This window comes from Streptomyces sp. NPDC050388 (genome assembly GCF_040655635.1).
Taxonomy (GTDB): domain Bacteria; phylum Actinomycetota; class Actinomycetes; order Streptomycetales; family Streptomycetaceae; genus Streptomyces.
Genome location: NZ_JBFAKH010000005.1, coordinates 57,672 through 115,342, shown reverse-complemented (window position 1 = coordinate 115,342; position 57,671 = coordinate 57,672). Strand labels below are relative to the sequence as shown.

13 protein-coding genes and 5 pseudogenes (2 of these 18 cut by a window edge) are annotated in these 57,671 nt (G+C 70.8%); 4 read left to right on the top strand and 14 right to left on the bottom strand.

Going from position 1 to position 57,671, the window contains the following annotated elements; genetic code table 11:
* A protein-coding gene (locus AB0I73_RS04440) for an HpcH/HpaI aldolase/citrate lyase family protein (RefSeq protein ID WP_363033649.1) crosses the window boundary here: on the top strand, positions 1-66 show its 3' portion. It extends 714 nt beyond the left edge of the window; only the last 66 of its 780 coding nucleotides appear in the window; its start codon lies beyond the left edge, outside the window; the stop codon is at positions 64-66.
* Positions 67-191: 125 nt separating this feature from the next.
* On the opposite strand, the pseudogene AB0I73_RS04435 reads toward AB0I73_RS04440, so the two are convergent.
* The 4 genes and pseudogenes from AB0I73_RS04435 to AB0I73_RS04420 all read right to left on the bottom strand — a co-directional run.
* Positions 192-446: pseudogene (locus AB0I73_RS04435) on the bottom strand (catalase-related domain-containing protein); the annotation flags it as partial.
* 33 nt (positions 447-479) lie between these two features.
* Positions 480-755 (bottom strand): annotated as a pseudogene (locus tag AB0I73_RS04430) (ATP-binding protein); the annotation flags it as partial.
* 199 nt (positions 756-954) lie between these two features.
* A pseudogene (locus AB0I73_RS04425) lies at positions 955-1,164 on the bottom strand (transporter); the annotation flags it as partial.
* 194 nt (positions 1,165-1,358) lie between these two features.
* Complete coding sequence (locus AB0I73_RS04420) at positions 1,359-1,544, bottom strand: tyrosine-type recombinase/integrase (RefSeq protein WP_363033647.1); 186 nt, start codon at positions 1,542-1,544, stop codon at positions 1,359-1,361.
* 438 nt (positions 1,545-1,982) lie between these two features.
* Here AB0I73_RS04420 and AB0I73_RS04415 point away from each other — a divergent pair.
* Positions 1,983-2,435, top strand: a pseudogene (locus AB0I73_RS04415) (rhomboid family intramembrane serine protease); the annotation flags it as partial.
* 140 nt (positions 2,436-2,575) lie between these two features.
* Here AB0I73_RS04415 and AB0I73_RS04410 read toward each other — a convergent pair.
* Positions 2,576-3,387: pseudogene (locus AB0I73_RS04410) on the bottom strand (thiolase family protein); the annotation flags it as partial.
* A gap of 594 nt (positions 3,388-3,981) precedes the next feature.
* Here AB0I73_RS04410 and AB0I73_RS04405 point away from each other — a divergent pair.
* A complete protein-coding gene (locus tag AB0I73_RS04405) occupies positions 3,982-4,809 on the top strand; it encodes a pentapeptide repeat-containing protein (protein ID WP_363033645.1) in 828 nt (275 codons plus the stop codon).
* Between the two features lie 217 nt (positions 4,810-5,026).
* A complete protein-coding gene (locus AB0I73_RS04400) occupies positions 5,027-6,259 on the top strand; it encodes a cytochrome P450 (RefSeq protein WP_363033643.1) in 1,233 nt (410 codons plus the stop codon).
* Between the two features lie 67 nt (positions 6,260-6,326).
* On the opposite strand, the gene fabD is transcribed toward AB0I73_RS04400, so the two are convergent.
* The 9 genes in view from fabD to AB0I73_RS04355 are tightly spaced (at most 50 nt apart) and all read right to left on the bottom strand, a layout consistent with a single transcriptional unit that may run on beyond the window.
* On the bottom strand, positions 6,327-8,216 hold the full coding sequence (gene fabD, locus AB0I73_RS04395) for an ACP S-malonyltransferase (protein WP_363033641.1): 1,890 nt from the start codon (positions 8,214-8,216) through the stop codon (positions 6,327-6,329).
* A 13-nt stretch (positions 8,217-8,229) separates the two neighbouring features.
* Positions 8,230-10,662: an enoyl-CoA hydratase/isomerase gene (locus AB0I73_RS04390; RefSeq protein WP_363033639.1), complete on the bottom strand. Its 2,433-nt coding sequence runs from the start codon at positions 10,660-10,662 to the stop codon at positions 8,230-8,232.
* Positions 10,650-11,912, bottom strand: coding sequence for a hydroxymethylglutaryl-CoA synthase (locus AB0I73_RS04385; protein ID WP_363033637.1), 1,263 nt, complete (start codon positions 11,910-11,912; stop codon positions 10,650-10,652). Before AB0I73_RS04385 ends, AB0I73_RS04390 begins: the two co-directional genes overlap by 13 nt.
* A gap of 20 nt (positions 11,913-11,932) precedes the next feature.
* The gene (locus AB0I73_RS04380; RefSeq protein ID WP_363033635.1) at positions 11,933-13,228 is read right to left on the bottom strand and encodes a beta-ketoacyl synthase N-terminal-like domain-containing protein; all 1,296 of its coding nucleotides are present in this window, start codon (positions 13,226-13,228) and stop codon (positions 11,933-11,935) included.
* A gap of 1 nt (position 13,229) precedes the next feature.
* A complete protein-coding gene (locus AB0I73_RS04375) occupies positions 13,230-13,484 on the bottom strand; it encodes an acyl carrier protein (RefSeq protein ID WP_363033633.1) in 255 nt (84 codons plus the stop codon).
* Positions 13,485-13,534: 50 nt separating this feature from the next.
* Positions 13,535-22,762, bottom strand: coding sequence for an amino acid adenylation domain-containing protein (locus AB0I73_RS04370; protein WP_363033631.1), 9,228 nt, complete (start codon positions 22,760-22,762; stop codon positions 13,535-13,537).
* A gap of 18 nt (positions 22,763-22,780) precedes the next feature.
* The gene (locus AB0I73_RS04365; protein WP_363033629.1) at positions 22,781-30,427 is read right to left on the bottom strand and encodes an amino acid adenylation domain-containing protein; all 7,647 of its coding nucleotides are present in this window, start codon (positions 30,425-30,427) and stop codon (positions 22,781-22,783) included.
* Complete coding sequence (locus tag AB0I73_RS04360; protein ID WP_363033627.1) at positions 30,424-45,636, bottom strand: SDR family NAD(P)-dependent oxidoreductase; 15,213 nt, start codon at positions 45,634-45,636, stop codon at positions 30,424-30,426. The genes AB0I73_RS04365 and AB0I73_RS04360 overlap by 4 nt, the downstream gene beginning before the upstream one ends.
* Positions 45,633-57,671, bottom strand: partial view of an amino acid adenylation domain-containing protein gene (locus AB0I73_RS04355; protein ID WP_363033625.1) — the 3' portion only. It continues 11,013 nt past the right edge of the window; 12,039 of the gene's 23,052 nt are visible here — the last part of the coding sequence; its start codon lies beyond the right edge, outside the window — the gene reads right to left on this strand; it ends in the stop codon at positions 45,633-45,635. Before AB0I73_RS04355 ends, AB0I73_RS04360 begins: the two co-directional genes overlap by 4 nt.

Below are 57,671 nucleotides of genomic sequence, written 5' to 3'. Positions count from 1 at the left end.
GTCACGCTGCTGGCGCAGGGCAGTCGGGCGCTCGCCGCACGCCTGGCCGACGGCGGGGAACGATGAGGTGACGTACCCCGGGAGTCACCTTGCCCGGGCCGTGGCGAGAGTTCTCTCCGGCCCCGGGCGAGGTGGCCCCCGCCCGGCTCACGCCCCGACCGCGCGTCGCCCCGGCGGGCTCAGCACGGGTCTCATGCCTTGTGCTGCATGGTGCGCCGGGCGGGATTGCCTTGTTCGGCAGCCTTGGGGTCCTTCTCCTTGGCCTTGGCGCGAACACCGTCGGCGATGCCCTTGCCGATGTTCTCGCCGCTGTCGGCCCAGTACTCGAAGGCCCGCTCGAGGGCGGGTTCGGTGACACCGTTGAGGAGGTGTCCGACGACGTTGTCGACCAAGCGGTCCCGGGCGGCGTCGTCCACGACCTCGCGCACCAGGGTGCCGGGCTGCCCTCAGCCCGGCTCGACCTCTTCCGACCTGCACCGTCACGCCGAGGAACTCGGTGGCCACTCGATCCCGTAAAGAGCCGCCAGGTCGACCAGGAGCAGATCGTCGCGGCCGGCCGCGGCCTCGATCAGGTCCGGATAGAACCCGTGCAGGGAGAACAGGGCCAGGGTGGTGCCCGTGGTGTCGTAACCCTGGCCGGCGAGCAGGGTACGGATGCGTTCCAGGCGTTGCAGGTCGCCGGTGCCGCGGCGGGCGGCGGTGGCCTTGGCCTCGCCGAGGAGGGCGAGCCGGGCGCGGAGGTGCTGCGGGCGCTCCCACCCGTCGCTCCAGCACAGATCCGCAGGTGAGGCGGGCCCGGTGGGCTCGACCCGCTGGATGTCGCGAAACAGGTCGAGACCCACCGGCGTTCATGCTGAACCGCAGGTCAGCGGCTCTTTCCCGCAGGCTCCAGGATCGCCACGCACTCCACGTGATGCGTCATCGGGAACAGGTCTATGGGGAGCACGGGCTCCCGCCCGCCTCTTCGGTCCCGCGCTTGAACTCCACGACCGCTGGCGCCCCGTTCTCGTCCAGGCCCAGCAAGTCGATCCGCCCGCCGTGCACCGGGCCGGTGCCGTACTCACTTGCCAGGAACCGGACCCCGAGCAGCTCCTGCATGTTGCTCTCGACGAGGCGCTGCACATCGGCCTCGGTATCAGCCGGCCGCGGCACGACCTCCGTCATGCCGCCCTTCGTCGTGCGGACCAGCTTCAGGCCGGACGCCTTCCCCTCCTCTATTCGAAGATTGAGAACGTCGGAGAGGGGCGGGATTGTTTCCGTGACGGCCCCAAGAAGAGCGAGGGTCAGGTGAAGGGCCGGGGCGGGCCGTCGAGGCCCACCGGTGTCCCGCCGCCGCTTCTGGCGCCGACTTCCAACCGTCACACGACGGCCCGCAACTGTTCGTCCAGGACCATCGCCGCCTTGGTGATGCTTCCGGGCATGAGGTTCCTGTATGTGCGGTAGGTGACCTGGATCGACGTGTGCCCCATCCATTCCGCCACGTCTGTGATGGGGATGCCGTTGCTCAGCGAGTTGGACGCGAAGAAGTGCCGGAAGCTGTACATTCCGACGCCTTCCGCCGGCGGGAGGGCCTGGAACAGCTTCGACACCCGGTATCGCTCGTTCGGTTCGCTGAAGGGCCCCTTCGGCCCCCTCAAGAGGTACCCGTCCTCCGTGGTCCCGTGCTCTTCCACGAATCGTCCGATCGAGAAAGACGTCTTCTTCCGGTCGCTGTTTTCCCCGAGCAGCGCGAAACCGGATGGTGCAGGCGTGCGGGCAACGGCTGTGCCTGGAGCAGTCACAGGGCCTGAAGAAGGAACCCATGCCGCGGGCGAGCCGACGAGCCAAGGAGCGACACCCTCCGAAAGCCGGGCGGACCAGCGGACCTGCTCCTGCTGACGCGCCCCGCGGTCGGCAAGGCGGGGCCTCCCGCTCGCCCCTTGCTGGCTGCTTGCTGACCTGGGGTTCCCCCAGCATGCCCATGACCTGCGGCAATGCCCATCCTTTGGATCTTCGAAAACAACATCGAGGACCGCATGGGCCATCTGCGGTACCTGCTGTTCCACCTGGTCTGCGGCTACGCGGCCGCATACGGATTCGCCCTCACGAACCCGAACGCCACCACCCCCCTGATCGGCGCCTCCGGGGCGATCGCGGGGGTGCTGGGCGCCTACCTGGTGCTCTACCCGAAGGCCCGGGTCTGGGTCCTCGTCCCCTTCCTGATCTTCCTGCCCCTGCGCCTGCCGGCCTGGATCGTGCTGGGCCTGTGGTTCGTCCTCCAGGCGGCGTACTCGGCGGGCGCGGGCGTCACCGGCGCCGGGACGGTGGCCTACGCGGCCCACGTGGTCGGCTTCGCCGTCGGCATGCTGATCGCCTGGCCCCTCAAACCGGGCACTCTCCCACCCCCCGAACCGGGCGGCGTCCTCTTCGGACGACAGACCCGACGGGCCTGGTAGCGCCGCACGCCAGAGGCCAGGCACCCCGGGAGAACCTGACCGACTTTGAATGCCGGCCATCCCGAAGCCGCCGAGGAGCACTGTCGAGCCGTCCCCGATCCCGGCGACCACCTCATCAGCGTGGGCACACAGCCGCGTGGTCATCGGTTCTTCTCCGTGCCGTTCTCCAGGACCACGGCGAGCGCCTGGCCCACTCCGATACAGATGACCGCAATCCTCACCGCTCGCCGGGCTCCTCCAGCCGGTGGGTCAGCGTGCCGAGGATCCTGCCACCGGAGGCGCCCGGCGGGTGGCCGAGCGCGGTGGCGCCGCCCTTGGTGTTGACCGTTTCGGGATCGATCTTCCAGGCGTCCACGCAGGCCAGTGCCTGCACGGCGAACGCCTCGTTGAGTTCGACCGCGAAGACGTCGGACCAGGAGATGCCCGCGCTCTTCAGGGCCCGGTTCGCCGCCTCCACCTGCGCGAAGCCGAACATCTGCGGATCCAGCGCGAACACCTCGCGTCCTGCGATGCGGGCCGGCGGATCTGCACCGATGCGCGCTGCGGCGGCCTGCGAGCCGAGCAGCACGGCCGAGGCGCCGTCGCTCAGCGGCAAGGCATTGCCTGCCGTGATCACACCGTCGGGGCGGAACGCCGGCTTGAGGGCGGCAAGCTTGCCGGCCGTGGATCCGGGCCTGCTTCCCTCGTCCCGGCGGAGGGTGCCGCCCTTGCCGGCCACCACGACCGGCACCACCAGATCGTCGTAGAGGCCGGCCGCCCAGGCGTCGTCGGCGAGGTTGTGGGACCATGCGGCGAACTCGTCCTGCCGCCCCCGCCGGATGGTGAACCGGTCGGCCGGCTGCTCGTGTGCCTCGCCCAGGGAGACCGTCCACTCCTTCGGTATGCGTTCGTTGACCAGCCGCCGTCCGAGAGTGGTGGAGGCTGCGGTCACGTCCGCGGCGGGACAGGCGCGCTGGGCAGCAGGCCCCTGAGAGGCTCCAGCCGCTCCAACTGCGGCATGACGTACTTCACCCGTCGGAGGGCCGAGAGTAGGTCGAGCGTACGGAGCATCCCAAGAAGACGCAGGTCAGGGTTCCGTCGCCGCCTTGAGGATCGCCACGCACTCCACATGGTGGGTCATCGAGAACACGCCACAGCGACTGAAGTCGAGAGAAACCGCAGGTCAAGCTGGTTCTCTGGTCCGGCCGGTGAGCTGTCAGGCGCCGGGATCGCCACACGAGCGTCACCAAGCGGTCCCGCACACCGCGGGCGCGCGGCCATCCGTCCGGCTCGCCCGTGCTCCTCACCCCGAGGCCCGGGCCGCCCCCGGCTGGGCGAAGACGCAGCTCGGAGGGTGCCTCCCCACGATGTTCGCCAGGTCCCCGGAGGAGTCGGTCGGGGCACCACGCCCGTACCCCGGAGGCGGGCGCGGGCCGAGGGGAGGCATACGGTAGCGGCTCACCGGACCGGATATGATAGGAGGCTGTCTCCCCCTGTGCACAGGGCCGGACACCGCAGGGGGCTCAGTGGTGGCCCACCACCCCGCCTCACCAGGAGAGCAACCGTCTTGTCCCAGCACACTCCGAACGCCGCCAACCCCGACCTGCAGGCCGACTGCGGGAACTGCTTCGGCCTGTGCTGCGTGGCGCTGCCCTTCGCTCGCTCGGCGGACTTCGCCGCGAACAAGGCCGCCGGCACCCCGTGCGGCAACCTCCGGCAGGACTTCCGCTGCGGCATCCACGAGCGGCTGCGCGACAGCGGTTACAACGGCTGCACGGTCTTCGACTGCTTCGGGGCCGGGCAGAAGGTCTCCCAGGTGACCTTCGAGGGCCGCAGCTGGCGCGAGGAGCCGGGTTCGGCCCGCACGATGTACGAGGTCTTCCCGGTCATGCGGCACTTGCACGAGCTGCTGCGGTACATCGCCGAGGCCATGGACCTCCCGGCCGCCCGGCCCGTCGGCCGCGACCTGCGTCGCGCCTACGACCGGATCGACGCGATGACCCGGGACACGGCCGAGTCACTGCTCGCCGTCGACGTGATGGCGCTGCGCGGGGAGGTGAATGCGCTGCTGCTGCGGGCCAGCGAGCTCGCCCGCGCCGCGGTGCCCGGCCGCAAGAAGAACCACCGGGGCGCCGACCTCATGGGCAAGCGCATGCGGAACGCCAAGCTGCGCGGCGCCAGCATGCGCGGCGCCTACCTGATCGCCGCCGACCTGTCCGGCGCGGACCTTCGGGAGGCGGACCTCATCGGTGCGGACCTGCGGGACGCGAACCTGTGCGGGGCGGACCTGACGGGCGCTCTGTTCCTCACGCAGCCGCAGCTCAACGCCGCCCGGGGCGACCGGGCCACCAAGATCCCGGCGGCGCTCCAGCGGCCGGGCCACTGGGCCGCGTAAAGCCCCGGCCCGTCGGCACGGCTTCGTCGGGACACCGCCTCCCTTGCGAACCGGGCCGGGCACCGCGTCGCCCGGGAACACTGCTCGTCCCCCGCTCGGCCATCGGACGCGGCCGTGACCTGGTTCTCCTGCCACCCCAGGCACGGTTGGATCATGTGGCGCATTAGTCTGTCTCAACATCAACTGATACAGATCGTGCGGCAAACGAGGAGCTGAGATGACCGAGGGCGCTCTCCCCAGTGAACAGATACCGCTGTTCAATCCATTCGCCGAGGGGTTCACCGACAACCCCTATCCGCAGTACACCCTGCTGCGGGAGACCGCTCCCGTCTACGCCCACCCGATGGGGTTCTGGGTCATCACCCGTTACGAGGACGTCTCCGCGCTCCTGCGTTCCGGTGCGTCGTCCGAGCTGCGCAACGTCACCTCGGGTGCGATGGTCAACCTGCGACAGAAGGACGAGTCGCGCAAGACCCCGCTCATCGACGGCTTCTCGATGATCGACCGGGACGCGCCGGACCACACGCGGCTGCGCAAGCTGGTGCAGAAGGCCTTCACGCCGAAGTCGATCCAGGCGCTCGCGCCGCGCATCGGCGAACTCGTCGACGAGATGCTGGACCGGGTCGCCGACGCGGGCCGGGCGGACCTGGTTCCCGCACTCGCCTCCCCGCTGCCGTTCACCGTGATCGCGGAAATGCTGGGCGCACCGTCCACCGACCACACGCGGATCCGCGAGCTGAGCGGCACGATGGTCCGCTCCCTCGAACCCGTCGCGGACCCGGGCCTGATGCAGGCCATCGAGGCGGCGGACGAGGAACTCGCCGGGATCACCGCCGAGATGATCGCCTGGAAGCGCCGCAACCCCGCCGACGACCTGATGACGGCTCTGATCGAGGCGGAGGAGGACGGCGACAAGCTCAGCGACGACGAACTGGTCGCCCAGATCCTGCTGCTCTACATCGCGGGTCACGAGACGACCGTGAACCTGCTCGCCGGCGGCACGCTGGCGCTGCTGCGCCACCCCGACCAGCTCGCCGCGCTGCGCTCGGACGCCTCCTTGATGACGAACGCGGTCGACGAGCTGCTCCGTTACGACAGCCCGCTCCAGTCGAGCCGGCGCATCACCGTCGAGCCCACCGTGCTCAGCGGGGTCGAGATCCCGGCCGGTTCGTTCGTGATCGCGGGTCTGGCCTCGGCGAACCGGGACGAGCTGCACTGGGGTCCGGACGCGGACACACTGCGCCTGGACCGGGAGGGGGCCCGGGCGCACGTCTCGTTCGGTTCCGGTTCGCACCACTGCCTGGGGGCTGCGCTGGCGCGGCTGGAGGCGAGCATCACCTTCGAGCGGATGCTGCGGCGGTTCCCGAAGCTGGCCCTCGACGGCGATGTGACGTGGAACGGCCGTATCAACGTGCGCGGTCCGGCCTCGCTGCCGGTGTCGGTCGGCTGAGTCCGCCCCGGAGCGGATACCGCGAAGGGCTCACCAGGACGTCCGGTGAGCCCTTCGCGGCGCTGCCTCACACCAGGGCGGGGGTGTCCTCCCGGGTGACGGAGAGCAGTCCCTCGCGCAGCTTGGCCATCGACGCGGTGTTGTTCCCGAACTGATTGATCGCGAACCCGCCGCGGTACTCGGGCCCGTAGCCGTGCTTCAGGAAGTTGACGAAGGAGCCGCTGGCGCTGAGGTCCACGAAGTGGTGGCGGCGCGGGGCACGGAACGAGGTGGCCATCAGCTCGTCGAAGCGCACTCGGCCACGGATCACGTCCCAGACGTAGGTGTCCCAGCTCTCCAGCGAATCGCTCCCCAGCCTCCCTGCGTAGGCACAGGAGTAGACCGGCAGCTGCGGCCGACCGACCGGCACGGCCCGGCCGAGGCTGCGGCACTCGTGGCGGATGTCGTCGAGGAGGCCTGAGTGGAACGCGTACCTGACGGGCAGTCCGACGGCGATCACCCCTTCCTCGTCCAGCGCGGTGCGCGCCTCGGCGATCCGCTCGCTCTCGCCGCTGACGACGAAGTTGCCCGTGGACTCCCCCGTGTAGTTGACGCCCGCGAGTGACAGACCGCCGAACAGGTCACGTCGCCGCTGGTAGAGGTCCGGTGGGGCCAGGACGCTGAGCATGCCGCCGGTACGGCAGCGCGACTTCAGCAGGTGGGCCTGCTTCATGACGAGGTCCAGGCCGTCCTCGAAGGACATCGCCCCCGCGACGGTCGCGGCGATGTACTCGCCCAGGCTGTGGCCGAGCACCGCGTCGGGGTGGAAACCCTCGTCGCGCAGTGCCTCGGTCAGGCTCCAACCGATGCTGTAGAGGGCGGCGTGGGTCTGCAGGATGTCGTCGAAGTCCTGGCCCCGGCGGGGGGTGTCGTGGATCGCGGCCACCAGTGAGGTGCCGTTGGCCGCCTCGTACAGCGCGCTGCACCGGTCCATGGCGTCCCGGAACACCGGATGCGTGTCGTACAGTTCCCGCCCCATCCGGTGGTACTGGGTGCCCTGCCCCCCGTACATGAAGACGACTTCGGGCCGCTGCCTCGTCCGGCGCGGGGCGGGCGGGGCCTCCTCGAACAGGAGGGGCTCCTGCCGGATCTTGTCGGTGAGCTTCGTCAGTACGTTGCCCGGACCGATCTCGTGGAACTCCCGGTGCCCCTGGCCCATCAGCCAGGAGACCGACTCGTACCACTTGACGGGGTTCGATATCTGCTGGATGAGCAGGTCCGCGTACCCGGTGGTGGGGTACGGCCGGGCCGTGAGGTTGGCGATCACGGGGATCACGAGTTCTCCGAGCCGGAATCCGGAGAGGTAGCGGGCGAACTCGTCCTGCACTTCCCTCATGGAACGCGAGTGGAAGGCGGCACTCACGTTGAGGGGGATGAAGGCGGCCCCGGCCTCCGTGTAGACGGCGCGGACCTCGGGTGCGAGGACTTCGTCGTAGGCGCCGGAGAGGATGCACTGCTGACGCGAGTTGATGTTGGCGATGTCGATGCCGCGGTAGGGCAGCCCGGCCAGGATCTCGGCCACCCGCTCCTGGTCCAGGTTCGCGACGGCGGCCATCGCACCCTTGGGCGCCCGGCTCATCAACTCGCCCCGTTTGCGCACCAGGTCGAGTCCGGTGGCGAAGTCGAAGGCACCGGCGGCGAACAGGGCGCAGTACTCCCCCAGGCTGTGCCCGGCCACGACGGCCGGCAGCTCCCCGTCGGAGGCGACGCGGTCCAGGTACCGGAGGGCGCTGACCGCGTAGAGGGCGGGCTGGGTGTACTCCGTCCTGTTCAGTACCCGGTCGGGGTCGTGGAGGCACAGTTCCCGGAGCGAGTAGCCGAGGATGTCGTCCGCCTGCGTTACCAGGTCGGGGAACTTCTCGAACAGTCCCTCGCCCATGCCCTTGCGCTGCGAGCCCTGCCCGGGGAATACGTACACCGATTTCATGTGATCACTCAGCCGTTGTCGCGGGGATTACTGGTTCGCCGTGAAGGGCGGGGACGGCGTGTGTGCCGTGGGCGGCGTACTCGCCGAGACGCCGGCCGAGCAGTGCGGCGGTCTCCCGCAGCAGTCGCTCCGCGATGACGTCGGCTCTGCGGCTGCGCCAGGACTCCAGGTCGGTGCCCTTCACCCAGCTGTTGAAAGCACCCATCGCGGGGCCGCAGTGGATCTGGTAGTCGACCCGCTGGGTGGTGCTGCCGCTCATGGCCAGCCGGGTGGAGTGGACGAAGTACCAGCGGAAGACGAGCGCCATCCGCTGCTTGGGGTTCCGCTCGGCCTCCGCGAGCCGGTCCGGGAAGCGCCGGGCCAGATGGGCGCGGGTCTCCTCCCACACCTCGTCGATCGAGCGCTTGAAGTACTTGTCCTCCAGCATGGCCCGGGTCCGGGCGTCGAGCTCCTCGATCGCGTTGTGCCGCAGGTACAGCTCGTACAGCTTCTGGGCACGTGCCGGGAAGAAGGTCCCCTTCTTCACCGCCTGTACCCTGGCGCCGACCTCGAACATGTCGCCGGCGGGGGCGTAGTCCGTGTCGTGGGCGCCGAGGTCCTGGAGAATGTCCTTGACGGCGTCACTGGTGCCGGCCTCCACCGTGCACTGGTTGATGGAACCGGTCACGATGAACTCGGCTCCCAGGGTGAACGCCGCGAGCGCCGCATCCGGGGAGCCGATTCCGCCCGCCGCCCCGACGCGGACCTCGGCCTCGGGGGGATAGGCCTCCTCGCGGTTCACCCGGTCGCGCAGGGCGCGCATCACGGGCATCAGCACATAGGCGTTGCCGCCGTCGGTGTGGCCCGCCGAGTCGGCCTCGACGCACAGGTCCTGGGCGAGCGGGACGCGTGTGCCGAGCTCTGCCTGCTCGGGGGTGATCAGACCGCGATCGAGCAGCTGGCGGACCATTTCCGGCGGCGCAGGACGCAGGAACGGCTCGGCGACCTCGGTGCGCGACACCTTCGCGACGATGTGGTGGTCCTGCCGTATCCGGCCGTTGCCGTCCGTGCCGAGTCCCGCCAGTCGGTAGCGCACGAGCGGGAGGGTCGGCCGGACGTAGGCCGATGCCTCGACGGAGCGGACCTTGTGGCGCAGGTAGAGCTCCACGGTGCGCATCTCCAGCTCCGGCTCCTGCGGGTTGCTGAGCAGGTTCATGCCGTAGGCGCGGCCGGGGCCCAGGCCCCGCTTGATCCGCGTGATCGCCTGGTCAATGGCGTCCGGGGCCAGTCCGCCGGTCCCGAAGAAGCCGAGCATTCCGGCGTTGCCGAGGGCGGTGACGAGTTCGACCGAGGCGATGCCCTTGTACATCGCGCCCGCGGCGTAGTTGTAGTCGATGCCGTGGGCCTCGCGGAATCGGGGGTTGCCCAGCGCCTGGGGCAGGACGGTGAAACGTTCGGCGGGGTGGTGGTGCTGCGGTTCCACTGTGTCCTCGGTCGATGGGGCCCGCGGGCCGGGCAGGGCGGGCTGCTCGTCCCGGGCGGCCGGCGCGTGCGAGGGGCGGTGCGTGCGGTTCGTGGATGCGTCAGGGGAAGAGCCCGGCGGCGGTGGGGCCGGTGCGGCGGCCGTGACGGTGTTCAAGGATGCGGCAGGCAGACCGGTCGCGGTGGCGGCCGGAACGGTGTCCTCCCAGGGGAAGACGCCGCGCTCCGCGAAACGCCGGATGGCCCGCACGTTGTCGGGGTCCGCGAACACCTCGCGGTTGGTGGCCAGCGCGACGCCCTTGGTGTGCTCGGAGATCGGGGACAGTTCCCGCAGGTAGGCCTTGTAGCGTGCGACGCCCTTCTTGGAGAGGCGGCCCAGGCGTTGCAGATGGCGGCGCACCAGCGCGTGGCTGTCCGCGCCGAGGGCGTCGACCAGACCCCACTCGTGTGCCTGCCGGGAATCGATGGTCTGGGTGGTACCGGCGAGGTAGTGGGCGCGCTGGAAACCGGTCCGGCGGATCAGGTACGGCAGGACGACCGCCGGTATCAGCCCGAACAGCAGCTCGGAGAGGCTGAACGACGCGCTTTCGTCGGCGATCACCACATCGCTCGCCGCCACCAGGCCCACTCCGCCCGCGTTCGCCCTGCCCCGGACGTGGGCGACGGTGAGAACGTCCCCGTACGCCATCCGCCGGAAGAGTTCGAACATGTGCTCAGGGTCGAACGCCGTGTCCTGTCCCTGGCGTGCCGCGTCGCTGATCGCGCGGAAGTCCGCGCCGAAGCAGAACACCTCGGGCAGTCCTTCGAGGACGACGACGGTGACGGCCGGGGAGGCCGAGGCCCTGGTGAAGACGTCGTTCAGCTCGTGCACCAGGTCGGCGTTGATGGCGTTGCCCGCCTCCGGCCGGTGGATGCGCGCGAACAGCACGCTGCCCTCTTCGCGCACCCGCAGGGTGGAGTAGGTCAGTCGATCCATGCGTACTCCCGGTGGAACTCCTTGATCGCCTTCAGCACGAGGCGCGGAGCCGACCCCGTGCCGCGCCGGGTGCGGGGGACGTACTCCTGGTTCACGACGGTGTCGCGGGTGCCGACCCGGACGAACTCGCTCTCCCTGAGGAGCGCGTCGTACTCGTCGAGGGACAGCTGGTAGCGGGCGTCCAGGTGGTCCTCGATCCCCATGTCCCTCAGCCGTGCCGCACCGTCGGGGGTCACGACGCCGCTGTAGAACTCGGAGCAGCAGCCGGATCCGTACGAGAAGAGGCCCAGGCGTTGCGGTGTGTCGAAGCGGCCGTTGCAGACGGTGCCGGCCAGCGAGAGGAAGACGGTCGCGCCCATGATGTTCCCGACGCGTCGACAGTAGGTCAGGCCGGGCATGACGCGTCGTTCGAAGTCCTCGGCGATCTCGGCGCCCTTGGCCTTGGCGACCTTGCGCATCATCGTGCGGTGGGCGCCCTTGACCATGCCGCCGAAGGGGGTGTGGAAGGCGAGGTACTGGAAGGAGTCCCGGTAGTCGGCGCCCTCCACCTTGTCCTCGTACGCCAGGTACGCCTTCTCGCAGCAGTCCAGGTACGACATCAGGGACAGGTCCACGTCGCCCGCCTCGCTGTCCGGCGCCGGCCGGCAGGTGTCCATGACCTCGTAGCCGTAGTAGCCGCTGGCGCCGACGTCGAGCTGGAAGACGTGCGGCGTGTCACTGATCAGCATGGCCACCGCGCCCGCGCCGCCGCTCGGCTCCGCGTAGGCCCAGTCCTGGGCTGCCGCGTCGTCGCCGTCCCCGAGGATGTAGCGCGAGATGTCCGTCGCGATCACCAGGGCCTTCGCACCCGGCGAGGTGCCCGACAGGATGAAGTTGCAGGCCATCTGGAGCCCCGCCGTGCCGGCGTAGCAGGCCTGCTTCAGCTCGAACATCCGGCAGTTGCGGCTCAGCCCGAGCTGGTCGTGCAGATAGGTGCTGGCCGACTTCGAGAAGTCGAAGCCGGACTCCGTGCAGGTGATCAGCAGCTCGATGCTGTCCTTCTCCGCCGCGCTCATCCGGTCGAGGACCGGCCTGGCCGCGTTGGCCCCGAAGGTCACCGGGTCCTCGAAGGGCAGCGCGACGGTCTTCTCCTTCATCAGCAGGTTGTTCAGCCTCGGAAGGTCGAGCTCCCGGTGCTTCGCCAGCTGCATGACGTCGAGCACTGCCGAGCCGCCAAACACGTTCATCGCTTCGATACCGACGCGGGACATGACTTACGCTCATCTGCTCTCTATGAGTCGCATGTGCTGATGCACAGTGCGGTGTTGATGCCGCCGAAGCCCATGCTCAGGCTCAGGCAGTGGCGCACCTCGGCCTCGACGGCCTCGTCGCGCACCCAGCGCAGGGACGCGTCGATCGGGTCGGTGAGGTTGCGGGTCGGGTGCAGTCGTCCGTGTTTCATCTGGAGGAGCGCGGCGACCGCCTCGACGGCTCCGGCCGCCGTCAGGCCGTGACCGGTGATCGACTTCGTGGCGTTGATCCGGGCATGCGTGAGGCCGCAGGCCCGCAGCGCCGCCACCTCGGTCTCGTCTCCGACGGGGGAGGCGGTGCCGTGGGGGTTGACGTAGTCGATGGCGTCGGCGGTCAGCCCGGCGCGGTCGAGGGCCTGGCGGATCGCCCGGGTCTCCCCGTCCAGAGAGGGATCGGGGTTGCGGTTCCCGTCCAGCTGCACCGACCAGCCGCTGAGCCGCGCGTAGAGGGTGTCCTCCTGCCCCGGGCGGGCGCCCCGGCGCTCGATGACCAGCGCGCCGCACGCCTCGCCGAAGACGAAGCCGGCCCGTTGCCGGTCGAAGGGCCGGCAGGCGAGTCCGGGGGCTTGCGCGCTCTCCTCGGACGCCATGGCGCCCATCGAGTGCAGCCCCAGCAGCTCCCAGTACGACAGGTCCGCCAGCGCGCCCACGGCGATGCAGACGTCGACCCGGCCGGAGGCGACCGCCTCCGCCGCCTCGATGATCGCGAGCTGGCCGCTCGCCGAGGCGCCGCCCGCGGTGTGGGCGAAGCCGCGGACGGGGAACGCCGCGGTGCACAGTCCGCACAGGTCGGTGTCCAGGAAGGACATGCCATAGCTGGGCCGCAGGAAGCGCGGCTTGGCCCGGTGCCGGTCGTGCGCCAGGACCAGTTCCCGCTGCTGGAGGTTGCTGCCTCCGATGACGAGGCCGATCCGCTCGGGGTCGAACCCGTCCAGCCGGGCCTCGGTCCACGCCTCTTCGAGCGTGGCCAGGGCGACCTGTCCGGTGAGGGAGACCGTACGCAGTTCCCGCGCGGTCAGCCGGGTGGTGGGCTCCAGCTCCGGTATCTCGGCGCCCACGAACCGGGTGTCGAGCTGCCGGCCAGGGCGGTCCATGACCGCGAACCCGTGGTTCCCGGCGAACAGCCCCCGCGCAAAGGCGTCCTTGCCCTGGCCGATGGCGGTGGTGACGCCCAGCCCGGTGACCACGAGTCCGAGGTCGGCGGGATCGGTGTGGGCAGCAGTAACGGCGGTGCCGGTGTTGTCTGCTGTGTCGGTGTTGCCGGCGAAGTCCCTCACGTCACCCGGCCCTGACCGCTGCTATGTCGCTCAGCCGCTCGGCGAGTTCGCCCAGATTCCGCGGGCCGTAGGTGTCGACCAACGGTACCTCCAGGTCCATTTCCTCCAGCACGATCATCACTATCTCCGCGCGGTCCATCGAGTTCGCACCGAGATCCTCCAGGGATTCCGAGTCCTGGAAGGTGTGGTCCGCGAGTTCGGGGAGGATCTCGCGAATCGCCTCGGTAATCAGCGGAAAGATTTCTTCCTTGGTCATGGGCGCACCTTCACTCTGTGAAATATGACGGACAGGGGTGGAGCGGCGACTTATCCGAGAGCGCTGTCCGCCGCTGCTTCACGCAGCTGCGAGAGGCTCGCTCCGGGATTCGTCACGATCTTGAGCAGCAACCTCTCATAGGTGGCCGCCATTTCCTCGATCGTCTTCCTGGCGAACAGGTCGGTGCTGTACTCCAGGTATCCGTGCAGTCCCGCGGGTGTCTCCCGGACGACGAGGTTGAGGTCGAACTTCGCCACCCCGCTGTCGGTCCGCAGCGGCACGAACGCCAGGTGCCCGGCCTCCTCGTCCCGCGGTACGGGTCCGGCCGCGGGCACCAAGTTGAACATGACCTGGAACAGCGGGGAGTGGGCGGGGTCAGGTTTCGGCGCGAGCTCCCGGACCAGGTCGGCGAAGGGAACGTCCTTGTGCTCGTGGGCCGCGGCCGTGACGTGCTTGGCCTGTCCCAGCAGTTCACCGAAGCCCTGTTCGGCGGTCACGTCGAGCCGTATCACCAGTACGTTGATGAAGTAGCCGACGAGCCGTTCCAGTTCCGGCAGGGGCCGGTTGGTGACCGGGGAGCCGATCGCGAGTTCGCTGTCCGACGTGTACCCGCCGAGCAGCGCCGCGTACGCCGACAGGAGCGTCATGTAGAGCGTGCCGCCCCGCTCCTGGCTGAAGCGGTGGAGCTGCCCGAGGACCTCCGCGGGGACCTTCAGCTCGACCGACGACCCCTGGTACGACTTGACCGGGGGCCGCTGGTAGTCGGTGCGCAGCGACACGCACGACGGCAGTGCGGCGAGCTGGGAACGCCAGTACGCCTTCTGCCCCTCGCGGGTCGCCTCGTCCACGGCGCGACGCTGCCAGTGGGCGAAGTCCGGGTACTGCACGGGCAGTTCCGGTAGCGACGGCTCCTCCCCCCGGCTCAGTGCCCGGTAGGCGGCGTTCAGTTCGGCCACGAAGATGCCGGTCGACCAGCCGTCGAAGATGCCCCACGGCCGGGTCACCACGGCGACGTGCTCGTGCTCCGAGAGGGTCAGGATGTGGACGCGCAGCATGTGCCGGTCGTCCGGGCCGAACGGCCGTGCCCGCTCGGCTCGCAGCAGTTCGGCGACCGCGCTGTCTCCGGTGACCTCCTCGAAGGCCACAGAGAAACCGGAGACGTCGTTCACGCGCTGGGTGAGGGAGTCGCCGCACCGCACATAACTGGTGCGCAGGATCGCGTGGCGGGCGACGAGCGCTTCGAACGCGCCCGCGTAGGCCCGGCGGTCCAGCAAGCCGATGATCCGGTAGGCCATCTGCACGTTGTCGTACGCCGACCCCAGGTGCTCGCGCGGGTTGAGGAACCACAGTTCGCTCTGCTGGAACGAAAGCGGGATCGCCTCAGCTCCGTCGGTGACGGGCAGCAGCGGAACGCTCCGCGCCGGGGTGGTACTCGGCGCGGCGTCCAGTGCCTCGGCCATCTCGCCGACGGTGGCGCCGGCGAGGATCACCTGGAGCGGCAGCTCCTTGCCGGTCTCCTGCTTCACCCGGATGGTGAGCCGGGTGGCGAGGAGGGAGTGGCCGCCCAGGTCGAGGAAGCTGTCCTGAAGGCCGACGCGCTCCAGCCCGAGGACATCCTGGACCAGCCGGGACAGGGCGAGCTCGGTGGCGCTGTGCGGTGCGACGTACACCTCCTTGTGCACATCGGCCTCGTCGGGCGCGGGGAGCGCCTGCTTGTCGACCTTGCCGTTGGGGGTCAGGGGCAGCTCTTCGAGTGCCACGAAGACACTGGGCACCATGTACTCGGGCACCTTGCCCGACAGGTGCTCCTTGAGCGTCCTGGTCATCTCCTGGCCGGTGCGGGCGATCTGCGGGACGTTCGCCAGGTACGACCGGCGGTAGTCCTCCCGGGCCCGCGCCCGGGGCGGCTCATCCTTGGCGATGATCACGTCGAGGCCGTCCAGCCGGTCCTGGGACCAGGTCACCGCGACGTGGTGGCCGAGTTCCTCGGCGTACCGGAGTACGGCTTCGAGCTCCCGCACCTGCGCGGCGGCGGCGTCGGAGAGACGTGAGGCGCCGGTGAGGGGCTCCACCTGCGTCTGTGCGGGCCAGCGGGTCAGGCCCTGGATCATGCGGACGTCGTCGGTGACCTTCGGGTTGACCAGTCCCGTTACGCCGAAGCGGCGGTGCGCCCCGTCCTCCAGGAGGGTGCGCAGCTCATCGGGGGTGGTGGCCGTCAGCCACGGCAGGTCCTCGGGCGGTGCGGCGGCGCTCTTCGTCAGGACGACGTCGTAGCGGTAACTGAGCATCTCGTTGTCGCCCAGTCCGCGCTTGACCGTGAGGTCGACGGAGCCGATCTGCGGGAAGCGCTCGGGGAGCCCGATGAAGTAGCTGGGGCTGACCAGGAGTTCGGTCTCCTGCTGGCGGCGGCGCTGCACCTGGCGGGCGAGCGTGCCGGCGGAGGTGCGCACGGGCAGCCGGCTGCGTTCGACGGCTCCGACGTGCGCGGAGAACAGATCGAGGTTCCTGACGTCCCCGATCATGATCCGGCCGCCGTCCGCGACGAGGGGCAGCAGGCGCTCGATCACCTCCTCCAGGTACAGCCGGTTCGGGAAGTACTGCACGACGGAGTTGACGACGACGGTGTCGAACTTCTCCGTCCCCGGGGGCACGGTCACGGACCGGGCATCGCCCTGGCTGAGGGTGACGTGTGACCAGCCCCGGCGGTCGGCCCCGCGGCGGACCCCGGCCAGGGCCGAGGCGGAGATGTCGAACGCGTGCACCGCTTCGCAGGCTTCGGCGTAGCGGAAGAGGAGGAGCCCGGTTCCGCAGCCGACCTCCAACAGGCGCCGGGGCCGGAACGCTTCGATCTGCCGGACCGTGCCGTCGATCCATTCCTCCATCTCGGCCTCCGGGACGGGCTCCCCGGTGTAGCTGCTGTTCCAGCCGATCAGACTGGGCTCGTCGACGGCGTCGTCCTCGTCCGGTTCACCGGAGTACTGGTCCTCGAAGAGCTCCTGCCACTGCTCGAGGCGTTCGGCGTTCTGGTCCCGGGCGGTGGCGTCGAGCCATTCCGCCGTGGGCCGTACGTACGCGACGAGCCTCTTGGTCTCGCCGGTGGCCTGGGTGGTGACGACAGCGCTCTGTACGGAGGGGTGGGACAGCAACGCGTTCTCGATCTCGCCGAGTTCGACGCGGAAGCCCCGCACCTTCACCTGGTTGTCGACGCGGCCGATGAACTCCAGGGTGCCGTCGGGCAGCCATCGCGCCAGGTCGCCCGTGCGGTACAGCCGGGCGCCGGGCTCGTCGGCGAAGGGGTCGGCGACGAACCTGAGCTCGGTCAGCTCGGGGTTGCCGAGATAGCCGCGTGCCACGCCGGGACCGCCCACGCACAGTTCGCCGACGACGCCGCACGGCACCGGCCGCAGGCCCTCGTCGAGCACGTACGCGGTGGACCGGGCGATGGGTTTGCCGATCGGGATGACGGAGTCCTCGGCGATGTCCCGGGGGATGACATGGCAGGTGGAGGCGATGCTGTTCTCGGTGGGGCCGTAGGCGTTGACGACGGTCAGACCGGGATGCGCCCGGTAAAGCCGGCGTACGTCCTTCGCGGAGAACGCCTCGCCGCCCACGCCCAGGTACTCCAGCGGCAGGCGCCGCCCCTGCGCGGCCTCCGCGAAGGCCGGGAGGAAGGCCGCCGACAGAGCCATCATGGTGACGCCCGAGCGCTCCACCCGGTCGAGCAGCTGGCCGACGTCCTTGGAGTCGCCGTCGTGCAGGACCAGCCGGCCGCCGGACAGCAGCGGACCGAGGACTTCCTGCGAACCCACGTCGAAGGAGATCGACGAGTGGTGGAGCATGACGGTGGCGGAGGTGGTCGGGAAGTAGTCGGGGTTGCGCACCAGGCGGACGACGCCGCGCTGCTCCACGAGGACGCCCTTGGGCAGTCCGGTGGAACCCGAGGTGAAGATGGCGTAGGCGAGATGGTCGGGGGTGAGCCCCAGCTCCGCCCGGGTCAGGTTGTGCTCCGGTCGGTCGGCGAGCACCTGGGTGCGGTCGCCGGCGCGTTCCCCGGTGTCCAGGTGGACGACCTGCGGGCGGCCGCCGTCCGCGGCGCCTTCGAGGAGTGAGTCCGGCTGGCTCGACTCGCTGAGCACGATGCCCACACCGGAGCTGGTGACCAGGGTGCGTATGCGTTCCTGGGGGTAGCCCGGGTCGATCGGGACGTAGGCCCCGCCCGCCTTGAGGACGGCGAGCAGCCCGATCACCATCTCCGGCGAGCGCTGCGCGCACAGGCCGACGAGGGTGTCCGGGCCCACGCCCTGTTCCCTCAGGTAATGGGCGACGCGATTGGCGCGGGCGTTGGTCTGCGCGTAGGTCAGCCGCCGGTCGCCGTACTCGACGGCGACGGCGTCCGGCCGCTCGCGCACCTGCTCCTCGAAGAGCTCGAACAGGCAGTGGTCGTCGGGGTAGGGCTTGGCGGTGTCGTTCCACTCGGTCAGCAGGCGGTGGCGTTCCGCGGGCGGGACGATGTCGATGTCGAGCGCCCGGGTGCGGGCCCCGTCGTCGTCGGCCAGCGCGGCGGCGATCCCGGACAGCGCGGCCTCCACGTAGCCCAGTACCGCGTCCGGCGAGAGGGTGGCGTCGACCTGCGCGTTCAGGGAGAGTTCGGTCCCGGTGTCGTCGACCGACACACCGACCGGGTAGTTGGTGCGGTCCAGGGATCCCAGCCAGCGGATGCCCAGGTCCTCCAGGGTGGCCGGGCCCTCGTCGCCCTGGCGGGGCTCGAAGTACCGGTAGTTGATCATCGAGCTGAACAGGGTGGCGTCGCTGTCCAGACCGCTGGACCGCTGGGCCAGGGTGAGCGCGCTCTGCTCGTAGGAGATCAGTTCCTTCAGCCCGGCGTCGACATCGGACACCAGCTCCTGGACGCTGCGGTCGCGCAGCCGTACCCGCAGGGGCAGGGTGTTGATGAAGTTGCCCAGCATCCGCTCGACGCCGGGGACGCCCTGGAGGCGTCCGGACAGGACGGTGCCGAACACCACGTCGTCGCGCCCGCTGGTGGCCGCGGCCACCAGGGCCCAGGCGGCGTGGAAGAGGCCGGCGGGGCTGATGCGCAGGCGCTGGGCCTGCTCGCGCAGGTCACGGGTCAGGCCGGCCGGGAGCGAGCGGCGCAGGTCGCGGACCCTGCTGCCGTCGCCGTGCACGTCCACCAGCTGGAACGGCGTGGTCGGCTCGGTGACGTCGCCCAGCTCCTGGTGGAAGAACGCCTGCGCGTCTCTGGAGGCCAGCTGCTGCAGGGTGTGGCCGACGAAGTCGCGGTAGGCCGGGGGCGGGGACAGCCGCTCCGGACGGTCGGCCATGTGGGCCGTCAGCTCGTCGAGGATGAGCCGCAGCGAGGTCGCGTCCTCGATGAGGTGGTGCACGCTCAGCAGCAGGTAGCGCTGTGCGGAGTGCGGGTCGGCGGCGACCGCGAGCCGCAGCAGCGGCGCCCGGTCCAGGCTCATCGCGCCCGGCCGGGACAACCAGGCGCGGGCCTGCCGTTCGGCGTCCTCGTCCGGGTCGAGGGTCAGCCGCTCGACCTCCAGGCGTACGTCGCGCAGCACGACCTGTACGGGTTCGAGCAGGCCCTCGGTGACCACGGCGGTGCGCATCACGTCGTGGCGGTCCATCAGCGCCTGGAGGGCGGCCGTGAAGGAGTCGCACACCTGCTGGTCAGACGCGACAAGCAGGATCGGGATGACGTAGGGGTCGTTCGCGGGATCCATCAGGTGATGGAAGAGGATTCCCTCCTGCGACGGCACGAGCGGGTAGATGTCCTGCACGTTGGACGCGCCGCCGGGCACCTTCGCCACGACGGAGTCGATCTCGGCCTGGCCGAGCCGGACCAGCGGGAGCATCTCCGGGGTGATCCGCTCGCAGCCGGGCGGGATCGGATTGTCCGGGACCTGGTAGGCGGGACCGCTGTCCGTCCCCCGGTCGATCTCGGCTGCCAGGTCGGCCAGCGTGGGGCTGTTGAAGATGCTGCGTACGGTGACGTCCAGCCCGTGTTCCTTGAGCCGGGCTATCAGGACGGTGATGAGCAGGGAGTGCCCGCCCAGCTCGAAGAAGTTGTCGTGGGCGCTGATGCGTCCCTCGTCGAAGCCCATCAGCTCGGCCCAGGCGGAGCTGAGGATCCGCTCGGTGGCGGTGCGGGGCGGCGTGTAGTCGCGCTGGGCGTAGGCGTCGATCCCGGGAGCGGGCAGCGCCTTGCGGTCGAGCTTGCCGTTGGCGGTGATCGGCAGCCGCTCCAGGGTCACGAAGGCGCTGGGGACCATGTACTCGGGCAGCATCCGCCGCAGGTGTCGCGCGAGTTCGGCGCGATGGTCGGGCTCTCCCGGCCTCTCGTCGGCGGGGTCGTCGGTCAGGACGACGTAGGCCACCAGTTGCCTGTCGCCGGGCTGGTCCTCACGGGCCAGCACGACACAGGAACCTACCGCGGGGTGTTCGGTGAGTCTCGCCTCGATCTCCCCGAGTTCGATACGGAACCCACGGATCTTGACCTGGTCGTCGTTACGGCCCAGATACTCCAGCGTGCCGTCCGAGGACCACCGCGCCAGATCACCCGTCCGGTACATCCGCGCACCCGGAACACCACAGAACGGATCATCCAGAAAACGCTCCGCACTCAACTCCGGACGATTCAGATAACCCCGCGCGACCCCCGCACCACCCACATACAACTCACCCACGGCACCCACCGGAGCCGGCCGACCGAAACGATCCAGCACATACGTCCGCAGATCAGGAATACGCCGGCCGATCGGACTCACCGACCGCTCCGCATCCCCCTCACCCAACAACCGGTACGTCACATGCACCGTCGTCTCAGTGATCCCGTACATGTTCACCAGCTCGGTACCACGATTCACCGAACGGCCCATCCACGGCTTCAACGACGCCACATCCAGCGCCTCACCACCGAACACCACCACACGCAACCGATGCGCCGCCGCACCCTCCCCCTGCGCGGCGATCAACTGCCGAAACGCACTCGGCGTCTGATTCAGCACCGTCACACCCGACGCACACAACAACTCATAGAACTCACCCGGACTACGAGTCACCGCCTGCGGAACCACCACCAGACGCCCCCCGTGCAACAGGGCGCCCCACATCTCCCACACCGAAAAATCAAACGCAAACGAATGGAACAACGTCCACACGTCCCGCGCACCGAAACGGAACCACTCGTCCGTCGCAGTGAACAACCGCGTCACGTTCCGATGCTCCACCATCACCCCCTTCGGCACCCCCGTCGAACCCGACGTGTAGATCACATACGCCAGGGACGACGACGACACACCCGGCACCGCGACATCGGAGGGATCAAGCCCCGCCCACCGGCCCGCGTCCCCCCGCACATCCACCACCGGAACCGACGGAACCTCAAGCCCCTCGGGCAGCGGACCATCCGTCAGCACCACACACGGCGCGCAGTCCTCCAACTGGTACCGCACCCGCTCCACCGGCGACGACGGATCCAACGGCACATACGCGCCACCCGCCTTCAGCACCGCCAGAACACACACCACGATCAGCTCACTGCGCGGCAGACACAGAGCCACCAGCACATCCGGCCCCACCCCCAGCCCCCGCAGATACCGCGCCAGACGATTCGCCCGCTCGTTCAGCTCCCCGTAGGAAACCGAACGCCCCTCGCACTCCAGCGCCACCGCGTCCGGCGCCCCCGCGGCGACCTCCTCGAACCACTCGTGGACACAACGTCCCCCCGGCCCCGCACCCGGACCACCATCCGAAACAGAATTCCATTCCACGAGGACCTGATGCCGCTCGGCCTCGTCGAGGGTGCTGAGCCGGGAGATCCGCTGCTGCGGTTCGGCCACGACGGCACGGAGCAGGGCCGTGTAGTGGCGTACGAAACGCCGGACGGTCTCCCGGTCGAACAGGTCGGTGTTGTACTCGACGGCGCCGATCAGCCCGTCGGGCGCCTCGCGCAGGTCGAGCGTCACATCGAACTTGGTGATGTCGAAGTCGAACTCGATGAGGGAGACGTCGAGGTCACCCAGCCGTACCTCGCTGTCGACCTGCGCCTCCTGGAGGACGAACGCCACCTGGAAGACCGGTGAGTGGCTGAGGCTGCGCTCCAACTGGAGCGCGTCGACGACGGCCTCGAACGGCACGTCCTGGTGGCTGTACGCCTGCAGGGCGATGTCCTTCACCCGCCCGAGCAGCTGGGTGAAGGACGGGTCACCCGACAGGTCGGCACGCATCACCAGGGTGTTGGCGAAGAAGCCGATCAGGCCCTCGGACTCGATACGGGTGCGGTTCGCGACGGGAGTGCCGATGGGGATGTCGGTCTGTTCGCTGTAGTGGTGGAGCAGCAGCGCGTAGACCGACAGCAGCGTCATGTAGAGCGTGACGTCGTGCTGTTCGCCGAGCGCCTTGAGCCGCGTCAGCAGGTCCTTCGGGAGATGGAAGCGCTCGTGCGCGCCCCGGTACGTCTTGACGGCGGGACGCGCCCGGTCCGTCGGCAGCGACAGCTGGGGGTCGATCCCCTCCAGCTGCTGCTTCCAGTAGTTCACCTGGCGGGCCTGGACCTCGTCGACCAGCCACTGGCGCTGCCAGTGCGCGTAGTCCGCGTACTGGATCGGCAGGGGTGCGAGCGGCGACTCGGCACCCGCGCAGAACGCCTCGTAGAGGGCGACCATCTCGCGGAAGAAGACACCGAGCGACCAGCCGTCGGACACGCTGTGGTGCATGGTCACGAGCAGGACGTGCTCCTGCTCGGACCGGCGCAGCAGGCGCACCCGGATGAGCGATTCGCGGGCGAGGTCGAACGGCTCCACGGCCTCGCGCTCGCAGATCGACGGGAGCTCGGCGGGGTCCGCGAGCTCCTCCTGCGAGACGGTGAAGTCGCTGCCGTCGCCGATGTGCTGGTAGGGCACTCCGTCCCGCTCCACGAAGCGGGTGCGCAGGACCTCGTGCCGCTGGACGATCGTCTCCAGGGCGCGCAGCAGCGCCGGGCGGTCGAGCGGCCCGCGCAGCCGCATGGCCATCGGGATGTTGTAGTACGCGCTGGTCCCGTCGAGCTTGGCCAGGAACCACAGTCGCTGCTGCGCGAAGGAGAGCCGGACCGGACCGTCCCCGGTGCGGGGGTACGGGCGGATGGCCTCCAGCGCGGAAAGGTCGACGCCCTGCTTCTTGAGCATCGCGATCAGGGCGCGCTGCTGCTTGGCGGGCAGGGACTTGATCTTTCTGATCAGTTCCAGCGAGTTGTCGTTGTTCGTCGTGTTCATGTTCGGCCCCGTGGTCATTCAGATCTGGCCTTCCAACGCGTCCAGCTCTTCTTCGCTCATGTTCTCGATGAGGCCGATGCTCTTCAGGATCGTGGCCATGTCGAGCGCGCCCTCGGCCGGCGCCATGGGAGCACGCCGTTCCAGCTCGGTGGCCATTTCGGCGAGTGTCGGCCCGTCGAAGACGGCCTGGATGGGCAGTTCCGCGCCGGTCGTCTGCGCCAGGCGGTTGACGAGCCGGGTCACCAGCAGCGAGTTGCCTCCCAGCTGGAAGAAGTTGCTGTGGGCACCGAGGTCGTTGACGTCCGTATGCAGGAGGTCCGCCCAGACCGCGGCGACGGTCCGCTCGGACTCGGTGCGCGGGGCGACAAGCTGCTCCGCATTGTGGTGAAGGCTCTCCGGGGCGGGCAGGGCACGGTGATCCAGCTTGCCGTTCTGGGTGAGCGGCAGTTCGTCGAGCAGGACGTGGGCGGCAGGGACCATGTACTCCGGCAGCGCCGCACGCAGGGCGCTCTGGACTTCCCCGAGCAGCGCGGCGGAGCCGGACCAGCGGGTGCCGGCCGTGGACGGCTCGTCGATGTCGGCGACGAGCTGCGCCTCATCGGCCCGGCGCGCGTAGACGTTGTAGAGCGTCGTGTTGCGCAACAGCCGGTTGTCCTGCTCGCAGACGACGTCGTAGCCGAGGGCCTTCAGGAGAGTGACGACCTTCTCCAGCTGGCCGTTGACATCGTGGAGCTCCACCACGAGCTGGCGGATCTTCGGCCAGTCCCGCCAGTGGATGCCCTTGAGCACTTCGTACTCGGCGTTCTCCACATCGATCTTCAGGAGGTCGATCCGGTCGATCGCCTCCTCCTCGATGATCTCCGAGAGGGTCCTGAGGCTGCAGGTGAACTGCTCGCTGTCGAGCCGGGCGTCGACCAGTTCGGCGACGAGCTCGTCGCCGGTTGCCGTGCCGCCTTCGCCGTCCGTGGCCAGTTCCTCCTGGTTGCGGAGGTAGGAGCGGACCATCTCGTGCGCCTGCTCGGCGGTGGTCACGCTGGATGAGATGACGGTGTTGTGCCGGTAGAAGGTGAAGGTCTCCTCCTTGGTCTCCGCGGCGAGACCGCACGCGTAGACCTTGGCGTCGAGGCCGTGGAGTTCCACATTGCGGCGCAGCGAATCGAACACGGGTGGGATCGGTTCGAAAGCGTAGATCTTCGCGTCGGGGCAGCGGCTGCCGACGAACAGCGTGAACATGCCGATGTTGGCACCGACGTCGAAGATGCGGTCGCCGTTGCGGATGGTGATCCCGTTCCGCAGGTATTCGAGATTGGTGAAGATCTCCTCGTAGACGAATTCCGTCTCGCTCTTGTTCTGCTGGAAGACCGTCATGCCATTGGGCAGTTCATAGGTCTGCGCGAGCACTTCGGGCTCGGTGCGACCCAAGCGCAGCAACTCGCGGACGGCGGGTGCCCGCTCGGCCGACGGCACCAGATAAGCGACCAGACGGCGGTCCTGGTCATCGTATTCGCGTACCACGACGCGGGCTTCCTGGACCGCGGGGTGTTCGGTGAGTCTCGCCTCGATCTCCCCGAGTTCGATACGGAACCCACGGATCTTGACCTGGTCGTCGTTACGGCCCAGATACTCCAGCGTGCCGTCCGAGGACCACCGCGCCAGATCACCCGTCCGGTACATCCGCGCACCCGGAACACCACAGAACGGATCATCCAGAAAACGCTCCGCACTCAACTCCGGACGATTCAGATAACCCCGCGCGACCCCCGCACCACCCACATACAACTCACCCACGGCACCCACCGGAGCCGGCCGACCGAAACGATCCAGCACATACGTCCGCAGATCAGGAATACGCCGGCCGATCGGACTCACCGACCGCTCCGCATCCCCCTCACCCAACAACCGGTACGTCACATGCACCGTCGTCTCAGTGATCCCGTACATGTTCACCAGCTCGGTACCACGATTCACCGAACGGCCCATCCACGGCTTCAACGACGCCACATCCAGCGCCTCACCACCGAACACCACCACACGCAACCGATGCGCCGCCGCACCCTCCCCCTGCGCGGCGATCAACTGCCGAAACGCACTCGGCGTCTGATTCAGCACCGTCACACCCGACGCACACAACAACTCATAGAACTCACCCGGACTACGAGTCACCGCCTGCGGAACCACCACCAGACGCCCCCCGTGCAACAGGGCGCCCCACATCTCCCACACCGAAAAATCAAACGCAAACGAATGGAACAACGTCCACACGTCCCGCGCACCGAAACGGAACCACTCGTCCGTCGCAGTGAACAACCGCGTCACGTTCCGATGCTCCACCATCACCCCCTTCGGCACCCCCGTCGAACCCGACGTGTAGATCACATACGCCAGGGACGACGACGACACACCCGGCACCGCGACATCGGAGGGATCAAGCCCCGCCCACCGGCCCGCGTCCCCCCGCACATCCACCAACGGAACCGACGGAACCTCAAGCCCCTCGGGCAGCGGACCATCCGTCAGCACCACACACGGCGCGCTGTCCTCCAACTGGTACCGCACCCGCTCCACCGGCGACGACGGATCCAACGGCACATACGCGCCACCCGCCTTCAGCACCGCCAGAACACACACCACGATCAGCTCACTGCGCGGCAGACACAGAGCCACCAGCACATCCGGCCCCACCCCCAGCCCCCGCAGATACCGCGCCAGACGATTCGCCCGCTCGTTCAGCTCCCCGTAGGAAACCGAACGCCCCTCGCACTCCAGCGCCACCGCGTCCGGCGCCCCCGCGGCGACCTCCTCGAACCACTCGTGGACACAACGTCCCCCCGGCCCCGCACCCGGACCACCATCCGAAACAGAATTCCAGTCGACCAGCACACGCCTGCGCAGCCCGGTGCTCAGCACGGGCAGCTCCAGGGCAGGCCCCTCGGCCGACTCGTCCCCGGCGAGCGCGTCGATCAGGTTCGCCATGGCGGTTTCGAGGTAGCCGATGACGAGTTCGGCATCCTGCGCCTGGTCGATCTGGGCGTCGAGCGAGAACGAGTGGCCGAGGTCGTCGACCGAGAGGGCGACCGGGTAGTTGCTTCGCTCGATCACGCCGGCCAGTGACCTCACGCCCGCACGCTCCAGCTCGGAGTCGTCGATACGGTCACCGGACTCCAGGTGCCGGTAGTTCAGGATCGCGTTGAACAGGGGCGTCTCGCGGGGCACGTCGCTGTGGCTGTGGGCGACGGCCAGCGGGGTCTGCTCGTAGCGCACCAGCTCCCGCAGCTCCTGGTCGACGGTGCGCACCAGGTCGCGCACGCTCGTGCCGTCGAGGCCGACGCGCACCGGGAGCGTGTTGATGAAGTTGCCGAGCATTCGCTCGATCCCCCGGGGGCCCTGCAGGCGCCCGGACATCACCGTGCCGAAGACCACGTCGTCGCGTCCGCTGCACGCCGACACGACCAGCGCCCAGCCGGCGTGGAACAGGGTCGCCGGGCTGACTCGCAGCTCCTTGGCGCAGTCCCTGATCCGCTGCCCGAGACGACTGTCCAGCGGGCGGCGCAGGTCCCGTACGCGGCGTCCGTCGCCGTGCACGTCGTGCAGGCCGAACATCGCCGTCGGTTCCGTCACGTCGCCGAGCTGGGCGCGGAAGAAGCCCGCCGGGTCGAGGCCGCGGGCGCGGTGGCGGACGTGCGCGATGAAGTTCCGGTACGGCACCGGTTCCGCGAGGTCTCCCTCCCTGCCCGTCATGTGCGCGACCAGCTCCTGGAACAGGAAGCCCAGCGAGGTCGCGTCGTCGATGACGTGGTGGAGGTTGAGCACCGCGAACCACTCCGGGGTGCCTGGGTGCCGGGCCGCGCGGAGCCGGATGAGGGGTGCGCGGTCCAGCCTCATCGTCTGCGGCCGCGCCAGCAGCTCACGGATCTCTTCCTGGATGTCGGCGCCGGGGCGCACTTCGAACTCCTCCGGTTCGAGGTCGGCGTGCCGGACCACGACCTGCAGGGGCTGTGGCAGCCCCTGGGTCAGGATCGCCGTGCGCAACGCGTCGTGCCGTGCGATGACCTGCCGCAGGGCCCGTACGAAACCGTCCAGATGGGCCCGGCTCTCGAAGGAGAACACGCCGGAGAGCACGTAGGGGTCCCGGCCGCTCTCCTTGAGGTGGTGGAACAGCATCCCCTCCTGGAGCGCCGCCAGCGGATAGACGTCCTGGAGGTTGGCGGCTCCGCCCGGCACCGCGGCGACGACGGTCGCCAGCTCGTCCTCGGTCAGTGACACGAGCGGGAGCATGTCGGGCGTGATCCGGGTGCAGCCGACGGGGATGCCGTTCGGCGGGACGGTGAACGGCTCGGCAGCCGCCTCGCCCGTCGTCGGGTCGTCCTGAGCGGCGGTCGCGGCGGAGTCGATCGTGGCCGCCAGCTCGGCGAATGTCGAGGCGCCGAACACGCTCTGGAGGTCGCAGTCGAGTCCGCTGTCGGCCAGTCGGGCGGTCAGCTTGGGGATCAGCAGTGAGTGGCCGCCCAGGGCGAAGAAGTTGTCGTTCACACCCATGCGCTGCTCGTCGAAGCCGAGCAGGTCGGCGCAGATCGCGAGCAGGGCCCGCTCGGTGTCGGTGCCGGGGGCGACGCGCTCGCCGGCGACGCCGTACGCGTCGGCACCGGGTGCCGGGAGCGCCTTGCGGTCGAGCTTGCCGTTCGGGGTCAGGGGCAGTTCGCCCAGGTGGACCAGGGCGCTCGGGATCATGTACTCGGGCAGCGTGCGGCCGAGGTACCGGATGAGCTCCTCGTGGAGGTCACCGGTGTGTTCCCGGTCCAGGACCACGTATCCGACCAGACGCGGGTCGCCGGACCTGTCCTCGCGGGCCACTACGGCGCAGGCCCGGACGGCAGGGTGCCGCGCCAGACGCTCCTCGATCTCGCCGAGTTCGATGCGGAAGCCCCGCAGCTTGACCTGGTTGTCGATGCGGCCGAGGTATTCCAGGGTGCCGTCCGCCAGCCGCCGGACCAGGTCACCGGTCCGGTACATGCGCGCGTCGGGGTCATCGGCGTACGGGTTCGGGACGAACCGCTCACGCGTCAGAGCGGGGTTGTTCAGATAGCCGCGGGCCAGGCCGGCACCGGCGATGTGCAGTTCGCCCGCGCAGCCGACGGCCTGCAGCCGTCCGAAGTCGTCGAGCACATGGAGCTGGATGTTCTGGATCGGCCGGCCGATCGGCACGGTGCCGGCCGGCTCGGCGGAGGGCGGGCACGTCCAGTGGCTGACGTCGATGGCCGCCTCGGTCGGCCCGTAGAGGTTGTGCAGCCGTGCGCCGTGCACGGCGTAGTGCCGTGCGGGCAGCTCCGGAGGCAGGGCCTCGCCGCTGCAGAAGACCTGGCGGACGGAGGTGCACCGGGCCCAGTCGGCCTGGTCGAGCATCAGGCGCAGCATGGACGGGACGAAGTGCAGGGTCGTGACCCCGGCCGAGCGGATGAGGGAGACCAAGTGGTCGGGGTCCTTGTGCCCCTCGGGCTCGGCGAGGACCAGGCGGGCGCCCGTGATGAGGGGCCAGACGAACTCCCACACGGAGACGTCGAAGCTGAACGGCGTCTTCTGGAGCACCACGTCATCGGTGCCGAGGGCGTACTCGTTCTGCATCCACTCCATGCGGTTGACGGCCGCCCGGTGCTCGACCATCACGCCCTTGGGACGGCCTGTGGAGCCGGAGGTGTAGATGACGTACGCCAGGTGGCCGGGGTCGACGGCGGTGGTGGCAGGCGCTGCGGCGCCGTCGAAGACGTCGCCGGTCAGACGGCCCTCGGCGTCGAGCCGGATCACCCGGCCGACGCCGGACAGTGCGGACGTGTCGGTTCCGGTCTGGGCCAGCACGATGCCGGCGCCGGAGTCCTCGATCATGTACTGGAGGCGCTCGGCCGGGTAGCCGGGCTCGAGAGGCAGGTAGGCGCCGCCCGCCTTCATGATCGCCCACAGGCTGATCACCATCTCGAAGGAGCGTTCCATGCAGACGCCGACGACGGTGTCCGCCGTGACACCCCGGTGCCGCAGCTCACAGGCGACGGCGTCGATCCGCGCGCCGAGTTCCTCGTAGGTCAGCGTCCGCCCGCCCAGTTCCAGGGCGGTGCGGTGGCCGTGGCGGGCCACGGCGGCGTCGAGGAGGTCGGGCAGGCTGCGATCGTCGGAGTAGGGGCGACGGGTGTCGTTCCACTCGTCGAGCAGCTGACGGCGCTCCTCGTCGGACAGGTGCGATGCCTCGGAGAGCATCTGCCGGGGTTCGGACACCAGTGACCGCAGCAGGCGCCGGTAGTGGTCGAGGAACCGCTCGACGGCCTCGGCGTCGAAGCGCTGGGCATCGTACTTGAGGTGCAGTGTGTAGTCGTCGGCCGCGTTCTCGAAGACCTCCAGGTGGAGCTTGAACTCGCCTTCCTGGGAGATCCGGTCGACGAACCGGAGGGACTGGGCGAGGCCGAGGCCGCGAACCTCGTCCGTCACATGCATCATGCGCTTGTTCTGGAAGACGTACGAGACCTGGAAGACCGGCGAGTTGTCGGGATCGGTCCGCAGGCTCAGGTCCTGCACCATGCGCGGGAACGGGTAGGCGGCGTGGTCGAGGCCGTCGGCCATGACCAGCGTCAGCTCCCGCACGAAATCGGTGAACGGCTCGTCGCCGCTCACCCGGTGCCGGACGGGCACCATGTTGACGAAGTAGCCGACCGAGTCGTCGTAGGCGGTGCCCGGCCTGCCCATGGACGGGACGCCGACGATCAGGTCGCGCTCTCCGCTGTAGCGGTGCAGGAGCAGTTCGTACACGGCGAGGAAGAGCACGGCGGGCTTGATGCCGCGGGCGGTGCACAGGTCGCGCACCTCGACGGCGAGCTCCTGCGGAAGCGCGAGCCGGGCGGTCTCTCCGACGACGGCGGCACCCGGCGCGGGCGCCCGCTCGATGCCGAGGCGCAGCACGGGGAGGGGGCCCGCCAGGGTCTCCTGCCAGAAGGCGCGGTGGCGTGCGCCTTCCGGTCCGGCGAGGAGGTCGGCCTCCCAGCGGACGAACGCGTCGTAGTTGTCCTGTCGGCCGGAGGCGTCCTCCGGGGTGCGGCCCTGGAGCAGTGCTTCGTACGCCTGGAGGAGATCGCGCAGCAGGACGGGGGTGGAGGCACCGTCGAACACCAGGTGGTGGAAGACGAGCAGGACGAGGGTGTCGGGCGCGTCGGCCGAGCCCGCCGAGTAGACGAAGGCACGCGCCAGCGAGTCCCGGGCCAGGTCGAACGGTGCCTTGGCCTGCTCGCGCACGAGGGTGAGCAGGACCTCATCGGGGAGGCCGGGAGGCACCGACTGGTGGCGGAAGTGGACGTCGCCGGAGGTCCGTGGCACCAGGTAAGGGGTGCCTTCGTCCTCCACGACCACGCTGGACAGCGGGGTGTGGCGGCCGACCACCAGCTCGAACGCCTCCTGGAACACCGCTACGTCGAACGACGCGGAGGTGCGGAAGCAGACCGGGACGTTGTACACGTTCGAGTCGGGGCGCAGCTTGTGGAGGAGCCACAGCCCCTTCTGCCCTTCGGACAGGGGGTACCTGTCCGGGGCGTCCGTCCGGGACGCGTCCTGGAGCCGCTCGTAGAAGGCGAGCACGTCCTCGGCGGAGTAGATGCCCGCCTTGAAACCCGCCAGAATCTGGTCCTCGTTCACGCGCCCGGTGCTTCCTTCATGAGTGCCTTCAGGTCTTCGAGTCCGACGTTGCCCTGCCGGAACGCCTCCAGGGCCTTGGCCCTGGCTTCCCGTACGTCGTCGTGGGTCGTGTCGGGAGTGGGGGGTGCGACGGCCTCGGGTGCGCGTTTGGCGGTGAGTGCCGCCGTGATGCGCTCCAGGGTGGCCAGCTCCACGATCTCCCGGGTGGTGAGAGTGAGGCCGAGATCGGCCTCGACCGCCCGCTGGAGGCGAGCCCACAGGATCGAGTCGACGCCGAAGCCGTGCAGGTCCTTGTCCAGGGGGAGTTCGCCGGCGTCCAGCCCCAGCGCCTCGGTGAAGTAGTCCGCGAGGTAGCGGCCGATGTCCTCACCGGGGTCCTGGGCCCGGCTGGTGGCGGCGGACGAGGCGGTGGCCGCGGGGCGCACCGCTCCTGCTCCTGGCTCGGGCCGGGGCCCGGGCTGGAGCCGGGGGGCGCCCGGCCGGCCCGTGGCCGATGCGGCCTGCACCTGTGACGGCTGTGGCCTGCCGGTGTGCCCGACCCAGTAGCGCTTGCGACGGAACGCGGTCGTCGACAGCGCCACCAGGCGGCGGCGCCGTCCCTCGTACAGGTCGCTCCAGGCGACCCGGCCGCCACTCACCCACAGCGCGGCGAGCCGGTCCAGGTCGCCGTCGGCGAAGAGACCGGCGACGAACGCCTCGCCGTGGCTGCCCGAGAGCAGGTCCCCGAGGGGGCCCGCGCCGTCCTCGGCGTTGCCGAGGTGCAGCTGGGCGGGCGGCTGCTCGGACTCCAGGAACCACGCCAGCGTCCGGCGCAGTTCCGCGCGGGAGTCCACGACGAACGCGAGCCGCTCCGCCAGCGCGTCCCGCCCCACCTGGAGGGTGTGGGCAAGGTCCGCCAGGTCGAGGGAGTCGTCGCTCTCGACGAAGTCGTGCAGCATCCGGACCGTGGCGCGCAGCCGCTCGGGATCGTGCGCGGAGAGCACGATCAACTGCGGCTGCGTCGCGTGCGGGTCGGTTTCGGCGTTCCGCGCCGGATGGCCGTCGGCGGCCTCGGGCTCGGGGGCCTCCTCCACGACGATGCTGACGTGGCTGCCGCCAGCTCCGACGGAGTTGATGAGAGCACGCCGGGGGCTGCCGTCCTGTCCCTGGCGGGGCCGCCAGTCGCTCAGGCCGTCGCACAGCCGAAGGGGCCCGTCCTCCAGCCGCAGTTCGGGGTTGGGCGTGCCGACGGACACCGGCGGGGCCAGTTCCCGATGGCGCAGCTGCATGACGACCTTGGTGAGCTGGGCGATGCCGGAAGCCGCCTCGGGGTGACCGAGGTTGGCCTTCACCGAGCCGAGCGCGACGGGCTCCGTGACGGAGCCGAACACCTCACGCAGGGCGCTGAACTCGACGGCGTCGCCGAGCGCCGAACCGTTGGCCGCCGCCTCCACGTAACCGATCGTGGCGGGGTCGCTGTCGGCCCGCTCCAGTGCCCGCCGCATCACGTCCACCTGCGTCCTGTGGCTCGGCGTCATGAACCGGTTGGCCCGGCCGCCGTGCAGGGAGGCGCTGCCCTTGATGACGGCGTGGACGGTGTCGCCGTCCCTGAGCGCTGCTGCCAGCGGCTTGAGCAGCACCGCGCCCACCGCCTCGGCGGGCAGGTAGCCGTCCCCGTCGCGGAAGCTGCGGCTGCCCGGGTGGCTGCCCAGGAGCTGGGCCTGGGACAGGGCGACGTACTTGTCCGGGTGGACCGTCAGGTTCACGCCCCCGGCGATAGCCAGCTCGGTGTCGCCGCGCAGCAGATCGGCACAGGCCAGGTGGATCGCGGTCGCCGAGGAGGCGCACATGCTGTCCACGGCCAGGCTCGGTCCTTCGAGGCCGAAGAAGTACGAGACCCGGTTGGCTATGAGGTTGTACGAGGCGGTCGAGGTCAGCGCCGAGCGCACCACGTCCCCGGCCTCGGCCCGGTACATCTGGTACATCGAGCCGACGTAGACGCCGACACGCCGGCCATGGCGCCGCTCGATGGTCTCCTGGGTGACCCCGCTCCGCTCCAGGAGCTGCCAGACCGTCTCCAGGAAGAGCCGCTGCTGCGGGTCCATGGTCTCGGCCTCCCTCGGCGAGACGCCGAAGAGGAGCGGATCGAACTGGTCGATCTCGTCGAGGAACCCTCCCCACTTGCAGTAGCTCTTGCCGAGCGCGTCCCGATCGGGGTCGAACAGCTCCTCATGGTTCCAGCGGTCGGCCGGGACCTCGGTGACGCAGTCGTCGCCGGAGCGGAGCCGGGCCCACAGGGCCTCCGGGTCCGGGGCGCCCGGATAGCGCCCGCTGATCCCGATGATCGCGATGTCGTCGCAGGTCCCCTCCCCCGAACGGGCGGTGCCGCTGGCGGCGGTGCTGTCGCTGCCGCTGTGGTCGCTCGGGGGGCGGCCGGGGCGGGAGCGCAGTTCCTCCCTCACCGTCGGCGGAGCGGACGTCCGGGCGGCCGGGGGCTCCGTCGGCGGTTGTGTCGGGGCCTGCGGCCGTGCCTCCTGCCTCACGGAGCCTGCGTCGGCAGGGGAACCGACATCGGTGCCCGTGGAGGCGCCGGCGCCGGTCTCGCCGAACAGCTCGCGCAGCTCGGCCTCGTACTGGGCGACGAAGTACTCCGCCAGCGCACGGACCGTCTGCACCTCGAAGAAGAGCGTCTTCGGCAGTGTGCCGAAGGTCTTCTCCAACTGCGCGATCAGGTTCATCGCCACGACGGAGTCCATGCCGTAGCGCTCCAGCGGCGTGTGCGCGTCGAGGCGGTCGGGGCCGAGCTTGAGGGCGGCCGCCAGCTCACGGCGGAGGTGGCGCACGGCCTTGCCGTGCAGAGCCTCGTCATGCAGAACCTCGTCGTGCGGCGCCCGTTCGCGCTGGACCTGGTCCTGCGGGCCGCCGGCCTGCGCCCGCTCTCCGGTCAGGCGCGGCAGGAGTGCCTCCCGCTGCCCGGCCACGACCAGGAGTCGGCCGTCCCGCAGACCGGTGCCCAGCTCCGACAGACCGGTCCGCAGGGCGTGGAGCCCGCTCCCGGTGTCCAGCGGCAGGAGGTCCATACGCCGCAGCTGCTCCTCGGTCGCCTCGTCCACCCGCATTCCGCCGTCCGCCCAGAGCGGCCAGTTGACGGACAGGCTCCTGCCCTGCCGCAGCCCGGCGTCCGCGAGGCGGTTGCGATGGGTCGCGTAGGCGTCCATGAAGGCGTTGGCGGCCGCGTAGTCGGCCTGCCCCGGATTGCCGAGGGCGCCGGTCATGGAGGAGAAGCAGAGGAAGATCTCCAGCGGCTGGTCCCGGGTGAGCTCGTCGAGATGGACCAGCCCCGCGACCTTGGGCGCGAGAACCCGCCTCAGCTCCTCGGGCGTCTTCTTGATCACGAAGTCGTCGTGCAGGACGCCGGCGCTGTGCACGACGCCGGTCAGCGGGCCGTGGGTACGCGCGATGTGCTGGAGGAGACGCTCGACGGCGCCGCGGTCGGCGACGTCCATCCGCTGGTGGTCCACCCGCAGTCCCGCCGTCCGCAAGGCGTCGACGGCGTGCCGCTGGTGCTCGGTGAGCGCGGACCGGCCGGTGAGGACCACGGTCGCGCCCCCGGTCGAGGCGGCGATCTCCTCGGCGGTGATCAGGCCCAGGGCGCCGGTGCCGCCGGTGATCAGGTAGACGCCGCCCGCGCGCCAGGAGGACTCCGTCACCGCTCGGGGCGCGGCAACCACCTCCTCCAGGCGCCTGACCTGACGCCGACCGGCGCGGTAGCGCACCTCTGAGCTGTCGGCACCGGCCGGCTCGGCGCGCAGCCGGTCGGCGACCACGGCCGGTACGGCGGTGTCCAGGCAGTCGATCAGCCCGGTGCGCAGCTTGGGGTTCTCCAGCGTCACGGTCTTCAGCAGACCGCTCAGCCCGCCGAACACGGCCCGACGCTCGTGCTCGTCCTCGCCGGGGCCCCCGACGAGGACGACCTGGAGCAGCGCGGAACCGCGCACTCCGCGCTCCAGCAGAGTCCGTGCCCGTGCGAACACGCGCTGTGTCGCCGCCAGGTACTCGCCGTCCAACGGGTTGTCGTCCGCGAGCTCGACGACTTCGTGGTGCACCGAGGCGGGCAGCGCCGCCGTCAGCGCGCGCGCCGCCGCGCCCGCGAAGGCCCCGACGAGGACGACATGGTGCTCGTCGACGTCGTCGCCGGCCGTGAGGCCGGCGGCAGCCTCCTGCGGTTCCCACACCGGCCGCAACAGCAGCGGACGGCCTGCTTCCGAATCGGACGCGGACTCGGGGTCCGGCAGGATCGGGGTCGTGACCCCGGCCGCCCCGAGCGCGGACGTGGTCCTTGCGGCCGGGCCGTCGAGTACGGGCAGTTCCCGCAGGGCCAGGCCGCGCAGCTCCACGCAGATGTGTCCGTGCTCGTCGTACACGTCGATGTCGTACGTCCGCCCGCCTGAGCGGAGCCACACGTGGGCCCGCTCGGGGGTGGCGGCGTGGACCTGCACGCTGTCCAGGGCGAACGGCACCATCGCGGCCGCCGGGCGCGGCGCCGCAGCGTCGCGGCGGACCAGACCGATACCTGCCTGCAGGGCCCCGTCCAGGATGCTCGGGTGCAGGCACAGCCCCTCGGCCGCGGTCCCCACCCCGTCCGGCGTGCGCAGGTCGGCGAAGACCTGTGAGCCGCCGCCGACCGCGAGACGCTCGACACTCCGGTACGCCAGGCCGTAGTGCAGGCCCCTGTCGGCGAAGTCCGCGTACACCCGGACGCCGTCGAGCCGTTCCCCCGCGCACCGCGCCCGCAAGGCGTCCAGGGACACCTCGTACCGTCCGGGCGCCTCCTGGAGGAGGGTCGCCCGGCCTCGTCCGGCCAGTTCCTCGCGGCCGTCGTCGCCGGTGCCCCTCACGTACAACTCGTACTCGGTCTCGTCGTCCTCCAGCACCCGCAGCCGCAGATTCAGCACCAGCTCGCCGCCCTCCAGGGCGACGGGCCGCAGCCACACGATGTCGTGCAGCCGGACGCGGCCGGGCTCGGTCAGCTCGAAGGCCCGGGCGACGGCCTCGCGAGCCATCTCCAGCTGAGCCACGGCCGGGAGCACATACCTGTCACCGACGCGGTGGTCGTGCAGGAAAGGCTCCGAACCGTCGAAACGCGTACGGAAGGACAGCGCGAAGGCCGTCGAGTCGTTGCGGTGCAGCAGCGCGTGCGGGACCGCTTCGGACCGGGCGGACGTTCCGGTCGCGCCGAGCCGCGAGGCGGTGTCGACGTCGATGTCGACGTCGAGCCAGTGACGTTCACGGGCGAAGGGGTAGCCGGGCAGGCCGATGCGCCGGGGCCGCACCCCGTCCGCCGGGTACAGCCGCTCCCATGCGACGGCCTCTCCCCTGACCCATCGGTGCGGCAACCGATCGAGTTCGTTCGAGGACTCCGGGGCCTCGTCGCCCTGTGCGAGGGCGGTGTGGGTGTCCTGACCGGGTCGTACGCTTCCCTGGGCCCAGTCGCCCGGCCCGGCGGGGTCGGCGAGGAACGCGTCGAGCCGCTGCTTGACGGACTCCAGCGAGACCGCCGTGAAGGCCAGCCGTTCGTCGAGGGCGACGCGGCCGGTCTGCAGCGTCCACGCGAGGGACGGCAGGTCGTCGTCGGTCAGTTCCGCGACGCGGGCCCGAAGTCGCCGGGCCTGTTCCACCAGCTGCTCACCGGTCGCCGCCGAGAGCGGGAGCACGACGGGGCGGGGGCCGGACGCCCCGGCTGTACGCGCCGGTGTCTCCTCGTCCGTCCCCGGCTCGTACTCAGCGATGATCACATGGGCGTTCGAGCCGCCCGCGCCGAAGCTGGAGACTCCGGCGATGCGCGGCCCCTGCCACGGTTCCAGCCGCTGCTGGACCCGGAACGGCGTCCCGTCGAAGTCGACGTGCGGGTTGAGCGTGCTGGAGTGCAGGCTCGGCACGAGCTCGCCATGGCGCATCTGGAGCAGCACCTTGGTGACACCGGCGATACCGGCCGCGCTCTCGCAGTGGCCGATGTTGGACTTGACCGAGCCGATCGCACAGCTCCGCGGGGGCAATGCGCCGCCACCGGTACGCCGGAACGCCTTGACCAGGCCCGCGAGTTCGATCGGGTCGCCGAGCGAGGTGCCGGTGCCGTGCGCTTCGAGGTAGCTCATCGCGGCCGGGTCGACCCCGGCCCTGTCGAGCGCCCGGGCGATCACATCGCCCTGGGCGACCGGGCTGGGCACCGAGAAGCCGTGGGTCCTGCCGCCGTGGTTGAGCGCGGTGCCCTTGATGACTCCGTGGATCCGGTCGCCGTCGGCGAGGGCACGGGCCAGAGGCTTGAGCAGTACGGCGCCGACGCCCTCACCGGGCACGTAGCCGTCGCCGCCCTCGCCGAAGCTGCGGCAGCGTCCGTCGCTCGCGGTGAACCTGCCCTGGCTCAGCATCAGGTACTTGTTCGGATGGACGCTGACGTTGACACCGCCGGCGATCGCCGATTCGCACTGGCCGCTCTTGATCGCCTCACAGGCGAGGTGGATCGCGGTCAGCGAGGACGAGCACATGGTGTCGACGGCCATGCTCGGGCCGTGGAAGTCGTAGAAGTACGAGATCCGGTTGGCGATGGAGGAGGGGCTGCCCGAGAGCGCGACCTGGTGCCCGCGCGCCTGTGCCTGGGCTCCGTGCAGCTGGTACTCCTCGTACATCACGCCGACGAACACACCCACCTTGCCCGTCGGCACGACGGACGCCTCGGCGCCGCGCTCGGCGGACTGCCGGGCGAGGAGTTCACCGGTGTATCCGGCGTCCTCCAGCGTGTGGTGGACGCACTCGAGGAACAGCCGCTCCTGGGGGTCCAGGTACTCGGCCTCACGTGGCGAGATGTTGAAGAAGAGGGGATCGAACCGGTCGACGCCGTCGAGGAAGCCACCCCACTTGCACACGGCGTCACCGTGGTCGCGGTGGTCCCAGCGGTCCGCCGGGACCTCCGTGATGCAGTCACGACCGGAGCGAAGGTTCTGCCAGAACTGGTCCAGGTCCCCGGCCTGCGGATACCGACCGCTGACCCCGACGATCGCGATGTCGGTCACGGCGTCGGCCGAGCCGACCCGACCGGCCGCAACGACCGTGCCGAGCGGCGGTGCAGCGGTCTCCGAAGGCCGGAGGGGCGCGGCGGCATCGGCATCGGCGGCCAACGCGGTGTGCAGCCGTTGCGCGTATTCCTCCGCGAAGTGCTCGCTCAGCGCGCGGATGGTCCGCACCTCGAAGAACAGGGTCTTGGGCAGCAGACCGAAGGTGTCCTCCAGGTGGCGTGTGAGCTCCATGGCCATCATGGAGTCCATGCCGTAGTGCTCCAGCGGAGTGTCGACGTCCAGCCGTTCGGCATCGACCTGGAGCGCCGTGGCGAGCTGGCGGCGCATGTAGGGTACGGCGCGGTCGGCGAGCGGCGAGCCGCCCGGCGCGTCCTGGCCGGCGGGAGCCCCGGCAGGGGCGGGCACCGGCCGGGCGGGGGCCGTCGCGGGAGCGGGGGCCGGCTCGCCGGGGAGCACCCGTGCGCTCAGTCCGGTGAGCTCCACGCACACCCGCCCGTGCTCGTCGACGAGTGTGACATCGAGCTTGGCCGAGGTGTCCTCGGGGCGGGCACCGTCCTGGTACCTGATCCAGGCGTACGCGGTCGCCGGGGTCGCGGCGAGCACGTCGAGCTCCTGGAGCGCGAAGGGCAGCGCCGGCCGGGCCGAGCGCTCGTCCCGGCCGTCGGCCAGAAGCCCCAGGCCGATGGTGGCCTGCAGGGCTCCGTCGAGGATGCTGGGATGGAGGCCGTAGGGCGCCGCTCCGGCCTCCTCCGGGGAGTGCGGCAGACGCAGTTCGGCGAGCACCTGGGGCCGTCCGGCGGCGTCCGCGCCCACGCTCAGCCCGGCCAGCGAACGCTGCGCCGGCCCGTAGCCCATGCCCACCCGGTCGTACAGGTCGTAGATCTCCGCCGAGGAGAAGGCGGATCCGGCGCAGGCGCGGCGCAGTTCGCCGAGCGGGAGTGCCGGGCGGTCGGCCGGTGCGGCCGGCGAAGTCGCCCGGCCCTGGCTGCACAGGGTGCGCACGCCGTCGGTGTCGACGCTGTGGATGGTGTACGCGTACCCGGAGGCGGCCGCGCCCGATCCGTCGGTCAGGGGCCGCAGGCTCAGCCGCAGGTCCAGCCGGTTCTCGCGGCAGACCGCGGGCCGCAACCACACGATGTCGCCGAGGCGTACGCGCTCCGCGGTGCCTTCGCCCAGGGCGCGGACGACTGCCGCCCGCGCCATTTCGAGGTGCGCGGCGCCGGGCAGGACGGGGACGCCCTGCACCTGGTGGTCCCTCAGGAAGGGCTCGGTACCGTCGAAGACGGTTTCGTGCACCGGTGTGGGAGCGCCGTCCGTACCGGCGGCCGGTACGTCGCGGTGCAGCATCGGGTGCTCCGGCACGAAACGACGCGATGCCGAGCGGTACGGCGCCGAGGGGGCCTCCGACGTCACCGCGCCCTGCACGCTCCGCCCGGCCCAATAGCTCTCCTGCGCGAACGGATAGGTCGGCAGGGCCGTGCGCCTCGGCCGGGGGGCGGCCTGCGCATACCACCGCTGCCAGTCCACGGGGTGGCCCGCCACCCATCGGGCGAGGGCGTGGTCGTACTGCCCCGACGTGAGCCAGTGGTCCGCCTCGGCGAGTCGGCCGGCGTCGGGCCGAGCCGCCGCGGTCGCGGAGGTGCGCCGGGGCACCGTGCCCCGGTGCCAGCCGTCGTGGGTGTCCGGACTCTCGACGAAGGACGTGAGCCTGCGCTCCAGTTCCGTCACGGAGACGACGAGGGTGGCGAGCCTCTCCTCCATCACGTCGCGCCCCACCTGGAGCGTGAAGGCGAGGTCGGACAGCCGTACGGCACCGAGGGGCTGGTCCCGCAGATGGTCGCGCAGTCGCCGGGCCTGCTCGATCAGTTGCTGCCCGGTGCGGGCCGACAGGGTGACCAGGGCAGGACGGGAGGCGGAGCCCGAGTCCACCGACGACGCCGGGGAGCTCGTGGGGACCGGATGGGCCGGGGAGGCCGAGAGGTTCGTGGACGCCGAGGAGCCCGTGGGGGTCCCGGTCTGCGACGCGGGGGCGTACTCCTCCAGCACCAGATGGGCGTTCACGCCACCGAACCCGAAGGAACTGACACCGGCCCGGCGCGGGATGTCCCTGCCGTCGGCGTCACGGGGCCGTTCCCAGGGACGGCGCTCGCGCACGACCTCGAAGGGGCTGCCCGTGAAGTCCAGATACGGGTTGAGCTCCTCGCAGTGCAGGCTCTCGGCCAGCGTGGCGTGGCGCATCTGGAGCAGCACCTTGATGACCCCGGCCACTCCGGCGGCCAGTTCGAGGTGCCCGATGTTGCTCTTGACCGATCCGAGGCCGCAGGGGGCGGGGGCGGGCAGCGTGCCCGGCTTGCCCGCCGTCTCCTCGTACAGTGCCTCGAAGGCGCTCTTGAGTCCGTTGAGTTCGACGGGGTCGCCCAACTCGGTGCCGGTCCCGTGCGCCTCGATGTAGGTCACGGTGCGGGGGTCGATGTCCGCCTCGCGGTAGGCGGCCTTGAGCAGCTCCGCCTGCGCATGGGGGTTGGGCGCGGTCAACGAGTGGGCCCGGCCGCCGTGGTTGACGGCCGTACCGCGGATGACGCCGAGGATGCGGTCGCCGTCGCGTTCCGCCCGGTCCAGGGGCTTGAGGACCAGGATGCCCACACCCTCGCCCCGCACGTAGCCGTTGGCCTGCGCCGAGAAGGTCTTGCAGCGGCCGTCCTCGCAGAGCATGCCCGCGCGGCTGTAGCCGATGTGCAGATCCGGGTTGACGATCGTGTTCACGCCACCGACGAGGGCGAGGCCACTACGGCCGCTGCGCAGCAGCTCGACGCCACGGTGGATGGCCACCAGCGAACTGGAGCACGCGGTCTCCACCGGCTCGCTCGGGCCGTGCAGATCGAGGAGATAGCTCACCCGGTTGGGGCCGACGGATCCGGAGACCCCGGTCGCCGCGTAGCCGTCCTCGCCCGACCGCGCCTGGAGGACCAGACTGCCGTAGCCGCTGGGGGCGGTACCGACGATGACGGCGGTGTCGCTGCCGGCCAGGCTCGACGGCGCGTACCCGGCGTCCTCCAGCGCCTTCCAGGCGTGGGTGAGCAGAAGCCGCTGCTGCGGGTCCATGGCGAGGGCCTCGCGCGGCGAGATGCCGAAGAAGAGCGGGTCGAAGCGGTCCGCCCCGTCGAGGAAGCCGCCCCAGCGCACGTGCTTCCTGTTGCCCGGCGTGGCGGGGTCGTCGTGCATGGCCCGCCAGTCCCAGCGGTCCTCGGGTATCTCGGTGATGCAGTCCCTGCCGTCGCGCAGGTTGTCCCAGAACGCGGCGAGGTCGGGAGCCTGCGGAAAACTTCCGCTGACGCCGATGATGGCGATCGGCACCGCCGCGCCCGCGTCCCGTGCTGCCGGCCCGGAGGCGGGGACGGTGATCGTCTCCGATGCGAAAGCGGCCGCCGGGCCGGGTAGGGGTGCGGTGATCGGCTCGGGTACGGAGGCGTCGGCCGGCGCGAAGTCCACGGCCGCGGTCCGGTCGGCGTACGTCGCGGCCAGGTGGGCTGCGACGCTGTCGACGGTCCGGTACTCGAAGAACACGGTGGGCGCCAGGTTCACGCCGAAGCGGTCGCCGAGCCGGCCCGCCAGTTCGGTCAGACTGATCGAGTCGAAACCGTACTCACCGAACTCACCGTCCACGTCGATCTCATCGGCCGGGACCTTCAGCTGCGCCGACACCTCCGTGACGAGGGTGCGCCGCCATGTCTCCTGTACCTCACGGACCGACGGACGCAGCGTCACGACGGCGGGGTCCGAGGTCGCCGACAAGGGAGCCGGAGCCTGGGCGGGAGGAGCGGCCGGCGAGGACGGGGCGAGGGCGGCGGCAGCCGTCGGCCCGCCGATCTGTGCCGACAGACGGGTGAGCAGCAGCTCGCGGTCGCCGCAGAGCACGAGTGTGTGCCGGCGCCCGTCCGCGACAGCGGCCGTCAGCGTCCGCAGCGCGTCCCTGGTGCCCAGCGGGGTCACACCCAGGTCGCGCAACCGGGCCAGCACCGCGTCGTCGACGCGCATGCCGCCGTCCGCCCACAGCGGCCAGCCGATCGACAGGGCGCGACCGGACCTGGCGCCCTGCGCGGCCAGTTCGCCGCGGTGCTCGACATAGGCGTCCATGAAACCGTTGGCCGCCGCATAGTCCGCCTGCCCCGCATTACCGAGCGCGGCCACGGTGGACGAGAAGACGATCAGCTGGTCCAGCGGCTGGTCGCGGGTCGCCTCGTCCAGGTTCACCAGACCCGAGGTCTTGGGCGCGAGGACGGCGCGCAGTTGCTCGTCCGCCTTCGTGGCGAGGTAACCGTCGTGGAGCACTCCGGCGCAGTGGACGATCCCGTGGATCGCACCGTGGCGTGACACGACGTCGTCGACGAGGGCGTCGACGGCCCGTCGGTCGGTGACATCGGCCCTGCGGTACTCGACCGTGACGCCCGGCGCTCCGACGGAGCCGAGCCCCCGCAGCTGGGCGGTGTCGGGCTCGGAGCGGCCCACCAGGACGATCGTGCCCCGGTGGAGCGTCCGGGACAGCTCTTCGGCGACGATCCGGCCCAGTCCGCCGAGCCCACCGGTGACCAGGTGGACGCCCCCTTCGCGCCACTGGGGGGCGGTGTCCCCGACTTCCGGGTGCGGGGGGATTTCCGCCAGTCGGCGGACGTAACGCCTTCCGTCGTGGTGGCGGATGTCGTGCTCGGCGTGGTCGCGGGCGCCCGCATCGACGGCTTCGGCGAGCGCGGCGGCGGACGTGGGGTCGGTGTGATCGAAGCGGTCGAGATACTCGATGCACTGGGTCCGCAGCCAGGGATGCTCGAGTGCGGCCGTGCGCAGCAGGCCGGACACGCCGGTCGGGACCCGGGCGGCCGAAGAGCCGTGCCCCAGGACGACGAGTTGCACGAGGCGCTCGCCGGTGGCGCCGCGCTCGCCGACGCGGGTGCGTATCCCGCTCAGCAGGGTCTGCGTCAGCCGCAGGTACTCGGCGTCCAGTGGACGATCAGCGGCCGGTTCGAACGCCCACAGCTCGGTGCCGCGGGGCAACAGTGCGGACAGGGCGCGGACCGATGCGTCGGTGGCACCGGCGCCGACCAGCCACACGTCGTGGCCGTCCGGTGCGGCGAGCGCACCGGACGGAGCGGCCCGCAGCTCCCAGCGCGGCTCCAGCGTCAGCACGGCGCCACCGGTCGTGTCCGGCGCGGGCGCCGCATCGACCGTGGCCGCGCCGTCGCCGGATCCGGCACCGCGCCGGCCGGTCCCCGACGCGTCACGGGCCGGGTGCAGCCAATAGGCGTCCTGAGCGAACGGGTAGGTGGGCAGGGAGAGCCTGCCCGGCCTGCACTCGTCCGCGAACAGCAGTTCGAAGGCGACGGCACCGCCCCGCGCGTACTGCTCGGCGAGCGACTCCAGCCGGCGCGGATCCGTCTGCTCCAGGGCCGTCCCGCCCGGCTCCCGCTGCGGGCGCTGCGGCTTGTTGTCACCGGTCCTGACGGCCGGCGCGCTGCCGGTGTCCAGCCAGGTGCGCAGCGTCCGGGCGACCTGGCCCGGAGTGTTCGCCACGAAGGCGAGGCGGTGGCGGAAGTGCTTGCGGCCCAGCAGCAGGGTGGAGCTCAGGTCCCGCAGGCTTTCCCCGGGGTGGCCGTCGAGGTGGGCGGCGAGCCGGCGCGCCTGCTCCTGGAGCTGCGCGGCGGTACGGGCGGACAGGGCGATCAGACGGGCGCCGTCCTCCGGCCGTCGCGCGGGGGTCGCGGGTGCTGCGGGTGCTTCCGCCAGTACGAGGTGTGCGTTGGTTCCGCTGTAGCCGAACGAACTGACCGCGGCCAGACGGGGCCTGTCCCCGCGCTGCCAGGAACGCGCCCGGGTGTTCACGTAGAACGGGGTGCCGTCCAGGTCGATGTGGCCGTTGAGCCGCTCGTGCTGGATGGTCGGGGGCAGTGTCGCGTGCTCCAGCGCGAGGATCGCCTTGATGGAGCTGGCCACGCCGGCGGCGCACGCGGTGTGCCCGATGTTGCTCTTCACCGAGCCCAGGGCACAGTGGCCGCGCCGGTCGGTGTGTGCCTCGAAGCTCCGCACGAGGCCGTCGATCTCGACCGGGTCGCCCAGGGCGGTACCGGTGCCGTGCGCCTCGACGAGTTCGATGTCCGCGGGGTCGATACCGAACTTGTCGTACACGCGCCGCTGGAGTTGGGTCTGCGCCTCCGCGCTGGGGGCGGTGATGCCGTTGGACTTGCCGTCCTGGTTGACGCCCCAGCCCTTGATGACGGCGTGGATGCGGTCGCCGTCCGCCTGGGCGTCGGCCAGCCGCTTGAGGAGCAGGACGCCCACTCCCTCCGCGGGCACGAACCCGTTGGCCCGCTCGTCGAACGCGTAGCAGCGGCCGTCCGGGGACAGGGCCCGCAGCTGGCTCATCGCCACGTGCACGCCCGGCCCGGGTATCACCCATACGCCGCCTGCCAGCGCCGTGTCGCTGTCGCCCAGACAGAGGCTGTCGCAGGCGTTGGCGATCGCCACCAGGGAGGATGAGCACGATGTGTCGATGGAGAGGCAGGGGCCCTTGAGGTTGAGCGTGTAGGAAACGCGACTGGCGAGGACGGCGCTGTTGGTGCCGAGGTTCTGATGGGCGCTCAACTCGGTCTCGTCGAGCCTGCCGCCGTAGCCGTTCACCGAGCAGCCGATGAAGACGCCGCACTGCGTACCGGAAAGGGCTTCGGGGTTGTAACCGGCCTCTTCTATGCAGCGCCAGCTCTCCTGGAGGAGGACGCGCTGCTGCGGGTCCATGTACTCCGCCTCACCGGGCGAGATGTTGAAGAACAGCGGGTCGAAGTGGTGGGCGTTCTCCAGCACACCCATCCACTTGCTGTACGACTTGCCGGGCGTGCCGGGACGCTCGTCGTAGTACTCCCCCACCTCCCACCGTGAGGGGGGCACCTCGGAGACGCAGTCGCGGCCCGTGAGGATGTTCTGCCAGAACTCGGCGAGATTCTCCGCCTTGGGGAACGCCCCGGACATGCCGATGACGGCGATGTCGACGAGTTCGATGCCGCGCCCGGCCGGACGGCTCGACACCACGGGCTCGGACTCGGCGACGGCTTCCGGTACCGGGGCGGGCTCGGGTACGGCTTCCGGCGCCTGCTCCGGTGCCGGGGCCGAAGCAGGCGCGGCCTCGGGCCTGGCTTCCGGCCCCAGAGCGGGCTCGGGCACCTTCACGCCCGGTTCCTCCGCCAGGTGGCGGGCCAGCTCGCTGATGGTGGGGTGGCCGTAGACCGTCGTCGCGGAGAGCGAGAGCCGCAGCCGGGTGTTGATGGTCCGGGTCCAGGTGACGCCCGTGATCGAGTCCAGGCCCAGCTCCACGAACGGCGTGTCGTCGTCGAGTTCGGACTCGGCCAGCTCCAGTTCCTTGGCGAGACTTGCCCGCAGCCACGTGGCGAGTGCGGTCTCGGCCCCCGCGGGGGTCTGCGGCCGTACCGCGGAGTGCGGTTCAGCCGTCTGCGACCGGACCTCTTCGGCAGCCGCCGGCCGGGCGTCCGGGGCGGTGGAGGGGGCGGGCGCCGACGCCCCGGCGGCAGGGGAGGCGTCCGGAGACGACGACGCACCGGTTTCCCCGAGCAGACCCGCGAGGTGGCCCGCCAGCTCGTCGACCGTGGGATGGCTGTAGACCTGGGTGGCCGAGAGAGACAGGTGGAAGTGCGTGTTCAGTCTGCGGGTCCAGGTGACGCCCGTGATCGAGTCCAGGCCCAACTCCACGAACGGCGTGTCGTCGTCGATCTCCGACTCGTCCAGTTCCAGCTCCGCCGCCAGACTCTCGCGCAGATAGGCGGCGATGCCGTGCTCTCCGGAGAGGGAACCGCTCGGTGCGGCCGAGGGCCCAGAGGTCGTGGCACTCATCAGATCTCCCATGGCGCCCTTGATGAGGGCGGACAACTGGCTGAACGTGGGGTGACCGAAGACATCGGCCGTCGTGAGAGAAAGCCCAAGGGAGCGGTTGACCTCGCGCAGCCACACGACGCAGCTGATCGAGTCCAGCCCCAGCTCCACGAGATGCACGTCGTCGGAGCCCGGAGCCGCTTCGGTTCCGATGACGCCGGTCAACGTTTCGCGCAGCAACCGGTACAGGTCACTATCGGTCGGGATCTTAGTACGTGGTTCGGACATCATCCATCAGCGCCTTCTGCGGAGGCCCCGCGTCCGCCGTCGCCCGACCCGGTCCCTGGAACCATCCGGTCGATGTGCCGTCGCAGCGAGGCATTGAAGGTGTCGGGCGCCTCCAGCATCACGAAGTGCCCCACGCCCTCGACCAGATCCACCTCCACCCCGTACCGCTGTGCGGCGGCGAGGTTCGTCGGCGTCCAGGAGGCCGAGTTGACCAGGACCAGCGGGACGTCGAAGTGCTTCGGCACGTCCTGTAGGTACGTCAGCATCTCGCGGAACGCAGCCGAGACGATCTCCCCGCCCACCTGCTCGCGCGTGCGCTCGACCAGCTCGATCAGATCCTGGCGTGCTGTGTCGAGGAACAGTTCCCCGGCCTTCACCGGCTGGTCCGAGAACGACTGGGCGAAGCGGTCGAGCTGAGCGGCGTCCAACCGCTTGGGGTCGAGGTTGTGGAGCGTGTCCACGCCGATCATCCCCTGGACCACGCCTCCCAGCAGCGGCGCGGCGGCCAGCATCACGGGCCCGCCCAGCGAGTGACCGATCAGGACCACGTCCGTCGCTCCGGCGTGCTCGACGACGGCCGCCACGTCCTGGGCGAACGCCTCGATGGTCCACTTCCACCGGTCCTTCCCCGACCGGCCGTGCCCGGCGAGATCCAGGGCGATCACGGTGAACCGCTCCTCGAAGAAGGGGATCTGACGGTCCCAGTACGACGCGTCACAGCCCAGCCCGTGGATGAAGACCAGTGCTGTGGAGCCGCTGCCCCGGACCCGGTAGTGGATCCGGGTTCCGTCGGCCGACCGCGCCTCGGCTGCACCTGCGTTCCCGGTCGCGGGCAGAGTTGCGGTTGCCGGCGGTGTCACGGGCGTGCGGGGCGCGGGCGCGTCCATGGGCTTGCGCGCGATGATGCCCACGTGCTCCATGCCGGGGCCGGGAGCGCCGTACGACTCCCGGTCCACTCCCACGGCACCGAAGAACCCGGCACGCTCCACGACGAACCCGGCCGCCTCGCATTCCCTCCGGAAGACATCGGGGTCGATGGCGTTGATCAGGCTCGGCCCGCCGACGACATGGGCCGGGTCGAAGTGCGCGGCGACGTCGTCGATGTACCCGGGCCACGGGTCCCCGGCCCGCTTGCGCTCCTCGTAGTCGGCGGCCTTGGACGCCCAGTACCCGAAGTAGGGCGAGTCGGTGCTCAGGAACACCTTTCCGCCCGGGGTCAGCCAGCGGAACATCTTGCGCAGTATGAGCCGCACCCCGTCGGGGTCGAGGAAGTGCAGCACGCGGCTGGCGTGCACGGCGGTGAAGCTTTCGTCCTCGAAGTCGACGTCGGGCAGTGTGCCCTGGCGCAGGGTCAGGCGTTCCCTGCTCTCGTCGTTGACGCGCTGCTCGAGGATGTCCAGGTGCTTCTGCTCCATGTCCAGTGCGACGACCCGGGCTCCGCGCTCCAGCGCCGCGATGCTGGCGACACCGTAGGCGCAGCCCATGTCCAGCACCTCGCCACCGCGCTCGCCGGCGAAGTCGGCGAAGTCGGAGGAGTAGGGGATCAGGTGCTCGACCATGACACCCGTGCGGTTGAGAGTGGCGACCATGCCGCCGAAGTCGATGGCGGCGGCGGACTTGAGGTCCTCCAGGACGTCGTGCTCCCTGGTCACCGCGAGCGGCGTCCTGGACGGGGCGGCGGCCTCGGGTGCCGTCGGCTCCTGCGATGTGAACGGCGTCAGGGACACCGTCCTGCGTCGGTGACGACGGTCCTGGCTGTCCCGGCCTTCGTCGCGGTCGCCCGGACGGGCGTCGAACCGGTGCGGTATGTCCGCCAGGTCGGTCAGTACGACGGGCTTGGACGATGCCGTCCGCGTCTCGTCGACGGGACGCGGCACACCGGCCGTGGCGGACATCTGCGCCTTGGGTGCGGCCGTGGCCGACGTCTTCACCGACGTGTCCGCCGAGGTCGGCGTCGGCGGGAAGACTGCCGTGGCCGGGCCGGGCCGTTCGTCGCCCACCCAGTAGCGGTTCCTGGCGAACGGGTACGCGGGCAGGCGCAGCCTCGTGGGGCGGCTTTCGCCCGGTCGGGCGCCCGGGCCCGGGATGGTGTGGCCTTCGACGTAGCACTGGGCGAGGTCCACGAGCGCCTCACGGCGGTGGGCGGGGTCGAGCCGGGTGTCCAGGGAGTCCTCCTGCCGGGTCCGGATGTGCTCGGCGTCCGCCGCACGGGCGGTGAAGTCCCGGGGCACCGTGCCCCGGAACCACGCATCGGTGCGGGCCGGACGGTCGGACCGCGCGCGGCTCCCGTTCGTCCAGAGCGCGACGGCCTCATCGAGGCTGCTCACGACGACGGCGCAGCGGTGGCGGAAGTGATGCCGTCCGGTGAGCAGCGTGGCGCTGAGTCGCGGCAGGTCGGCGTCGTCCAGGGCTCCGGACGCAATCCGGGCGACCAGCCGGTGGACGACCTGCGCCAGGGCTGCTTCGGACTTCGCCGAGAGCGGCAGCAGGTAGTACGGCTGCGTCGGGGCGGCCGGCGACGGCCCGCCGGTGTACTCGCGCACGACCACATGGGCGTTGGTGCCGCTCATGCCGAAGGCGCTGACCGCGCCCGTGCGGGGCTTGCCCTGCGGAGGCGTCCAATCCCTGGTCGACTTGTTGACGTAGAAGGGGCTCTCGTTCCAGTCGATGTACTCGTTGTCCTGCTCGCAGTGGAGGCTCGCCGGGATGGTGCCGTGACGCAGTGCCTCCGACAGGCAGATCAGACCGACCAGACCGGAGGCGGCGAAGGTGTGGCCGACGTTGGTCTTGGTCGAGGTGAGGGCGCAGAACCCCCGCTTGTCGGTGTGCGGGCGGAACGCCTCACGCAGGGCGTTGACCTCGACCGGGTCGCCCAGCCTGGTCCCGGTTCCGTGGGTGACGATGTAGCCCAGGTCCTCGGGATCGACCCCGCCCCGGCGGTAGACGGTCTCCAGCAGCTCGCGCTGTGCCTCTCCGGCGGGGGCGGTGATGCCGTTGGTCCTGCCGTCGTAGTTGATGCCGCTGGCGGTGATCACGCTGTGGACGGGGTCGCCGTTGGCCTCGGCCCGGTCGAGCGGGCGGAGCACCAGCGCCGTCACCGCCTCACCGGGCACCATCCCGTCCGCGCGCCGGTCGAAGGTGGCGCAGCGGCCCTCGGCCGACAGCATGCCGGCCCGGTTCATCGCTGCGAGCGACTGCGGGGTGAGAACGAAGTTGGCCGCTGCGACGACGGCGATGTCGCATTCGCCCCGGCGCAGGCTCGCACACGCCTGGTGCAGGGCGACCAGGCCGGACGAGCAGGACGTGTTGACGGTCAGGACAGGGCCCTTGAGGTCGAGGAAGTACGACAGCCGGGCGGCCAGCACGCCGTCGTGGTTGGAGGTGAGGCTGCCGCTGTCCCCGACCAGCAGCTGGTAGTCGCCCTGCTCCACGCCGACGAACACGCCGACGCGACTGCCCTTCAGTTCCTCGGCACCCAGGGCAGCGTCCTCCAGCGCCTTCCAGCTCTCCTGGAGCAGGTGCCGCTGACGCGGGTCGATCGTTCGGGCCTCCTTGGGCGCGATCTCGAAGAAGGCCGCGTCGAACTCGTCCGCCCAGTCGATGCCGCCCAGCCACGGGTAGCGCTCCGCCGCTTCATCCTCCTGGTGCACCGCAGCGGCACCGAAGCGCACCGGCGGGACCTCGGTGACGAGGTCCTTGCCGTTGGTCAGCGCGTTCCAGAATTCGTCGACGGAACGGCAGCCCGGGAAGATGCCGCTCATGCCGATGACGGCAATCGGCGCCTCGCCCGGGAGCGGCTCCCGTGGCTCATCGGTCCTGGTGCGGCCCTTCCCGGGGAACACCTCGCGAACACCCCCGAGGGCGGGCTCGGCACCTGCCTCGGACGCCGCTCGTCCGTCCGGCACCACGTCCTCGCCGGACGGGTCGTGGCGAGGCGGCTCTTCGTCGCGACCGGACGACTCGTACCCGCCGTCGGCCGCCCGGTTCTCTCCGGATGCCTCGTCGGTGCCCGGAGGCGGCAACACCACGGTCTGCTCGGCCAGGTGCCCGGTGAGGCGGCCGATGGAGGGGTGGTCGTACAGGACGGTGGGCAGGAGGCGTATGCCGAGGCGTTCCGACAACCGGTGGGCGAGCTGCGTCAGCCGGATCGAGTCCAGGCCGAGGTCGACGAAGTTGCTGTCGTCGTCGAGCTTCTCCACCGGTGCCTTCAGGACGTGCGCCACGATGTCGCGGACCGCTGCCGCGAGCCCCGTGCGGAGCCCGTCGCGATCGGCCGGGGTCTCCTGGGTCCCGGACGACCGGGGCACCGTGCTGCCGACGACGGCGCGGTCGACCAGCGACCGTGCCCGCGTGGCGGACGCGTGCAGGACGAGGGGGGCGGCGGGCGCGGCCATGAGGAAGCGTTCGAAGAGCGCGAGGCCGGTATCGGTGGCGAGCGGCTGCTGGCCGCTGGAGTCGAGGTAGGCCGTGACGAAGTCGCGGCCGGGCCGTCCGTCCGGCTGCCGCTGGGCCGCCGCACCCATTCCGCCCTCCTCCCAGAGCGGCCACTGGACCGCGAGGGTCCGGTGCGGGGACCGACGCCCGCCCAGGGCACGCGCGTACGCCGCCTGGAAGCGGTTGGCCACCGCGTAGTCGCAGCTGCCGAAGTCGCCCAGAGTGGCGGAGCTCGAGGAGAAGTGGCAGACGAACCGCGCCGGGTGCGGGCCCAGCACCCGGTCGAGCGTCTGCTCCAGCGCCAGCGTCCCGCGCACCTTGGCGCCGAGGACGTCCTCGATCGCGCCGCGGGTCTTCTCGGTCAGCGGTACCGCCTGCGCCGTACCGGCGGCGTGAATGACACCGTCGATCGCGCGTACGGAGGACGGCAGACCGTCCAGCAGCCGGACGAGCGCCTCCTCGTCGGTGACATCGGCGCGGCGGCAGACGATCTCTCCGCCGGAACGACGAAGGCGCTCCACCCACACCTCGTCGGCCGGCCGCAATGGTGAGCGGCCCAGCAGCACCAGGTTCGCGCGGTAGGCCCCGGCGAGGTGCTCCGCGAGACGGCGGCCCAGACCGCCGAAGGCCCCGGTGATGAGATACGTGCCGCCCTCCCGCAGGGCCGAAGGACCGTGCGGCGCGGGGAGGCCGACGCTCTCGACCCGGCAGACGTGGCGTCGGCCCGCCCGGTAGAGGGCACCGGCCTTGCACTCCTGGCGCTGTTCGGTGAGGAGCAGCCCGGCCCAGCGCTCGGCGTCCGCGACGCCCTCGTGCAGGACAACGCGCAGGGAGGTGCCGGGGAGCACCCCGGACAGCGAACGCTCGTAGCCGATCAGCGAGTCCAGGGCGGCCTGCTCCACGGCATCGCGGAAGTGCCCGGCCACGAGGACGTCGGGGACGTCCAGGGACGTGGCGGCCAGGGCGCGCACCAGTATGCCGACGTCGGTCAGCTCGCGCAGGGCGGCAGCGCCGCCGTCCTGCTCGGTGGGCCACAGGTAGTGGATGGCGTCGATACGGCCGTGTGCCTCGGCGACGGCGCCGAGCACGCGCCGCCAGCTCCGCTCGTCGCTCCGGTGCACCGCGTGGGCGGATACGGAGGCGGCCGGGTCGCTCGCCTGCTCGACGAAGACCAGCCGTGCGCCCGGCGTGTGTGCGCGGGCGGCACGCCGGTAGGACTCCTGTGCCGCGCGGTCCGTGAGGAAGACCACGACGTTCTGCCCGGCGGACACGGCTCGGCCCCGTCCGTCCTCTCCGGCCCGTTCGGTGTCGGGATCGCAGGGTACCCAGCGCTCCTCGAAGAAGCGGGGTTCCAGCACGTCATCGGCCGACTGCGTGACGCGTTCCCGATGGGTGGCGTGCGCCCCGGGGACGCCCTGGGTGGCGTGCGGGGCGTCCGGCTCCCCGGACAGCCAGTAGTACTCCTCACTGAAGGGGTACGTCGGCAGGCTGACCCGGTGCGGCCGCGGGCCGTCGTGGTACAGCAGGTCCCAGTCGACCGGTTCTCCCGCTTCCCACAGCCGCGCCACCTTGTCGAGCCTGCGCTCGACCAGCCACTGTCGGACGAGACCTCGTCGGTCCTCGTCGTCGAGCAGGGACGGCGGCGCCGCACCGGCGCCCGCGCGCACGAGCGTGTCCGTACGGTCGGCGAAGTCCCGCAGCGCGCCGATGAGTTCCGGCACGGTGTGGACGACGAAGGCCGCCCGCTCCGCCAGGGCGGTCCGCCCGACCTGGAAGGTGAAGGCGATGTCGGCGAGGCGGGGAGTCGTCGGCGACGCGGTCTCCTCCTCGGCCAGTCGGTGCGCGAGGTCGCGTGCGTACCGGCGCAGGTTCTCGGTGGTCCTGGCCGACAGAGGTACGAGGTGGGGTCCCGCGAACACCGCGTCCCGGTCTGCCCGGGGCGTGGCCTCTTCCAGGATGGCGTGCACATTGGTGCCGCCGATGCCGAAGGAGCTCACGGCGGCCCGCAGTGGTTCGGCGCCGGGCGCCAGAGGCGTGAGGCGGTCCACCACGCGGAAGGGCGAGTGCTCGAAGTCGATCTGCGGGTTGGGGGCGTCATGGTTGATGGTCGGCGGCACCATACGGCGGCCCACGACGAGGGCCGTCTTGACGAGTCCCGCAAGGCCCGCGGCGGCATCCAGGTGGCCGAGGTTGGACTTCACGGAGCCGATGCCGCAGAAACCGGTCGCGTCGGTGTGCCGCCGGTACGCCTCGGACACCGCCATGACCTCGATCGGGTCGCCGATCACCGTGCCGGTGCCGTGGGCCTCCAGGTATCTGACCGACTCGGGGTGGACACCGGTCCTGTCGAGGACGGAGGTGACCAGCTCCGACTGGCCGGCGACACTGGGCGCGTAGTAACCGGCCTTCCGGTCCCCGTCGTTGTTCATTCCCACGCCGCGCACCAGCGCGTAGACGTGGTCGCCGTCGCGGACGGCGGACACGGCGTCCTTGAGGAGGACGACCACGGCCCCCTCGCCGCCGATCATGCCGGTCGCGTCTGCCGAGAAGGGCCTGCAGTGCCCGTCGGAGGAGAGCGTCATGCCCTCCTCGTACAGGTAGCCGACGGTGTTCTCGCCGTACATGCCGCTGCCGCCGACCAGGGCGTGCGTGGTCTGTCCGGAGAGGATGCCCTGGCAGGCGAGCGCCAGCCCGGCCAGTGAGGACGAGCAGTTGCTGTGGACGTACAGACTGGGACCGCGCAGTCCGAGCTTGTACGAGATGGTCGTCGGGATGGTGCCCGGCTGCGCCTGGAGGAAACCGACCAGGGCCTCCGAGTCACGCCGGGTGTCACGGCCTGCGACGGGTGCCTGGTAGAGGGCGTTGCTGGTGGACATGTAGACCGCCGCGTCCGCAACGTCGCCCGGCAGGTGGCCGGCGTCCTCGATCACCTTCCACGAATGCTGGAGCAGCTGGCGCAGCTGGGGGTCCATCAGTTCGGCATCGCGTGCCGAGACCTGGAAGAAGCCCGGGTCGAAGAGGCCCTTGCCGCGCAAGCTGGCACGCACGGGCACGTGGGCGGGATCCTGGATCAGCCGTTCGTCGATGCCGAGGCGACGCAGCTCGTCCGGCGGGCAGAGTTCCACGCTCTCCTCGCCCGCGAGGAGGTTACGCCAGAACCGGTGGTGGTCGTCGGCTCCGGGCAGTCCGACGGACATACCGATGATGGCGACGCTGTTCGCGAGGTACGCGGGCGGTTCGGCGTGGACGGCCGTATCGCCCACGGTGGTGCCGGCTCTCCTCCCGTCGGAGCCGTGCTCGGGCCCGCACCGGGGGTCGCGGTCGGGGCCGGTGACCGCAGCCGGGGCGGCGTTCAGAACCGGGACCGGTGCCGGCACCGGCTCCGCGTTCAGAAGGGTGTGCAGATGGGCGCCCGTCCCCCGCGCATGTGCGCAGCGGAAGACGTCGGCCGCCGTGAAGGACACGCCGAACCGTTTGGCGACGCGATCGGCGAGCAGCACCGCCAGCACGGAGTTGCCGCCCGCCTCCAGGAAGGCGTCCGTGGGCCGGAGGTTGTCGACGCCCAGCACCTCGCGCCACAGGGCCAGTACGTCGTCCTCTGCCGGGGCCACCACGGCGCCGGCGCCGGCCGGCTCCTCGGGCAGCACCACGGGCCGACGCGCCAGCGTCAGGCGGTCGACCTTGCCGTTCGGGGTCTGCGGAAGCCTGTCGATCGGCAGGACGAAGGCCGGAACCATGTAGTCCGGCAGGCTGCGGCCCAGGTGCCCGAGCAGTTCCCTGGAGGTGACGTGCGCGCCGCCCGGGGCCTGGGTCCAGTACGCGACCAGCTGGGTGCCGCCGTCCGCCGTCCCGGTCCTGGCGACGACGGCGCACTCGCGCACGGCCGGATGCCGGGTCAGGACGTGCTCGATCTCACCGAGTTCGACGCGGAAACCCCGGACCTTCACCTGGGAGTCCATACGGCCCAGGTACTCGATGGTGCCGTCGCTGAGCCAGCGTGCCAGGTCGCCGGTCCGGTACATCCTGCCGCCGGGCGGGAAGGGGTTGTCGGGGAACCGCTCCGCGGTCAGCTCGGGCTTGTTGAGGTAGCCGAGGGCGAGTCCGTCGCCCGCGATGCACAGTTCGCCGGGTACGCCGACGGGGGCGATGCGGCCCTGTCCGTCCACGATGTGGATGCGGGTGTTGTCGATGGGGCGGCCGATCGTGACGCGCTGGTCCGCCTCGATCCGTGCCACCGTGGACCACACCGTCGTCTCGGTGGGCCCGAACAGGTTCCAGACCTCGCAGTCGAGCGCGGCCAGGCGTTCCTTCAGCGTCTCGGACAGCGCTTCACCGCCGCACAGGACACGGACGCGTTCGTCGTTGGTCCAGCCCGAGTGGAGCAACATCGTCCAGGTCGCGGGCGTCGCCTGCATCACGGTCGGCCGTACGCGGGCGATCAGCTCCGCGAGTCGCCCCGCGTCGCGGACGGTGGCGGCATCGCTGAGATGGCACTGCGCGCCGGTGATCAGTGGCAGATACAGCTCCAGGGCGGCGATGTCGAAGCTGTGCGTCGTCACCGCCAGGATCCGGTCGTCCGCACGCATCCCCGGCCGATCGGCCATCGCGCACAGGAAGTTGGTGAGCGCGCTGTGGGGTACCACCACACCCTTGGGGTTGCCGGTGCTACCCGAGGTGTAGATGACGTACGCCGGATCGGAACCGGTCACCCGGCTGTCCGTGTCCGCGCCGGTCTCCCGGGAAACCGCCCCGCCGTCATGCGGCTGGCCGGACTCAGGGCCCGTACCGTCGATCAGGAGCACACGGCGGCCGGTGGCCCCGGCGCCCGGGTCGAGGTCCCGCAGCCGCCCGTCGAGCGCCGAGACGCTCAGGACCACCTGCGGTGCGGCGTCGTCGAGGATGTACGCGATCCGGTCCCGGGGGTACGTCGGGTCGAGTGGGATGTACGCGCCGCCGGCCCGCATCGTGGCCAGCAGCGCCACGACCAGCTCGGGCGACCGCTCCAGGTAGACGGCGACCAGGCTGCCGGGGCCGACGCCGAGCCCGCGCAGCCGGTCGGCGAGCCGGCGCGAGCGCTCGTCCAGCTCCGCGTAGGTGAGGGTTTCGGCCCCGCCGGTGAGTGCGATCGCGTGCGGGGTGCGGGCGGCCTGTTCGGCGAACAGTTCGTGCGCGCACCGCTCCGGCCGGCTCACCGCGGTGTCGTTCCACTCCACGGTGAGGGTGTGCAGTTCCTCCGGGGACACCAGCGAGCAGTCGTCGACGGGTTGGGCGGGCGCCGCAGCCGGGACGGTCTCCAGCAGGTGCACGTACTGGTGCAGCAGCCGGTCGGCCGTCCCCCGGTCGAACAGTGCCGGGTCGTACTTCCAGTTGACGGCGTACCCGTCCACCGCTCCGTGCGGCTCGACGACTTCCAGAACGAGCTCGTACTCGCCTTCCTGGTGGATGCCCTCGACGTAGGTGAAGGAGCCGGTGTCCGCGGTGACGTCCTCGTGCCAGTCCTGGTACATGAAGGCCTGGCTGAAGACCGGCGCGGAGCCGTCCGCGGCGCCGAGGCCGAGCTCGCGGACGAGCGGTCCGAACGGGTAGCTGTGCGCGATGCCGTTGAAAAGCGTCTTCTGGACGTCCTTGCACAGGTCGGTGAAGGGCTGCCGGCCGGACATCCGGCTCCTGACGGGCACCATGGTGACGAAGTGGCCGACAGTGCCGTCGAAGCGCGCGCCGGTACGGTTGCTGACCGGCATGCCGACCACGATGTCGTCCTGCCCGGTGTACTGGCGCAGCAGCACCTTGTACGCCGCAAGGAACGCCGCCGACGGGTAGACGCCGTGGGTGCGGGCGAACCGCGCGATCCGCTCGCTCAGCTCCGCCGTGAGGCGACGCGTCACGGTGGCGCCGTGCACGCCGCGCCCGGGCGTGACGCGCGGCCGGTCGGTGGGGAAGGCGAGTGCGGGCAGCGGACCGGCCAGCTGCTCCTGCCAGTACGCCAGCCGGGCCGCGCCCTCCTCGCCCCGCAGCAGCGCCGCCTCCTCGGCGACGAACTCCGCGTACCCCGCGCGCGCCCGGGGGTCGCCGGGCATCGGCAGTCCTTCGGTCGCTGCCCGGTAGGCGGCCAGGAGGTCCTTCACGACGACCACGGCGGAGGTGCCGTCGAGGACGAGGTGGTGGGCGTTCAGGAGCACCCAGGACTCGTCGTCCGGAGTGCGGAACACGGTGAGCGTGCAGAGCGGCCCGTCGTCCAGGTCGAACGGTTCCTTGGCGTGCCGGCGCAGCAGCGCGAACGTCTCGTCGCGGTCGAGAGCGGGCAGTTCCCGCTCCGTGAACGCGAGGCGGGGCGCGCCGGGTCGTGCCAGCACCAGCCGGCCGCGCTCCTCGCGCACCACGCCCCCCAGGACGGGATGGCGGACGACCATGCGCTCGAAGGCGCGGCGCAGAGCGCTGGTGTCGAGCCCGGTGACCCGGAAGCAGAGTGGCACGTTGTACGCGCTCGCCCCGGGTGCCCCCTTCTGGAGGGCCCACAGGCCCTGCTGGTCCTCGGAGAGGGGGTGGGCCTCGGGGAGGGGGCGGGGGGCGGGCGTGCCGACGGGCTCGGGGGCGTGCGCACGGGGGGCGTCGCTCAGGTGGCCTGCCAGCTGGTTCACGGTCGTGTACTCGAAGAGTGACGCGGACTCGAACGCCGGGTCGAGTTCCCGCTGGATCCGGCGGGCGATGTGGACGAGGTCCATCGAGGACAGCCCCAGCGCGGGGAAGTCCTGGTCGGTGCGCACGTCGTGGGGCCGGGTGTCCAGCTGCTCGCCGATCGCCCGGCGAAGCCATTCGCGGGCATGCGGGGCGGCAGCCGACGCGGTGTGCGGCCGCCCCGCGTCCCGCTCCGCCTCCCTGAGCGGCGCCTGCGTGCGCTCCTGCTCCGGTTCCGGGACGGGCTCCGGCCGGTCCGCCGCCTGAAGCCCGAGCCCCTCGGACGACGGCTCCTCGTCCTCGTACCAGTACTCCTTCCGCCCGAAGGGGTACGTCGGCAGGCTGACACGGCGGGGCGGCCGGGCTCCGTAAAGCTCACGCCAGGGCACGGTCGCACCCGTCGACCACAGCCGCGCCAGCGTCCGGAGGTCCCCCGTGGAGACGGCCGCCGTCACACCGGAATCCGCTGCCTCCCCCACGCGCCGCGACGGCGCCCCGGTGAGTTCGTTGTACTCGCCCCCACCCGCGCCACCGGTGGTGTGGACCTCCGCCAGCCGGCCGGCGAGCTCCGTGGTGGAGCGTACGACGAGAGCGAGCCGGACGGGCAGCTCGTCGCGGCCGGTCTGAAGGGTGTGGGCGAGGTCGCGCAGCGGCACCTGCCGCCCGGCGCGGTCCGCCTCCTCCAGGAAGTGGGACAGTCGCCCGGCCGCGGCCCGCAGCTCCTCCGGGGTGCGCGCCGAGAGCGGCACCAGGCAGGTCTCCTGGGCCGACTGTCCGAACGGACGGGCCTCGACGTCGTCTTCCATGTATTCCTCGATGATCAGATGTGCGTTCGAGCCACCCGCGCCGAAGCAGGAGATGCCGGCGCGCCTCGGCAGGGGCCTTCCCTCCGCGTCGGTCGGAGTCCAGGGAGCGAGCTCACGCTGGAC

What these genes read in the sequence shown, in the direction of transcription:
- AB0I73_RS04420 (WP_363033647.1), bottom strand. Translation starts at nt 1,544, where the DNA reads ATGTACAGCTTCCGGCACTTCTTCGCGTCCAACTCGCTGAGCAACGGC.
- AB0I73_RS04400 (WP_363033643.1), top strand. Translation starts at nt 5,027, where the DNA reads ATGACCGAGGGCGCTCTCCCCAGTGAACAGATACCGCTGTTCAATCCA.
- AB0I73_RS04390 (WP_363033639.1), bottom strand. Translation starts at nt 10,662, where the DNA reads ATGGATCGACTGACCTACTCCACCCTGCGGGTGCGCGAAGAGGGCAGC.
- AB0I73_RS04385 (WP_363033637.1), bottom strand. Translation starts at nt 11,912, where the DNA reads ATGTCCCGCGTCGGTATCGAAGCGATGAACGTGTTTGGCGGCTCGGCA.
- AB0I73_RS04375 (WP_363033633.1), bottom strand. Translation starts at nt 13,484, where the DNA reads ATGACCAAGGAAGAAATCTTTCCGCTGATTACCGAGGCGATTCGCGAG.
- AB0I73_RS04370 (WP_363033631.1), bottom strand. Translation starts at nt 22,762, where the DNA reads ATGAACACGACGAACAACGACAACTCGCTGGAACTGATCAGAAAGATC.
- AB0I73_RS04360 (WP_363033627.1), bottom strand. Translation starts at nt 45,636, where the DNA reads ATGATGTCCGAACCACGTACTAAGATCCCGACCGATAGTGACCTGTAC.